The organism is Pseudomonas sp. BNK-44-b (assembly GCF_047456245.1).
GTDB lineage: Bacteria > Pseudomonadota > Gammaproteobacteria > Pseudomonadales > Pseudomonadaceae > Aquipseudomonas > Aquipseudomonas machongensis.
Genome location: NZ_CP179908.1, coordinates 5,231,829 through 5,288,498, shown reverse-complemented (window position 1 = coordinate 5,288,498; position 56,670 = coordinate 5,231,829). Strand labels below are relative to the sequence as shown.

The following is a 56,670-nucleotide window of genomic DNA, read 5'->3' as shown; positions in this document are numbered from 1 at the left end:
AATGCAGGGCATCGCTGGCTACTACTACGCCGTCAACGATGGCGAGCCACAAGACGTCGCCCTGGCACTGAACGAGCAGTACATGCCGCGCGGTGCTGGCGCTGAGTTGCCGGAAACCCTCACCGGCGCCGCCGTGGCCATCGCCGACAAGCTCGACACCCTGGTCGGCATCTTCGGCATCGGCATGCTGCCGACCGGTAGCAAGGACCCGTACGCACTGCGCCGCGCCGCCCTCGGCGTGCTGCGCATCCTGATCGAGAAGCAGCTGGACCTGGACCTGACCTCTGCGGTCGAGTTCGCGGTCAAGCAGTACGGCGCCAAGGTCAAGGCTGCAGGCCTGGCTGACCAGGTGCTGGAGTTCATCTTCGATCGCCTGCGTGCACGCTATGAAGACGAAGGCGTCGATGTGGCCACCTACCTGTCGGTACGTGCCCTGAAGCCGGCTTCGGCCCTGGACTTCGATCAGCGCGTGCAGGCCGTGCAGGCCTTCCGCAAGCTGCCGGAAGCCGAGGCCCTGGCGGCGGTGAACAAGCGTGTTTCGAACCTGCTGAGCAAGGCCGAAGGCGCCATCGCCGACCAGGTCGAGCCGAAGTACTTCGACAATGCCAACGAGTTCTCCCTGTACTCGGCGATCCAGCAGGCCGACCAGGCCGTGCAGCCAATGGCTGCCGCACGCCAATACAGCGAATCGCTGGCACGCCTGGCAGCCCTGCGCGATCCGGTCGACGCCTTCTTCGAGGCAGTCATGGTGAACGCCGAAGACGCCAAGGTACGCGCCAACCGTTATGCCCTGCTCAGCCGCCTGCGCGGTCTGTTCCTGGGCGTGGCCGACATCTCGCTGCTGGGGTAAGCCTTGAAACTGCTGATTCTCGATCGAGACGGAGTGATCAATCACGACTCCGACGCCTACATCAAGTCGCTGGAAGAGTGGATCCCCATTCCCGGCTCGATCGAGGCCATTGCGCAGTTGAGCAAGGCGGGCTGGACGGTGGCCGTGGCCACCAACCAGTCCGGCATTGCCCGCGGCTACTACCCCCTGTCCACGCTCGAAGCCATGCACGCGCGTCTGCGCGAGCTGGTCGCCGAGCAGGGTGGCGAGGTCGGGCATATCGTCTATTGCCCGCATGGCCCGGACGAAGGCTGCGAGTGCCGCAAGCCCAAGCCCGGTATGCTGCGGGCAATCGCCGAGTATTACCAAGTCGACCTGCGCGGTGTATGGTTCGTCGGCGACAGCACAGGTGACCTGGAGGCCGCCCTGGCCGTCGGAGCACAACCCGTGCTGGTGAAAACCGGTAAGGGGGAGAAGACCCTTAAAACGGGCATCCCTGAAAAAACCTTGATTTTCGACGATCTGGCAGCCATCGCCAGAGAACTTATTTAAAGAGTGCGCCTGTTTGGCGCACTTCCTCAGGCGGGCGCGCCCCGCAACGGTACATGCCACTATGTCGATCCTGCAGGCGATCAGAATCTTTCTTTTTTACCTGCTGTTGGGCACCAGTTCGCTGCTGTGGTGCTCACTGAGCTTCTTTGTCGCGCCTTTCCTGCCATTTCCCAAGCGCTACAAATTCATCAACGTGTACTGGTGCCGCTGCGCGGTGTTCCTGAGCCGCACCATCCTGGGCATTGACTACAAGATCACCGGCGCCGAGAACGTGCCCAAAGAGCCCTGCGTGATCCTGTCCAACCACCAGAGCACCTGGGAGACTTTCTTCCTCTCGGCGTACTTCTCGCCACTGAGCCAGGTGCTCAAGCGTGAGCTGTTGTACGTGCCGTTCTTCGGCTGGGCAATGGCGATGCTGCGGCCGATTGCCATCGACCGCAACAACCCCAAGGAAGCCCTGCGCCACGTGGCGAGCAAGGGCGACGAACTGCTCAAGCAGGGCGTCTGGGTGCTGATTTTCCCCGAGGGTACCCGCGTGCCCTATGGTCAGGTCGGCAAGTTCTCCCGCGGCGGTACCGCCCTGGCGGTGAACGCCGGCCTGCCGGTGCTGCCGATCGCCCACAACGCAGGCAAGTTCTGGCCAAAAGCGGGCTGGGGCAAGCGTTCGGGCACCATCGAGGTGGTGATTGGCGAGCCGATGTATGCCAACGGCACCGGGCCACGTGCCATCGCCGAACTCAACGATCGCGCTCAGGCGTGGAACGAAGCGACGCAGCGGGCCATGGGATCTTTGCCACCAGCAGAAGAAAACGTCACCGAGCCAATCGCCTGACGATCTGTGGATAAGGTGTTAGCAATTTTTGGATTAATGCTTTCGGATCGTAGATAAGCTATTGAATTAGCTATTTATTTCTCTGTATGACGTTTTTTCGAAAATCGTGCATAAGTTTTTTCGAGGCATAAAAAAACCGGCTTTTACGCCGGTTTTTTCATGCCTGGGCAACGGAGGTGTCTGCGTCGCGGGTCAACCCGCTGCTACACCTTGTCGATGTCCACATCCTTGGTCTCTTTAAGGCAGAAGATCCCCACCACCAGGCTGATGCCGGTGATAAATACCGGGTACCACAGCCCATAGAAGATATCCCCGGTGTACACCACCAGCGCGAACGACACCGTCGGCAGGAAGCCACCGAACCAGCCGTTGCCGATGTGATAGGGCAGCGACATCGAGGTGTAGCGGATGCGTGTGGGGAACAGCTCGACCATTACCGCTGCCAGTGGTCCGTAGGTCATGGTCGCGATCAGGATCATCGCCACGATCAGCACCACCACCATCACCTGGTTCACATGGGCAGGGTCTGCCTTGGCTGGATAGCCCGCCTGCTCGATAGCCGTGCGCATCGCGACTTCATCGAAGCCGTTGATGGTCTTGTCGCCAATGCTCACCGAAACATCGCTGCCCGTTGCAGCAACCGAGCTGTAGGGCAGGCCCTGCTTGACCAGGAACGTCTTGACCTTGTCGCAGGGGCTGTCGAAGCGTGCCTTGCCCACCGGGTCGAACTGGAAGGTGCAGCCTTGCGGGTCGGCACTGACCACGATCGGCGACTGCCGGCTGGCGGCGTCGATCTGCGGATTGGCGTAGTGGCTGAGCGCCTTGAACATCGGGAAGTAGCACACGGTCGCCAGCAGCAGGCCGATCATCAGGATCGGCTTGCGTCCCACACGATCCGACAGCCAACCAAAGAACACGAAGAACGGCGCACCGATCACCACGCTGATGATCAGCAGGGTATTGGCCTGGGCCGGGTCCATCTTGAGCATCTGGGTCATGAAGAACAGCACGTAGAACTGTGCGGTGTAGAAGGTCACGGCCTGGCCGGCGTTGATGCTGAACAGGGCGGTGAGCACCACCTTGAGGTTGGGCCAGGAGGTGAACGACTCGCGGATCGGCGACTTGCTGATCTTGCCCTGGGCCTTCATTTTCACGAAGGCTGGCGACTCGTGCATGCTCATGCGAATCCAGGTGGAGATACCCAGCAGCACGATCGACAGCAGGAACGGCAGGCGCCAGCCCCAGGTCTCGAACTGGTCGCCACTAATGTAACGGCTGCCCAGCACAACAATCAGTGACAGCAGCAAGCCGAGGGTGGCAGTGGACTGGATGAAGCCGGTGTGGAACCCGCGCTTGCCAGGCGGGGCATGCTCGGCCACGTAAGTGGCCGCACCACCGTATTCGCCGCCCAGGGCCAGGCCCTGGAGCATGCGCAGGATCACCAGGATGATCGGTGCGGCGATGCCGATGCTGGCGTAGGTAGGCAACAGGCCGACCGCGAAGGTCGACAGGCCCATCAGCACGATGGTCACCAGGAAGGTGTACTTGCGCCCGATCATGTCGCCCAGGCGCCCGAATACCAAGGCACCGAAAGGCCGCACGAGGAAGCCTGCGGCAAAGGCCATCAAGGCAAAGATGAAAGCGGTGGTGTCGTTGACCCCGGCAAAGAACTGCTTGCTGATCACCGCCGCCAGCGCGCCATAGAGAAAGAAGTCATACCACTCGAACACCGTCCCGAGGGATGACGCGAAAATGATCTTGCGTTCCTCACGCCGGCTGCCGCTGGTGGCTGCCGCGCCCTGCTCTTGGATGTAATCCGACATCGTTGCTGTCCTCGGCCCGCAGGCCACAGTGATTATTTTTCTTGTTCCACTGTCGGCAGCCATCGACCGCAAGCTGCCGGTGTTGCACGCACCCGGTCAGGGCGTCGGTATCGCGCTGGTGTCGCTGAGGTTGCTGTGGCTTGGGGCCCCCTTGAGAATCAGTAGTGCCGCCTTCTCGGCGATCATCAATGTGGGTGAACAGGTATTGCCGGAGACGATCTGCGGCATGATCGAGGCATCGGCGATGCGCAGGCCAGGTATGCCATGGACGCGCAGCTGGTTATCCACAACGTCCAGCGGCCCATTGCCCATGCGGCAAGTGCCGACCGGGTGGAAGATGGTGGTGCCGATCTTGCCGGCGGCCTCGTGCAGTTGTTGCTCGGTCTGCAGCGAAGGACCCGGCAGGTATTCCTTGGGTTCGAACGCGGCCAGGGCAGGGGCCTGGACGATGCGTCGGGTGATGCGAATCGCATCGGCGGCGACCTGCAGGTCCTGTGGGTCGCTGAGGTAGTTGGGGTCGATCAGCGGCGCTGCATTCATGTCTGCCGAGCGGATGTCGATACGCCCGCGGCTGGCTGGGCGCAGGTTGCACACCGAAGCCGTGAAGGCAGGGAAGCGGTGCAACGGCTCGCCGAAACGCTCGAGCGACAACGGCTGCACGTGATACTGCAGGTTGGCGGTGGCCTGCTCCGGGCTTGAGCGCACGAATGCGCCCAACTGGCTCGGCGCCATGGCCAGCGGCCCGCTGCGGTCGTAGAGATAGCGCAGGCCCATGCCCAGCTTGCCCCACAGACTGTTGGCCATCTGGTTGAGCGTGCGGGTGTTCTGGATCTGGTAAATCAGGCGCAATTGCAGGTGGTCCTGCAAGTTTCCGCCCACGCCTGGCAATTCGTGACGCACCGTTATCCCCAGGTCTTCGAGCAGCTTGCGCGGGCCGATGCCCGAACGCTGCAGGATGCCAGGCGAACCGACGGAGCCTGCGCACAGGACGATCTCGCGCCGGGCACGAAACTCATGCCAGGCCCCTTGCCAGCGTGCCTTCACAGCAGTGGCGCGGGCGTGGTCGAGCACGACCTGGTCAACCTGAACATCGGTGAGCACAGTGAGGTTCGGGCGAGACTGGACGGGCCGCAAGAAAGCCTTCGAGGCATTCCAGCGCACACCACTGCGCTGGTTGACCTGAAAGTATCCACAGCCTTGGTTGTCGCCGGTATTGAAGTCACCGACCTTGCCGATACCGCTCTGTTCGGCGGCATCGCGGAAGGCGTCGAGGATCGGCCAGCTGTAGCGCTGCTGCTCGACCCGCCATTCGCCGTCGGCACCATGGCTCTCGCTGGCGCCAGCGAAGTGGCTTTCACTGGCCTTGAACAACGGCAGTACATCGTTCCAGCTCCAGCCGTCGTTGCCTTGCTCGGCCCAGCGGTCATAGTCCGCAGCCTGGCCACGCATGTAGATCATGCCGTTGATGGAGGAACAACCGCCCAGCACCTTCCCTCGCGGATAGCCGAGGCTGCGACCGTCCAGCCCAGGCTGGGCTTCGGTCTTGAAGCACCAGTCGGTGCGGGGATTGCCAATGCAGTAGAGGTAACCGACGGGGACGTGAATCCACGGGTAGTTGTCGCGTCCGCCTGCCTCGAGCAGCAGGACGCGGCAGGCAGGGTCTGCAGACAATCGATTGGCCAGCAGGCATCCGGCGGGACCGGCCCCTACGATCACGTAGTCGAAGACAGAATCGGCAGATGGCATGTGCAACCTCGCGCCTGATTATTATTCTTGTCCCTACCCATCTTATTGATTAATTTCGCGGTGGAAACACGAGATTTTGCGCAGCCGTTGTGCGTTTTTTCACAACGATAAGTCTTTATCCGCCGCCTGTGGGAACGGGCTTGCCCGCGAACAGGCCGCCAGAACAACCGAAAGGATCAGCATGTTCGACTGGAACGATCTGCGGTTTTTCCTCGAGTTGCAGCGCAGCGGCCGCCTGCTCACAGCGGCCAAGCGCCTCAATACCACCCACAGCACCGTTGCCCGCCATATCGAGAATATCGAAAAAAGCCTGGGCACCGCGCTGTTCGTCCAGCATGCCCAAGGGTACGAGCTCACCCCCTCGGGCCAGGCACTGCTCAAGCACGCCGAGGCCATGGAAAACGTCGCCCTGCTGGCGCAGGAGGAAATCACCCAGGCCATCACGCCGCTGGGCAAGATACGCCTGGGCGTTACCGAAGGCATCGGCATCATGTTCTTCACCCCGCGCCTGCGGGCTCTGTTCGAGCGCTATCCGGGGCTTGAAGTCGAACTGGTGGCGGTGCCGCGCTTCGTCAGCATTCTCAACCGCGAAGCCGAAATCAGCATTCACCTGGAACGCCCCAATGCCGACCTGCTGATCACCCGCAAGCTCACCGACTACCGCCTGGCCCTCTACGCCAGCCAGGACTATCTCGACCGAGCACCGCCGCTGCGCAACCGTGACGACCTGGCCCGGCACAATTGGATCGGTTACGTGGACGACCTGATCTTCAGCCAGGAGCTGTTGTTCCTCAACAGCTTCTGCCGCGCGCCAAACGTGATATTCCGCAGCACCAGCGTGATCGCCCAGCAGCAGGCCGCGCGCGCCGGCCTGGGCATCGCCGTGCTGCCCAACTACATGGGTCGCCACGACCCAGGCCTGGTGCGCGTGCTGCCTAGCGAGACCATCCAGCGCAGCTACTGGATCTGCACACGTCGCGAGCTGCACAAGTCGGTACGCCTGCGGGTGGTCTGGGACTACCTGCTCAAGCTCTGTGCCGAACAGCAGCACGAGTTGCTAGCCGAGTAGCGCCTTGACCGCCAGCGAGAGCGCAGCCCCGATCCCCACCACCACGAACAGTTGCTGCAGACGCGGCCCTGCCAACTTGCCGGCCAGCGGGCGAGTTGCCAGCAACCCGAGCACCGCGCCGAAGGCGAACGGCGCACCAACCTGCCAGTGCATCACCCCGCCCAGGCTCGCACTCACCACACTGCCGGTGGACACCAACGCGATCACCGCCAGCGAAGTGGCAACGATGCTTTTCATGTCCAGATTGGTATAGCGGTTCAAGGCCGGGATGATGACGAATCCGCCACCGACGCCCAGTAGGCCGGACAGCAGCCCGGACAACATGCCGGTGAACGCCAGGGCGCGGGCACAGGGGAGGGTCCAGCGCAGGCGACCCTGCAAGGGGTTGAGCACGCAAGGCATGATCTGTCGCTCACCGCATGGCGATTCGCCGCGCAGCTCACGCGCCGCCTTGCGCCAGATGCGCAGGCAGGCATACATCAGCACGCAGGCGAAGACCAACGCCAGCGGTGTATTCGGTAAACGGTGCGCCAGCATCAGGCCGAAAGGCGCACAGACGATACCGATTGCCGCAATGAACAACGCTGCGCGATAACGCACCAGCCCTTGCCGCAGGCCCAACCCGGCGCCCACGGCAGCCGCCAGGCCGACCGCCAGCAAACCGATCGGCGCCGCCTCGACCATCGACAGCCCCAGGCCGAAGACCAGAAGCGGCACCGCGAGAATCCCGCCTCCTGCACCGGTCAGTGCCAGCACAGCACCAATGATCGCGCCCAACCCGGCGCCGAGAAACTGATGCTCGATCACTTCGACGTCTCAGCGGCTAACGGCTGAGGCCGGGCCAACCATTCCCGGCCCTTGAGCATCGCCTGCCAGTAAAGCGGCGGGAGCACCCGTGCCTTGAGCAGCCAGGCCAAGCGTGTAGGCTTGCGTCCATCGAGCAACCAACGTGGAAAACTCGGTGCCAGCTTGCCGCCATAGGTGAACTCGGCCAGCACGATCTTGCCGCGTTCCACGGTCAACGGGCAGGAGCCATAGCCGTCGTAGGCGACCGGTGTCGGCAAGCGCCCAAGCGCCACCAGCACATTATTGGCCACCACCGGTGCCTGCTTGCGTGCGGCCGCTGCGGTCTTTGCATTGCTGGTGTTGATCACGTCACCCAGGGCATGAATGTTGGCGAACTGGCGGTGACGCAAGCTGTGCGGATCGACATCCACCCATCCGGAAGCATCAGCCAATGGGCTTTGCCGGATGAAATCCGGGGCGACCTGAGGCGGCACCACGTGCAGCATGTCGAACGCTTCGGTACACGTTTCGCTGCTGCCGTCGGCGAGGGTTCGCACGAAGGTCGCCAGTTGATTCGGGCCATCGACCGCCACCAGGCGCTGGCCGTAGTTGAGGTCGACACCGTACTTGTCGATGTAGCTCATCAGTGCCGGCACGTAGTCGGCAACACCGAACAGCACGGCTCCGGCGTTGAAGAACGCGGGCTTGATGGCGCCCAGCCGGCCCGCGCGCAGCCAGTGATCACAGGACAGGTACAAGGCCTTCTGTGGGGCACCGGCACACTTGATCGGCATCGGCGGTTGGCTGAACAGTGCGCGGCCCTGCTTGAGCGTCTGCACCAGCTCCCAGGTGTAGGGGGCCAGGTCATAGCGGTAGTTGGAAGTCACACCGTTGCGCCCAAGGGTCTCCTCCAGGCCGTCGATGGCCGCCCAGTCGAGTTTGAGGCCAGGGCAGACCACCAATTGTTCGTAACTGACGGCTCGCCCATCCTCCAGCATGACCGTTTGCGCCTGTGGATCGAAGCCCACCACGCGTGCCTTTATCCACTGCACACCCCGTGGCAGGGTTGCCGCCGTGGTTCGAGCGGTGGACGACGCAGCGAACACACCGGCCCCCACCATGGTCCAGCCAGGCTGGTAGTAATGAACCTCTGAAGGATCGATCAGGGCGATGTCCAGCGACGGATCGCGTTTGATCAGGCTCGACGCCGTTGCGATACCGGCGGCTCCGGCGCCCACGATCAACACCTTGTGGTGTTCGGTACCGGGCGCAACGGCAGGGGACAGCAAGGCAGACATGGTATTTCCTTTGAATATTGGTCACAGAGAGCCGAATGGCTCAGAACAGGTTCAGCGGGATCTTCAGGTAGCGCACGCCGTTGTCTTCCGGCTCTGGCAACTGACCGCTGCGCATGTTGACCTGCACCGACGGCAGGATCAGCACGGGCATGTCGAGGGTCTTGTCTCGGGCTTCGCGCATCTCGACAAAGCTGTCTTCACTGATGCCCTGGTGAATGTGGATGTTGCTGGCGCGCTGCTCTGCAACCGTGGTCACGTAACGCAGTTCGCGGCCACCGGGGAGGTAGTCATGGCACATGAACAAATGGGTCTGGTCAGGGAAGGCCAGCAAGCGACGGATCGAGCGATACAGTGTGCGAGCGCTGGCGCCGGGGAAATCGCAACGGGCAGTGCCGTAGTCAGGCATGAACAGTGTGTCGCCGACAAAAACGGCAGTCTCGCCCGCATCCTCGATCATGTAGCTCATGCACGCGGGCGTGTGCCCCGGCGTGTGCAGGGCTCGGGCATGCAGGTTGCCGATGCGAAACCCTTCCTCATCCTCGAACAACACGTCGAACTGGCTACCGTCACGGGCAAAACCAGGCTCGGCGTTGAACAGCGAACCGAAGGTTTTCTGTACCTGGGTGATGTGGGCGCCAATGGCAATCTGGCCGCCCAGCCGTTGCTTGAGGTAGGCCGCTGCCGAAAGGTGGTCCGCATGCACGTGGGTTTCAAGAATCCACTGCACCTTGGCGCCCAACGCCTCGACCTGTGAGATCAACCTGTCGGCAGATGCGTGGCTGGTACGGCCTGACTTCGGATCGTAATCCAGCACGCTGTCGATCAATGCGCAGTGCCGTGTTTCACGGTCCATGAGCAGGTAGCTGATGGTCGAAGTCGCCGGGTCGAACAGGGCTTCCACATGAAGGTTGTTGCCAATGATCATCACAGTCTCCATAACGCTGCCGCAGCTTGAACAGAGGCATCGGCAGGAACATACGCTTTATCAAGATGCATGCCAGGCCATTTCTGGCGGATAAGTCCCGCATTTGCGGGCGTTGTACCAACACAATAGTTAAAGACTGCCAGGAAGATTGGCAGTCATCTGACAGCTGCTGGCAGTGATTGGCAGTCCTTGTTAACCTCGCCGGGTAGTTTTTGCCGGTGCCCCCATGTCCGAGCTTTCCGCTGCAAACCATCCTGCCATCCTCGCGCTGGTGTCCTACCTCGAACACGATGCGCTGCCCGCCATCGTGCTCGATACCGACTACAACATTCTTGCAGCCAACGCGGCGTATCGACGCCAGTTCGCCACACAGGATCGCGCCCCCCTGGGGGAGAAGTGCCACAGGGTTTCGCACCATTACGCCGTGCCCTGCGATCAGGCGGGGGAGCATTGTCCATTGCGCAAGGCATGGGACAGCAAGGTTCCGGAGCGCGTGCTGCACATTCATCACACCCCGCGCGGGCCGGAGCATGTGGACGTCGAACTGCGCCCGATCCTCGACGAACAGGGCAGGGTGGTGGCATTCGTCGAACGGCTGACCAGCATCACCCTGGCCTCCGCACAACCTCAGCAGCAGGGCCTGGTCGGGCAGTCTCCGGCGTTCAAGTCAGCACTCGCCAGCCTTCGACGGGCTGCTCCGGCTCAAATTCCGGTGCTGCTCCAAGGTGAGTCAGGAACGGGCAAGGAGCTGTTCGCCCGCGCTCTGCACCTGGGTAGCCCACGCGCCAACGGCCCGCTGGTGGTCGTCGATTGCACCGGTCTCACCGAGTCACTGTTCGAGAGTGAGCTGTTTGGTTACGAGAAAGGCGCGTTCACCGGCGCGACCCAGCGCAAGGTCGGTCTGGCCGAGGCGGCGCATGGCGGCACCCTGTTCCTGGACGAGATCGGTGAAGTGCCGCTGGCCATGCAGGTCAAACTGCTGCGCTTGATCGAGACCGGTAGTTTTCGCCCGGTGGGCAGCCTGCGCACCGTACACTCGGATTTCCGCCTGGTGTCGGCGACACACAAGCCGCTCAAGGCAATGGTCGCGCAGGGCGCCTTCCGTGAAGACCTGTATTACCGCATCAGCGGATTTCCGATTCGTCTGCCGGCACTGCGTGAGCGTGTCGAAGACTTGCCGCTGCTGATTGAGAGTCTGTTGCAGCGCATCGCGGGCAACGGCGCACCTCGAATCAGCCATGAAGCACTCGAGCGCCTCAACCTGCATCCGTTTCCGGGAAATATTCGTGAGCTGCGTAACATGCTGGAGCGGGCCTGGTTGTTCACCGATGATGGTTTGATTCGCAGTGAGCATCTGCTCGAAGACACTGGGGCTGATTCACCGGCAAGACATCAGTCACGCGAGTTGCATGAATTGAGGACGCTGGCACAAGCGCTGGACAGCTTTCAGGGGTCGCGCCGCGAGCTGGCCAAACAGCTGGGGATGAGTGAACGCACCTTGTACCGAAGGCTCAAGGACCTTGAAGCCTGACGCCGTTTTAACAGTGTTTCACGTGGAACATTTGTGTTTCGCGCCTCTGAAAACGAAAAAGCCAAGGCGACAGGCCTTGGCTTTTTCGTAGCTGAAGCGCGTAATCAGAAGTCCAGGTTGGACACCGACAACGCGTTGCTTTCGATGAAGTCACGACGAGGTTCCACCGCGTCACCCATCAAGGTGTTGAACAGCTGGTCGGCTGCGATCGCATCCTCGATGGTGACCTTGAGCATGCGGCGCACGGTCGGGTCCATGGTGGTTTCCCACAGCTGATCCGGGTTCATCTCACCCAGCCCTTTGTATCGCTGGATGGAGTGGCGCTTGGTGGTTTCGTTCATCAGCCAATCGAGGGCCTCTTTGAACTCGGTGACTGCCTTGCGACGCTCACCACGCTGAACATAGGCACCCTCGCCAAGCAAAGTCGCCAACCTGGCGCCCAGCACGACTACCGAACGATAGTCGTTGCTGCCGAAGAACTCGCGGTTGAAGGTCACGTAGCTGGCCAGGCCGTGGGAAGTAACTTCGACTTCCGGCAGCCAGATGTTGCGTTCCTTGTCTTCGCGCAGGCTGGCCTGGTAGGTCAGACCGGACTTCTGGCTGTTGTTCAGGCGCTCCTGGAATTTGCCCAACCAGGCTTGCATGGTCGCGTGATCGGCCAACTGCGCCTGAGTGACTTCCGGCAGGTAGATGAAGTGCTCGGTCAGCTCTTCCGGGTACAGGCGCGACAGACGCTTGAGCGTCTTCATCACTCCGCGGAACTCATTGACCAGTGCCTCGAGTTGAACACCCGAAACGGCTGGCGCCGATTCGTCCAGGTGCAGGCTGGCATCTTCCAGGGCCGACTGGGTCATGTATTCTTCCATGGCCTCGTCGTCCTTGATGTACTGCTCCTGCTTGCCTTTCTTCACCTTGTACAGCGGTGGCTGGGCAATGTAGATGTAACCGCGCTCGACCAGCTCCGGCAACTGACGGAAGAAGAAGGTCAACAGCAGGGTACGGATGTGCGAACCGTCAACGTCAGCATCGGTCATGATGATGATGTTGTGATAGCGCAGCTTGTCGATGTTGTACTCTTCACGGCCAATGCCGCAGCCCAAGGCGGTAATCAGCGTGCCAACTTCCTGAGACGAGATCATCTTGTCGAAGCGGGCCTTCTCGACGTTGAGGATCTTGCCCTTCAACGGCAGGATTGCCTGGGTGCGGCGGTTACGACCTTGCTTGGCCGAACCACCTGCGGAGTCACCCTCCACCAGGTACAGTTCGGACAGGGCAGGGTCCTTTTCCTGGCAGTCGGCAAGCTTGCCCGGCAGACCAGCGATATCCAGCGCACCTTTGCGGCGGGTCATTTCCCGCGCCTTGCGCGCTGCTTCACGGGCACGCGCCGCGTCAATCATCTTGCCAACGACCGCCTTGGCTTCGTTGGGGTTTTCCAACAGGAAGTCGGCGAAGTACTTGTTCATCTCCTGCTCCACGGCGGTCTTCACCTCCGAGGAAACCAGCTTGTCCTTGGTCTGCGAGCTGAACTTCGGATCCGGCACCTTCACCGAGATGATCGCGGTCAGGCCTTCACGGGCATCGTCACCTGTGGTCGCGACCTTGTTCTTCTTGGCCAGGCCTTCCTGCTCGATGTAGCTGTTCAGGCTGCGGGTCAGCGAGGAACGGAAGCCCACCAAGTGAGTACCGCCGTCGCGCTGCGGAATGTTGTTGGTGAAGCACAGCAGGTTTTCGTTGAAGCTGTCGTTCCATTGCAGGGCAACTTCGACACCCACGCCATCGTCACGTTGGACGTTGAAGTGGAAGACCTGGGAGTTCACCGGGGTCTTGTTGGTGTTCAGGTACTCGACGAATGCGCGCAAACCACCTTCGTACTTGAAGAACTCTTCCTTGCCGGAGCGCTCGTCCTTCAGCAGGATACCAACGCCCGAGTTGAGGAAAGACAGCTCACGAATTCGCTTGGCCAGGATGTCCCAGCTGAAGTGAATATTCTTGAAGGTCTCCGCCGAAGGCTTGAAGTGGATGTGGGTACCGGTGGTTTCGCTTTCGCCGACCACTGCCATCGGAGCTTGCGGCACACCGTGGACGTAGGTCTGTTCCCAGATCTTTCCGCTACGGCGAACGGTCAGGACCAGCTTCTCGGAGAGGGCGTTCACCACCGAAACACCTACACCGTGCAGACCGCCGGAAACCTTGTAGGAGTTGTCATCGAACTTACCGCCGGCGTGCAGTACGGTCATGATGACCTCGGCGGCGGAAACGCCTTCCTCTTTATGCACGTCGACGGGAATGCCACGACCGTTGTCGCGAACACTGATGGATTCGTCCGGATGGATGATGACCGTAATGTCATCGCAATGACCGGCGAGCGCTTCGTCGATCGAGTTGTCGACCACTTCGAAGACCATGTGGTGCAGGCCGCTACCATCATCGGTGTCGCCAATGTACATGCCGGGACGCTTGCGCACGGCATCCAGCCCTTTCAGCACCTTGATGCTGGAGGAGTCGTACGTTTGATTTTCGCTCATGCCTTCACTCCCGATGGTCGTGGGTCTGGGTGATACGGCCTTGTTCCACGTGGAACAAAGCAACTGGCGTATCCGTCTGCCAGCCTTCCCTCAGTAATTCGTGATCTACACAGGTGATAAAAACCTGGCAGTGTAATTCTTCAAGCAAGCGACACAGCGCGCGGCGATGCTGATCGTCCAATTCGGACGGCAAGTCATCCACCAGATAAATACACTGACCGCGACGAACTTGGCTGACGAGATGCCCTTGGGCAATCCGCAGGGCACAAACGACCAGCTTTTGCTGACCACGAGACAGGATATCGGCCGCGTTGTTAGCGCCCAATCTCAGGCGTAGGTCAGCACGCTGCGGACCGGCCTGGGTATGGCCCATCTGCTGATCGCGAAGGAGAGAGGTTGCGAGGACTTCACTGAGGTCCCGATCCTTGTCCCAGCCCCGATAGTAGCTAAGGGTCAATCCGTCCAGCTCGACCAGTTCGCTCAGGGTCCGCTCGAAGACAGGCTTCAAGGCCTTGATATAGTTGCGACGGTATTCATCTATTTCCGCGCTGGCGAGACACAGTTCTCGGTCCCAGGCGGCTTGCGAAGCAGCGTCAAGTGTACCATGTCGCAGCCATGAGTTCCGCTGCCGCAGGGCCTTCTGCAAGCGCTGCCAGGTCGCCATGAATCGAGGTTCCACGTGGAACACTCCCCAATCCAGGAACTGACGGCGCACCTTGGGAGCACCTTCGAGCAGGCGGAAGCTGTCCGGGTTGATCAACTGCAGCGGCAGCATTTCAGCCAGTTGTGCTGCACTGCGCGCATTCTGGCCGTCGATGCGAATAGTGAAGTCCCCTTGTCGCTCGCGCGAAACGCCAAGATTGCTCGTCGCACCATCGGTGATTTCAACCTGGCCGAACACAGTACAGGTCGGCTGTTCGTACTGGATGACAGGGTTCAATCGGGTACTACGAAATGAGCGTGCCAGCCCCAAAAGGTGCACGGCCTCGAGCACACTGGTCTTTCCGCTGCCATTGGCGCCGTAGAGGATGTTGATGCGAGGAGAGGGGGAGAGGGTCACCGGGTGCAGATTGCGCACCGCGGTGACCGAAAGACGTCGAAGGGACATTTGGCCTGCTACAGGTTACAGACGCATCGGCATGACAACGTAGGACGAGTCGTCATTACCGGCTTCCTGCAGCAGGGCGCTGCTGTTGGAGTCGGCGAGAATCAGACGAACCTGCTCAGTGGTCATGACTCCCAGGACGTCCAGCAGATAGCTGACGTTGAAGCCGATCTCCAGCGAACCGCCTTCGTAGTCGACGCTGATCTCTTCTTCAGCTTCTTCCTGCTCGGGGTTGTTGGCCTGAATCTTCAGCTGGCCGGAGGCCAGTTGCAGGCGGATGCCGCGGTACTTCTCGTTGGACAGGATCGCAGTACGGCTGAAGGCTTCACGCAGCGCCTGGCGATCACCGATCACTAGCTTGTCACCGCCCTTGGGCAGTACACGCTCGTAATCCGGGAACTTGCCGTCCACCAGTTTCGAGGTAAAGGTGAACTCACCGGTGGTCGCACGAATGTGGTGCTGGCCCAGGACAATACTGACCATGCCCTCCGGATCGGTCAGCAGACGCGCCAGCTCCAGAATACCTTTGCGCGGCACGATGACCTGGTGACGCTCGGCCTGGCCGATGGGTGCCTGCATGGCGCACAGTGCCAGACGGTGACCGTCAGTGGCGACAGCGCGCAGGGTGTCGGTGGAAACTTCCAGCAGCATGCCGTTGAGGTAGTAGCGAACGTCCTGCTGGGCCATGGCGAAGCTGGTGCGCTCGATCAGGCGACGCAGTTTGCTCTGCTCCAGGTTGCAGGTGAGCGAACCCGGGCCTTCTTCCACGGTGGGGAAGTCGTTGGCCGGCAGGGTCGACAGGGTGAAACGGCTACGGCCAGCCTTGACCAGCAGCTTCTGCTCATCGACCTTGATATCGATCAGCGCATCGCTGGGCAGGCTCTTGCAGATATCCATCAGCTTACGCGCCGGGACGGTGATCTCGCCGGGCTCAGCCGGCTCTTCCAGCTGCACGCGGCCAACCAGTTCGACTTCCAGGTCGGTACCGGTCAACGACAACTGCTGGCCTTGCACGACCAGCAGCACGTTGGACAGGACCGGCAAGGTCTGGCGGCGCTCGACGACGCCTGCGACCAGTTGCAGGGGTTTCAACAGGGCTTCGCGTTGAATGGTGAAATGCATGGTCTAGTCCCTTGCCTTCAAAGAGCTGCGCCGACACCCATCAGGTGGTCAGCGTGCGCAGCAGGTTCTTGTAGTCCTCGCGGATGTCCGCGTCGGATTCCTTCAATTCGTTGATCTTGCGGCATGCGTGCAGCACGGTGGTGTGATCCCGACCGCCGAACATGTCGCCGATCTCCGGCAGACTGTGGTTGGTCAGCTCCTTGGATAACGCCATGGCCACCTGCCGTGGGCGCGCGACAGAGCGCGAGCGGCGCTTGGACAACAGATCGGAGATCTTGATCTTGTAGTACTCGGCGACCGTGCGCTGGATGTTATCCACACTGACCAGCTTGTCTTGCAGTGCCAGCAGATCCTTGAGCGATTCGCGAATCAACTCGATGGTGATGTCTCGCCCCATGAAGTGCGAGTGAGCGATCACCCGCTTCAATGCGCCTTCCAGTTCGCGCACGTTGGAGCGGATGCGCTGGGCGATGAAGAACGCAGCATCGTGCGGCAGTTCGACCTTGGCCTGGTCGGCCTTCTTCATCAGGATCGCTACACGGGTTTCCAGTTCCGGTGGCTCGACAGCCACGGTCAGGCCCCAACCAAAGCGCGACTTCAGGCGCTCTTCCAGGCCTTCGATCTCTTTAGGGTAGCGGTCACTGGTGAGAATGACCTGCTGTCCACCCTCGAGCAGGGCATTGAAGGTGTGGAAGAACTCTTCCTGGGAACGCTCCTTGCGGGCGAAGAACTGGATATCGTCGATCAACAGCGCGTCCACCGAACGGTAGAAGCGCTTGAATTCGTTGATGGCGTTCAGCTGCAACGCCTTGACCATGTCGGCGACGAAACGCTCCGAGTGCAAGTAGACGACCTTGGCATTCGGGTTCTTCTTCAGCAGGTGGTTACCCACAGCATGCATCAAGTGCGTCTTACCCAAGCCCACGCCTCCATAAAGGAAGAGTGGGTTGTAGCCGTGCTTGGGGTTGTCGGCAACCTGCCAGGCCGCAGCGCGTGCCAGCTGGTTGGACTTACCCTCCACGAAGGTCTCGAAGGTGAAGGTTCGGTTCAGGTAGCTGGTGTGCTTGAGCGCCCCTTCGACCTGGACGGTCCGTTGCTCGGTGCGCGCGGTCGCCGCAGGCGCAGGCGTCGAATCGCCCATCCCGTCGAAACCATCCTGGGAGGCTGCAGATTCCTCCACCTCACTGACCAACGCAGGTTCGGGCGCCGTGACCGGTGCGCTGGCAACCGCCGGTGACTGGACGGGGGGCTTGGCCTGACTCTGAGCCAGCGATGCAGCGACCGCGGCACTGACCGGCGCGTTAGGTGCCGCCCTCGGTGCGGAGCTACGGCGACTGCCTATTAATAAGGAGAGGGCAGGTGCAAGGCCGTTGCCTTGTTCACCCAGCAGTTCGAGCAGGCGGCCGAGGTACTTTTCATTGACCCAATCGAGAACGAAACGGTTAGGCGCATAGACGCGCAACTCGTCGCCTTCGGCTTCGACCTGTAGCGGACGGATCCAGGTGTTGAATTGCTGGGCAGGCAGTTCGTCGCGCAGAAGCTCCACGCACTGCTGCCAAAGTTCCACTGACACGGATATCCCCTGAGTTGAAAGCCGGATGAGGCAAAAACAAACCGCCATTGTACCGGGCGAGCATTCACTTATCCACATGTCGTGGCGTGTTGAGCTGTGCCAAATCAGTCATTTAGCGGCAAAAACGACCCTGCAAGTCGAAAATAAGCCCTGTGGATAACGGCGCGTGAGGCCTATGCACAACCCAGGGCTCAACCCTGTGGATAATTCATCTGTGGATAAACACCACTTCCATCCACAGCTTTTCCGCGGTTCCGGCACAGCCAAAGCACCTGTTACCGACATACTTATGATTCTCTGTACAGTCGATAGCTTGTGGCCTGCAGAAGGTTATCCACAGATACTTATCCACTTAAGATCTATAAGTTCTTCAGAAAAGCTTTCTATATGTCTCTCTTTTTTTTCATGTTGAGCATCTGTTCGGTGTGAATCAACTGCTCTCTCGACCAGCCAGAAGGAAAGGCCGCCTATAAGGAATGCTGGTTGGAAATTGACCTATCGTCTTGCTTTCTCTAGAATCGCCGGTCTCTTAAAAAGGGGGCCATCCCGGCCCGTTGTCGACAACCCAGGTAACACGCCATGAAACGTACTTTCCAACCAAGCACCATCAAGCGCGCGCGCACCCACGGTTTCCGTGCCCGTATGGCCACCAAGAACGGCCGCGCTGTTCTGTCGCGTCGTCGTGCCAAAGGCCGTAAGCGTCTGGCAATTTGATTTTTCGGCACAGGTGGTGAGTCAGGACTTCAGTCGGGATAAGCGACTGCTTACACCCCGGCATTTCAAAGCAGTCTTCGACTCCCCAACCGGCAAGGTTCCAGGGAAAAGCCTGCTCATCCTTGCCCGCGAGAACGGCCTCGATCATCCACGCCTCGGCCTGGTGATCGGCAAGAAGAGCGTCAAGCTCGCCGTTCAACGCAACCGCCTCAAACGCCTGATGCGCGACTCTTTCCGTCTGAACCAGCAAAGCCTGGCTGGACTGGATATCGTGATCGTCGCGCGCAAGGGGTTGGGTGAGATAGAAAACCCAGAATTGCACCAACACTTTGGCAAACTCTGGAAGCGCCTGGCACGCAGTCGGACCTCTCCAGCGGTACCTGCCGATTCCGCACGGGTAGACAGTCACGATGCGTAAACTGGCCCTCGTTCCGATCCAGTTCTACCGTTACGCCATCAGTCCTCTGATGGCCAGTCACTGTCGTTTCTACCCCAGTTGCTCCTGTTACGCGTACGAAGCCATAGAAAACCATGGCCTCTTGCGTGGCGGGTGGCTTGCCGTTCGTCGCCTGGGTCGTTGTCATCCGTGGAATGATGGCGGTTTCGATCCCGTCCCGCCTGCTCCTTCCTCCCGAACTTCTTCGATAGCCGAGTAATCATGGATATTAAACGCACGATCCTGATCGTCGCCCTGGCAATCGTGTCCTACGTTCTGGTCCTCAAGTGGAACCAGGACTATGGTCAGGCAGCCCTGCCGACTCAGCATACTGCTGCCAGCAACGCTGCACCGGCACTGCCGGACACCGTGCCGGCAAGCAATAACGGCGCCAGCGCCGATGTGCCGAGCGCCAATGCCGAAGCCAGCCCCGCTGAAATCGCGCCAGTCGCGCTCAGCAAGGACCTGATCCGGGTCAAGACCGATGTCCTGGACCTGGCTATCGACCCGGTCGGCGGTGACATCGTCCAGCTGACCCTGCCCAAGTACCCACGCCGTCAGGATCATCCGGACATCGCCTTCCAGTTGTTCGACAACGGTGGCGAGCGTGTCTATCTGGCACAGAGCGGCCTGACCGGCGCGAATGGCCCGGATGCCCGTTCGAGCGGTCGTCCGCTGTACGCTGCCGAGCAGAAGAGCTTCCAACTGACCGACGGTCAGGACCAACTGGTGGTCGACCTCAAGTTCAGCGAGAACGGCGTCAACTACATCAAGCGCTTCAGCTTCAAGCGCGGTGAGTACGACCTGACCGTCAGCTACCTGATCGACAACCAGAGCGGCGCGGCCTGGACCGGCAACATGTTTGCCCAGCTCAAGCGTGACGCAAGCTCCGATCCTTCCTCGAGCACCGCGACCGGTACCGCGACTTACCTGGGCGCCGCCCTGTGGACAAGTGCGGAGCCGTACAAGAAGGTGTCGATGAAGGACATCGACAAAGGAAGTTTGAAAGAAAATGTGTCTGGCGGCTGGGTAGCATGGCTGCAGCACTACTTCGTGACCGCGTGGATTCCGGCCAAGTCGGACAACAACGTGGTACAGACCCGCAAGGACAGCCAGGGCAACTACATCATCGGCTACACCGGCCCCGCGCTGAACGTGCCTGCCGGCGGCAAGGTCGAGACCAGCGCCATGTTGTATGCCGGTCCGAAGATCCAGTCCAAGCTCAAGGAATTGTCCCCAGGCCTGGAATTGACCGTCGACTACGGCTTCCTGTGGTTCATTGCCCAGCCGATCTTCTGGCTGCTGCAACATATCCACAGCCTGCTGGGTAACTGGGGCTGGTCGATCATCGTCCTGACCATGCTCATCAAGGGCCTGTTCTTCCCGCTGTCGGCTGCCAGCTACCGTTCGATGGCGCGCATGCGTGCCGTGGCGCCGAAACTGGCCCAGCTCAAGGAACGCTTCGGCGATGATCGCCAGAAGATGTCCCAGGCGATGATGGAGCTGTACAAGAAAGAGAAGATCAACCCGCTGGGTGGCTGCCTGCCGATCCTGGTACAGATGCCAGTGTTCCTGGCCTTGTACTGGGTACTGCTGGAAAGCGTCGAGATGCGCCAGGCCCCTTGGATGCTGTGGATTACCGACCTGTCGATCAAGGATCCGTTCTTCATCCTGCCGATCATCATGGGCGCCACCATGTTCATCCAGCAGCGTCTGAACCCGACGCCACCGGATCCGATGCAGGCGAAGGTCATGAAAATGATGCCAATCATCTTCACCTTCTTCTTCCTGTGGTTCCCGGCTGGTCTGGTGCTGTACTGGGTTGTGAACAACTGCCTGTCGATCACTCAGCAGTGGTACATCACCCGTCGCATCGAAGCAGCAACCAAAAAAGCTGCTGCTTGACAGGCCGATCCATTAGCCTGTGAATAAAAACGCCCCCTCGTGGGGCGTTTTTGCTATCCGTCGTTTTGTCGTAGAGGCTTTCGAGCATGAATACCGTGCGTGAAACCATTGCCGCCATCGCCACCGCCCAAGGCCGTGGTGGCGTCGGTATCGTCCGTTTGTCCGGGCCATTGGCGAGCCAGGCCGGTCAGGCCATCACCGGACGTACACTGACCCCGCGCCATGCTCACTACGGGCCCTTCCGTGGCGACGATGGCCTGGTCCTGGATGAAGGCATCGCGCTGTTCTTCCCTGGCCCCAACTCGTTCACCGGTGAAGACGTTCTGGAACTGCAGGGGCATGGAGGGCCGGTTGTGCTCGACATGCTGCTGCAGCGCTGTGTCGAATTGGGCTGCCGCCTTGCCCGTCCTGGCGAGTTCAGCGAGCGAGCGTTCCTCAACGACAAGCTCGACCTGGCCCAGGCTGAAGCGATCGCCGATCTGATCGAAGCCAGTTCCACCCAAGCCGCACGCAATGCCCTGCGTTCGCTGCAAGGTGCCTTCTCCAAGCGTGTCCATGCATTGACCGAGGCATTGATCGCACTGCGGATCTATGTCGAGGCGGCTATCGATTTTCCCGAAGAAGAAATCGACTTCCTGGCCGACGGTCACGTGCTGAAGATGCTTGAAGCAGTCAGGAGCGAGTTATCCACAGTGCAGCGCGAGGCTGGTCAAGGCGCGCTGCTGCGCGATGGCATGACCGTCGTGATCGCCGGCCGTCCGAATGCCGGCAAGTCCAGCCTGCTCAACCAGTTGGCTGGTCGCGAAGCGGCAATCGTCACAGACATCGCCGGCACCACCCGGGACATTCTGCGCGAACATATCCACATCGATGGCATGCCGCTGCACGTGGTGGATACCGCAGGACTGCGCGCTACCGACGATCACGTGGAAAAGATCGGTGTGGAGCGTGCTCTCAAGGCCATTGGCGAAGCTGACCGGGTGCTGCTGGTGGTGGATTCCACAGCGCCTGAGGCCAACGATCCGTTCGCACTGTGGCCCGAGTTCCTCGATCAACGGCCGGATCCGGCCAAGGTCACGCTGATTCGCAACAAGGCCGACCTGAGTGGCGAGCGTGCAGGCATCGAGCAGAGTGACGATGGCCACGTGACGATCACCCTCAGCGCAAAGGGCGATGCCACGGGGCTGGATCTGCTGCGTGACCACCTCAAGGCCTGCATGGGTTATGAACAGACTGCGGAAAGCAGCTTCAGCGCACGAAGGCGGCATCTGGATGCGCTGCGCCAGGCCAGTGCACACCTTGATCACGGTCATGCCCAACTGACACTCGCTGGCGCCGGTGAGTTGCTGGCAGAGGACTTGCGCCAGGCTCAGCACGCCCTGGGAGAGATCACCGGTGCCTTCAGCTCGGATGACCTGCTCGGAAGGATCTTCTCGAGCTTCTGCATCGGTAAGTAACGCGCAGCCCGGCAACACCAAGGCCGCTCCAGTGAGGAGCGGCTTTTTTTTGCCTGCCGGAAACCCGGAAGCGGGCTTCTCTTGATTCGATCACCCGCATGTAAATCTCATCCACAGGCTAAAACGATCATCAGGATCCCTGTGGAAAACTGCCCTTCAGGTCCGTTGATAACCAGGCTTTTTTTCTGAGGACAAACCCACCTGTGGGTAACACGAACTTTAATCCACAGGTTAAACGCTGTTATCCAGAGCCCTCAGCCTACCTTCGACACAGGGTTATGATTCTCTACAGGCATCATGAATACTGGCCTCAAATCACTTATCCACATGTGGATAGCCGCCTAAGAATAAACATAAAAACAAAGCTTTTATAAATTTTTCCTTTTTGATTTCTATTGCCGCCATTCATCCACAGATTGGTCAAAATTTGCTCAGACGGTTTCACTAGAGCGGGTGATGTCCCTATACTTGTCGGCTTACCTTCTCTATTCGCAAAAACAGGCACGAGGTGCGTGGTGGATTTCCCTTCCCGTTTTGAAGTGATCGTCATCGGCGGCGGCCATGCCGGTACCGAGGCTGCGCTTGCGTCCGCACGCATGGGTGTGAAAACCCTGCTGCTGACCCATAACGTGGAAACCCTCGGTCACATGAGTTGCAACCCGGCCATCGGTGGCATCGGCAAGAGCCACCTGGTCAAGGAAATCGATGCGCTCGGCGGCGCCATGGCGCTGGCTACCGACAAGAGCGGCATCCAGTTCCGCATCCTGAACAACCGCAAGGGGCCGGCGGTACGCGCCACCCGTGCACAGGCCGACCGCGCCATCTACAAGGCCGTAGTCCGCGAGATCCTGGAAAACCAGCCGAACCTGTGGATATTCCAGCAGTCCTGCGATGACCTGATCGTCGAGCAGGACCAGGTCAAGGGTGTGGTGACACAGATGGGCCTGCGCTTCTTCGCCGACTCTGTGGTGCTGACTACCGGCACCTTCCTCGGTGGACTTATCCACATCGGCCTGCAGAATTACTCCGGTGGCCGCGCAGGTGATCCTCCCGCCATTGCCCTGGCTCATCGTCTGCGTGAGCTGCCGCTGCGTGTCGGCCGTTTGAAAACTGGCACACCGCCGCGTATCGATGGCCGCTCGGTAGATTTCTCGGTGATGGGCGAACAGCCAGGCGATACCCCGATCCCGGTGATGTCGTTCATGGGCAGTGCCCAGATGCATCCGCGGCAGGTCAGTTGCTGGATCACCCACACCAACGCCCGTACCCACGAGATCATCGCCTCGAACCTCGACCGTTCACCGATGTATTCCGGTGTGATCGAAGGCATTGGCCCGCGCTACTGCCCGTCGATCGAGGACAAGATCCATCGCTTCGCCGACAAGGAAAGCCATCAGGTATTCATCGAGCCGGAAGGCTTGAACACCCATGAGCTGTATCCCAACGGCATCTCGACCTCGCTGCCGTTCGATGTGCAACTGCAGATCGTTCGTTCGATCCGTGGCATGGAGAACGCGCACATCGTGCGTCCGGGTTATGCCATCGAGTACGACTACTTCGATCCGCGTGATCTCAAGTACAGCCTCGAGACCAAGGTCATCGGCGGCTTGTTCTTCGCAGGTCAGATCAACGGCACCACCGGCTACGAAGAAGCCGGCGCGCAGGGCCTGCTGGCCGGCACCAACGCCGCGCTGCGTGCGCAGGGGCGCGAAAGCTGGTGCCCACGCCGTGACGAGGCGTACATCGGCGTGCTGGTCGATGACCTGATCACCCTGGGTACCCAGGAGCCGTACCGCATGTTCACTTCGCGTGCCGAATACCGGCTGATCCTGCGCGAAGACAACGCTGACCTGCGTCTGACCGAGAAAGGCCGCGAACTGGGGTTGGTCGACGATGAGCGCTGGGCCGCCTTCACCGCCAAGCGCGAAGGCATCGAGCGTGAAGAACAGCGCATGAAGAGCACCTGGATCCGCCCGGGTACGCCGCAAGGCCAGGCCGTTGTGGATAAGTTCGGTACTCCGTTGGCCCACGAGTACAACCTGCTCAACTTGCTGGCGCGCCCCGAGATCGACTACGCCGGGCTGATCGAAGCCACAGGCGGCGATGTAATCGATCCACAGGTGGCCGAACAGGTCGAGATCAAGACCAAGTACGCTGGCTACATCGATCGCCAGCAGGACGAGATCGCCAGGCTGCGCGCCAGCGAAGACACTCGCCTGCCTGTGGATATCGACTACGCTGGCATTTCCGGGTTGTCCAAGGAAATCCAGAGCAAGCTCGGCCAGACCCGTCCGGAAACTCTCGGTCAGGCTTCGCGTATTCCCGGCGTTACCCCGGCGGCAATTTCCCTGTTGCTGATTCACCTGAAAAAACGCGGCGCTGGCCGCGAATTGGAGCAAAGCGCTTGAGTTCCCTGGTCACCCCGCAACATGCCGAAGAGTTGTCCACAGGTGCGCGCCAGCTTGGAGTCGAGCTGAGTGCGCAGCAGCACGAACTGCTGCTGGGGTACCTGGCCCTGTTGATCAAATGGAACAAGGCCTACAACCTGACCGCAGTGCGCGATCCGGACGAGATGGTGTCGCGCCATCTGCTCGACAGCCTCAGCGTCATGCCGTTTATCCACAATGACACCCAGCGCTGGCTGGATGTCGGCAGCGGCGGCGGCATGCCTGGTATCCCGCTGGCTATCCTGCATCCGCACAAGCAAGTGACGGTGCTGGACAGCAACGGCAAGAAGACCCGCTTCCTGACGCAGGTGAAGATGGAGCTGAAACTCGACAACCTGACGGTTATCCACAGCCGCGTGGAAGAGGTCCAGCCCGAGCAGCCGTTCTGCGGCATCATCTCTCGCGCCTTCAGCAGCATGGAGAATTTCACCAACTGGACCCGCCACCTGGGTGACGCCCGAACGCAATGGCTTGCAATGAAGGGGCTGCATCCTGCCGATGAACTGGTAGCATTGCCCGCAGACTTCACAGTGGAAAGCGAGCAGGCCCTGACCGTTCCAGGTTGCCAGGGCCAGCGCCATCTGCTGATACTGCGCCGCAAGGCTTGACTGGGAACACACGCAACAATGGCTAAGGTATTCGCAATCGCGAACCAGAAAGGTGGTGTCGGCAAGACCACTACCTGCATCAATCTCGCCGCATCGCTGGCCGCGACCAAGCGTCGCGTGCTGCTGATCGACCTCGATCCACAGGGCAACGCCACCATGGGCAGCGGTGTGGATAAACACGAGCTCGAACACTCGGTGTACGACCTGTTGATCGGGGAATGCGACCTGGCCCAGGCCATGCAGTACTCCGAGCACGGCGGCTTCCAGCTGTTGCCCGCCAACCGTGACCTCACCGCGGCAGAGGTGGTGCTGCTGGAAATGCAGATGAAGGAGAGCCGTCTGCGCAACGCGCTGGCGCCTATCCGCGACAACTACGACTACATCCTCATCGACTGCCCGCCGTCGTTGTCGATGCTGACGCTGAACGCCCTGGTCGCTTCCGATGGCGTGATCATCCCCATGCAGTGCGAGTACTACGCGCTGGAAGGCCTGAGCGACCTTGTGGATAACATCAAGCGCATCGCTGCCCGGTTGAACCCGGAGCTGAAGATCGAAGGCCTGCTGAGGACCATGTACGACCCGCGCCTGAGTCTGAACAACGATGTTTCGGCCCAGCTCAAGGAGCATTTCGGCGATCAGCTCTACGACACAGTGATTCCGCGCAACATTCGCCTGGCCGAGGCTCCGAGCTTCGGTATGCCGGCGCTGGCCTACGACAAGCAATCACGTGGTGCGCTCGCCTACCTGGCCCTGGCTGGTGAACTGGTGCGCCGTCAGCGCCGTCAATCCCGCACTGCACAAACAACTTAAGGAATCCGCATGGCCATCAAGAAACGCGGTCTCGGACGTGGGTTGGATGCACTGCTCAGTGGTCCTTCCGTCAGCGCGCTCGAAGAGCAGGCTGTCACGGTCGACCAGAAGGAACTGCAGCGCCTGCCGGTCGAACTGATCCAGCGTGGCAAGTACCAACCTCGCCGTGACATGGACCCGGAGGCGCTGGAAGAGCTGGCGCATTCGATCCGCAATCATGGTGTGATGCAGCCGATCGTGGTTCGCCCGATTGGCGAAGGCCGCTACGAGATCATCGCCGGTGAGCGTCGCTGGCGCGCCACCCAGCAGGCTGGTCTGGACACTATTCCGGCCATGGTCCGTGAAGTGCCTGACGAAGCAGCCATCGCGATGGCGCTGATCGAGAACATCCAGCGCGAGGATCTCAACCCGCTGGAAGAAGCCCTTGCCCTGCAGCGGTTGCAGCAGGAGTTCGAGCTGACCCAGCAACAGGTGGCCGATGCCGTGGGCAAGTCGCGCGTCACCGTAGCCAACCTGCTGCGCCTGATCAGCCTCCCTGAGGCGATCAAGACCATGCTCGCCCACGGCGACCTGGAAATGGGCCATGCGCGCGCATTGCTGGGGCTTGAGGAAAGCAGGCAGGAAGAAGGGGCGCGACATGTTGTCGCACGAGGCCTCACCGTGCGCCAAACCGAGGCACTGGTGCGTCAGTGGCTCAACGGCAAGCCTGAGCCGGTGGAATCGAGCAAACCTGATCCGGATATTGCCCGGCTGGAACAGCGGCTGGCAGAGCGCCTGGGCTCTTCGGTGCAGATTCGCCATGGCGACAAGGGCAAGGGCCAGTTGGTCATTCGCTACAACTCCCTCGACGAGCTTCAGGGTGTACTTGCTCACATCCGCTGAAACAATTCCCGTTGTAGCGCGCAGTCGGAAATCACTACCCAAGAGTTGAATAGGGGTTAATCCACCCCTATACTCTGCGCGCATTTTGTCGGCACAAATTATGCCAAGTCATAGCTGACTGGGCAGTCGACTTTCGAGGAGCAGTTTTGATGGAAATCCGCACGCCAAACTGCCTGCCTTTCCATCGCTGGGCGGTTTTCCCGGTACTGCTGGCTCAATTTGGGGTGTTATTGCTGGCAACGTTGGTGTTGTGGCAGTGGCAGGGCAAGGTCAGCGGTTATTCGGGCCTCTGTGGAGGTTTGATCGGCTGGCTGCCCAACGTGTATTTCGCCTGGAAGGCTTTTCGCTTCAGCGGAGCCCGGGCGGCGCAGGCCATCGTCAAGTCGTTCTACGCAGGCGAGGCAGGCAAATTGATTTTGACGGCAGTGCTGTTCGCACTGACCTTTGCAGGAGTGAAGCCACTGGCGCCGTTAGCAGTATTCGGCGTCTTCCTGCTGACTCTCACGGTCAGCTGGTTCGCGCCACTGCTGATGAATAAAAGACTTTCGAGACCTTAGGGCGTTTGAGGCAACCATGGCAGCAGAAACCGCTTCGGGCTATATCCAGCACCACTTGCAGAACCTGACCTACGGTCAACTACCAGACGGCAGTTGGGGCCTGGCCCATTCGGCTGCCGAAGCCAAGGCAATGGGCTTCTGGGCATTCCACCTGGACACCCTGGGCTGGTCCGTTGCACTGGGTCTGATCTTCCTGTTCATCTTCCGCATGGCGGCCAAGAAGGCGACCTCCGGTCAGCCTGGCGCCCTGCAGAACTTCGTCGAAGTACTGGTCGACTTCGTTCACGGCAGCGTGAAGGACTCGTTCCACGGTCGTAGCCCGGTCATCGCACCGCTGGCCCTGACCATCTTCGTCTGGGTGTTCCTGATGAACGCCATCGACCTGGTACCGGTCGACTGGATTCCGCAGCTGGCGATCTGGATCTCGGGCGATCCGCACATTCCGTTCCGTGCCGTATCGACCACCGACCCGAACGCCACCCTGGGCATGGCCCTGAGTGTGTTCGCGCTGATCATCTTCTACAGCATCAAGGTCAAGGGCATCGGCGGCTTCATCGGTGAGCTCACGCTCCACCCGTTCGGTAGCAAGAACATCTTCGTGCAGATCCTGCTGATCCCGGTGAACTTCCTGCTGGAATTCGTCACCCTGATCGCCAAACCGATCTCCCTGGCACTGCGTCTGTTCGGCAACATGTATGCCGGCGAGCTGGTGTTCATCCTGATCGCCGTGATGTTCGGCACCGGCATCCTCTGGCTCAGCGGCCTGGGTGTGGTACTGCAGTGGGCGTGGGCAGTGTTCCACATCCTGATCATCACGCTGCAAGCATTCATCTTCATGATGCTCACCATCGTCTACCTGTCGATGGCGCACGAAGATAACCATTAAGACCGCCTGGCGTGTCTGATAGTCTTCCCAGCCTGTTCGGGGGGAAGACTGAAAAAGTCCGCAAGGGCAGTTGTTTCAAACGATTTGTTTTACCGCTTCAATTAAAAAACCTAACCAATACGACGTAAAAGTCGGGAGGAAAGATGGAAACTGTAGTTGGTCTGACCGCTATCGCTGTTGCTCTGCTGATCGGCCTGGGTGCTCTGGGTACCGCCATTGGTTTCGGCCTGCTGGGCGGCAAGTTCCTGGAAGGCGCTGCTCGTCAGCCTGAGATGGTTCCGATGCTGCAGGTCAAAATGTTCATCGTTGCCGGTCTGCTCGACGCCGTAACCATGATCGGTGTTGGTATCGCTCTGTTCTTCACCTTCGCGAATCCCTTCGTTGGTCAGATCGCCGGCTAATCACTCGTTCCTACGAGTTGATTGGTGTGATGGACAAAGACCGAGCGAGGTGTTGGCGTGAACATTAATGCAACCCTGATTGGCCAATCCGTTGCTTTTCTGATTTTTGTGCTGTTCTGCATGAAGTATGTATGGCCTCCGGTCATCACTGCTCTGCACGAGCGCCAAAAGAAGATTGCCGACGGCTTGGACGCTGCCAACCGCGCAGCTCGCGACCTGGAGCTGGCCCAAGAGAAAGCGGGTCAGCAACTGCGTGAAGCAAAAGCACAGGCAGCCGAAATCATTGAGCAAAGCAAGAAACGCGCTGCTCAGCTTGTCGAGGAAGCCCGTGATCAGGCTCGCGTCGAAGCTGACCGTGTGAAGGCTCAGGCTCAAGCCGAGATCGAACAGGAACTGAACAGCATCAAAGACGCCCTGCGTGCCCAAGTGGGTGCCCTGGCCGTTGGCGGCGCTGAAAAGATCCTTGGCGCCACAATCGATCAAAACGCGCATGCGGAGCTGGTTAACAAACTGGCCGCTGAAATTTAAGCGAGGGCGATCATGGCAGAACTGACCACGTTGGCCCGACCTTACGCTAAGGCAGCTTTCGAGCACGCCCAGGCCCAGCAGCAACTGGCCAATTGGTCAGCCATGCTCGGCCTGGCTGCTGCGGTGTCGGAAGACGGCACCATGCAGCGCCTGCTCAAGGCCCCGCAACTGACTAGCGCAGAAAAGGCCGCCGCATTCATTGAAGTGTGCGGTGACAAGTTCGATGTACAGGCACAGAATTTCATTCATGTTGCCGCGGAAAACGACCGTCTCCTGCTTCTGCCGGAGATTGCCGCTCTGTTCGACCTGTACAAGGCCGAGCAAGAGAAATCCGTGGACGTGGAAGTCACCAGTGCTTTTGCGTTGAACCAAGAACAGCAAGACAAACTCGCCAAGGTTCTCAGTGCACGGCTCAGCCGGGAAGTGCGCCTGCACGCGTCGGAGGATGCCAGCCTGATCGGCGGCGTCGTCATCCGCGCCGGCGACCTGGTAATCGATGGCTCGGTTCGCGGCAAGATCGCGAAACTGGCCGAAGCATTGAAATCTTGAGTTTGAAGGGGCAGCAGAGCAATGCAGCAACTCAATCCTTCCGAAATTAGTGAAATCATCAAGGGTCGCATCGAGAAACTCGATGTCGGCTCCCAAGCCCGTAACGAAGGTACCGTTGTTTCGGTATCCGACGGTATCGTGCGGATCCACGGTCTGGCCGACGTCATGTACGGCGAAATGATCGAGTTCCCTGGCAGCGTGTTCGGCATGGCACTGAACCTGGAGCAAGACTCCGTAGGTGCAGTGATCCTGGGTGCCTATGACACCCTCGCCGAAGGCATGAGCGCCAAGTGCACCGGCCGCATCCTGGAAGTTCCGGTTGGTAAGGAACTGCTGGGTCGCGTCGTTGACGCACTGGGCAACCCGATCGACGGCAAAGGTCCTCTGGGCAACACCCAGACCGACGCGGTCGAGAAAGTGGCCCCAGGCGTGATCTGGCGTAAGTCGGTAGACCAGCCTGTACAGACTGGCTACAAGTCCGTCGACGCCATGATCCCAGTCGGCCGTGGCCAGCGCGAGCTGATCATCGGTGACCGCCAGATCGGCAAGACCGCCATGGCCATCGACGCCATCATCAACCAGAAAGACTCCGGTATTTTCTGTGTTTATGTGGCTGTCGGCCAAAAGCGTTCGACCGTTGCCAACATCGTTCGCAAGCTCGAAGAAGCCGGCGCCCTGGCCAACACCATCGTGGTCGTTGCCAGTGCTTCGGAATCCGCCGCACTGCAGTTCCTGGCGCCATACGCCGGCTGCACCATGGGCGAGTTCTTCCGTGACCGCGGTGAAGACGCCCTGATCGTCTACGATGACCTGTCCAAGCAGGCTGTTGCCTACCGTCAGATCTCCCTGCTGCTGCGCCGTCCACCAGGACGTGAAGCGTACCCAGGCGACGTGTTCTATCTCCACTCCCGTCTGCTGGAGCGTGCATCGCGCGTTTCGGAAGAGTACGTCGAGAAGTTCACCAACGGCGCAGTGACTGGCAAGACCGGTTCCCTGACCGCCCTGCCGATCATCGAAACCCAGGCTGGCGACGTTTCCGCGTTCGTTCCGACCAACGTGATCTCGATCACCGACGGTCAGATCTTCCTGGAATCGGCCATGTTCAACTCGGGCATCCGCCCAGCAGTGAACGCCGGTGTTTCGGTATCCCGTGTAGGTGGTGCCGCTCAGACCAAGATCATCAAGAAACTGTCCGGCGGTATCCGTACCGCACTGGCTCAGTACCGTGAACTGGCTGCATTCGCCCAGTTCGCTTCGGATCTGGACGAGGCTACCCGCAAGCAGCTGGAGCATGGTCAGCGCGTTACCGAGCTGATGAAGCAGAAGCAGTACGCGCCAATGTCGATCGCCGACATGGCCCTGTCGCTGTACGCCGCTGAGCGTGGTTTCCTGACTGACGTAGAAGTCTCCAAGGTCGGCAGCTTCGAGCAAGCGCTGATCGCCTACTTCCACCGCGATCACGCCGAGCTGTTGGCCGAGATCAACGTGAAAGGTGACTTCAACGACGAAATCGACGCTGGCATGAAAGCCGGTATCGAGAAGTTCAAGGCCACCCAGACCTGGTAAGCCGCAGCGGGGGCTCCGGCCCCCGCTTGCTAACCTGATAGGTGATACATGGCAGGCGCAAAAGAGATTCGCAGTAAGATTGCGAGCATCAAAAGCACGCAAAAAATTACCAGCGCCATGGAGAAAGTGGCGGTCAGCAAAATGCGCAAAGCACAAATGCGCATGGCTGCTAGCCGTCCTTACGCGGAGCGTATCCGCCAGGTGATCGGTCATCTGGCCAACGCCAACCCGGAATACCGCCACCCGTTCATGATCGAGCGCCCTGTAAAGCGCGCCGGTTATATCGTGGTGAGCAGTGACCGTGGTCTGTGCGGTGGCTTGAATACCAACCTGTTCAAGGCCCTGGTCAAGGACATGAGCGCAAACCGCGAACAGGGCGTGGAAATCGACCTGTGCGTGATCGGCAGCAAGGGTGCGACTTTCTTCCGCATCTTTGGCGGCAACGTCGTAGCCGCGATCAGCCACCTGGGCGAAGAGCCATCGATCAACGATCTGATCGGCTCCGTCAAAGTGATGCTGGACGCCTACCTCGATGGCCGTATCGATCGCCTCTCGGTGGTTTCGAACAAGTTCATCAACACCATGACCCAAAAACCGACGGTCGAGCAATTGGTACCGTTGGTGGCAACCCCGGATCAGGATCTCAAGCATCACTGGGATTACCTGTACGAACCCGACGCAAAAGAGCTGCTGGACGGCTTGATGGTGCGTTACGTGGAGTCGCAGGTATACCAGGCGGTGGTCGAGAACAACGCTGCTGAACAAGCGGCCCGGATGATCGCCATGAAGAACGCCACAGACAACGCCGGTGATTTGATCAAAGAGCTGCAATTGATCTACAACAAGGCGCGTCAGGCTGCGATCACCCAGGAGATCTCGGAAATCGTCGGCGGCGCTGCCGCGGTTTAACGGTTCAAAAATTCAGAGGATCCAGCTATGAGTAGCGGACGTATCGTTCAAATCATCGGCGCCGTCATCGACGTGGAATTCCCACGTGACGTCGTGCCGAGTGTTTACAACGCGCTGAAAGTACAAGGCGCGGAAACCACCCTGGAAGTTCAGCAGCAGCTGGGCGACGGCGTGGTTCGTACCATTGCGATGGGCTCGACCGAAGGCCTGAAGCGCGGTCTGGACGTCGTCGATACCGGCGCGGCCATCTCCGTTCCAGTGGGTAAGGCCACTCTGGGCCGTATCATGGACGTCCTCGGCAACCCGATCGACGAAGCCGGCCCGATCGGCGAAGAAGAGCGTCGCGGTATCCACCAGCCAGCGCCTTCGTTCGCTGACCAGGCAGGCGGCAACGACCTGCTGGAAACCGGCATCAAGGTTATCGACCTGGTTTGCCCGTTCGCCAAGGGTGGTAAGGTTGGTCTGTTCGGTGGTGCCGGTGTCGGCAAGACCGTAAACATGATGGAACTGATCCGTAACATCGCCATGGAACACAGCGGTTACTCCGTGTTCGCTGGTGTGGGTGAGCGTACTCGTGAGGGTAACGACTTCTACCACGAGATGAAGGACTCCAACGTTCTCGACAAGGTAGCGCTGGTCTACGGTCAGATGAACGAGCCACCAGGAAACCGTCTGCGCGTTGCGCTGACCGGCCTGACCATGGCTGAGAAGTTCCGTGACGAAGGTAACGACGTTCTGCTGTTCGTCGACAACATCTATCGTTACACCCTGGCCGGTACCGAAGTATCCGCACTGCTGGGCCGTATGCCTTCGGCAGTAGGTTACCAGCCGACCCTGGCCGAAGAGATGGGCGTTCTGCAAGAGCGCATCACTTCGACCAAAGAAGGTTCGATCACCTCCGTTCAGGCCGTATACGTACCTGCGGACGACCTGACCGACCCGTCGCCAGCGACCACCTTCGCCCACTTGGACGCCACCGTCGTTCTGTCCCGTGACATCGCCTCCCTGGGTATCTACCCAGCGGTCGACCCACTGGACTCGACTTCGCGCCAGCTGGACCCGAACGTGATCGGCACCGAGCACTACGAGACCGCTCGTGGCGTTCAGTATGTTCTGCAGCGCTACAAAGAGCTGAAGGACATCATCGCGATCCTGGGTATGGACGAACTGTCCGAAGCCGACAAGCAACTGGTTGCCCGCGCTCGTAAGATCCAGCGCTTCCTGTCGCAGCCGTTCTTCGTGGCCGAAGTCTTCACCGGCTCGCCAGGCAAGTACGTTTCGCTCAAGGACACCATCGCTGGCTTCAGCGGCATCCTCAAAGGTGACTACGACCACCTGCCAGAACAAGCGTTCTACATGGTCGGCAGCATCGACGAAGCGATCGAGAAAGCCAAGAAACTGTAATCCCGGCGCCCCGAAAGGGGCGCTAATCAGGTTGAGGCAAGCAGATGGCTATGACAGTCCATTGCGACATCGTCAGCGCAGAGGGAGAGATCTTCTCCGGCCTGGTCGAGATGGTAGTAGCGCACGGCAACCTGGGCGATCTGGGTATCGCTCCAGGCCACGCGCCGCTGATCACCAATCTCAAGCCGGGTCCGATCACGCTGACCAAGCAGGGTGGCACTCAAGAGGTGTTCTACATCTCCGGTGGCTTCCTCGAAGTGCAGCCGAACATGGTCAAGGTTCTTGCCGACACCGTGCAACGTGCTGCCGACCTGGACGAAGCTCAGGCTCAGGAAGCCCTCAAGGCTGCCGAGAACGCGCTGAACACTAAGGGCTCGGACTTCGACTACGGCGCTGCTGCCGCACGTCTGGCCGAGGCTGCAGCTCAGCTGCGTACTGTCCAGCAATTGCGCAAGGGCAAGTGATCCGGTCCTACCGGTAACCTGCGTTGCGATTGAGTTAAAGGGTAGCCTCGGCTACCCTTTTTCTTTTTCCGATTTTTCCCCTTCGGTCACATCCCTGACCGCCCAGGATTGGTAGCCAGTCAATGTCACTCGATATCGTTATTCTCGCCGCAGGCCAAGGCACCCGCATGCGCTCTTCGCTGCCCAAGGTGCTGCACCCGGTTGCCGGTAACTCCATGCTTGGCCACGTTATCCACAGCGCGCGTCAGTTGCAGCCGAAGGGTATCCATGTGGTCATCGGTCATGGTGCAGAGCTGGTGCGTGAACGCCTGGCGGCTGACGATCTGAATTTCGTCATGCAGGACAAGCAGCTTGGCACCGGCCATGCCGTCGCCCAGGCACTGCCGGCGATCACTGCCGATACTGTGCTGGTGCTCTATGGCGACGTGCCGTTGATCGAGGTGGGCACGCTCAAGCGGCTTCTGGCCAAGGTCAATGAACAGCAACTCGGCCTGCTGACCGTCACCCTGCAGGATCCAACCGGTTACGGCCGCATCGTGCGTGATGCCCAAGGCCAGGTAGCGGCCATCGTCGAGCACAAGGACGCCAGTGAAGCACAGCGGGCGATCAAGGAAGGCAACACGGGCATCCTCGCGATGCCGGCCGCGCGGCTGGCTGACTGGATGGGGCGTCTGTCCAACAACAACGCCCAGGGCGAGTACTACCTCACCGACGTGATTGCCATGGCCGTGGCCGATGGCCTGGTGGTTGCCACCGAGCAGCCGCATGACACCATGGAAGTGCAGGGCGCCAACGACCGCCTGCAATTGTCCGAGCTCGAGCGTCACTACCAGTTGCGCGAGGGACGCCGACTGATGGCCCAGGGCGTGACTCTGCGTGATCCCGCGCGTTTCGATGTGCGTGGCGAGGTGATCGTAGGGCGCGATGTGCTGATCGACATCAACGTCATCCTCGAAGGCAAGGTGGTCATCGAAGATGGCGTACAGATCGGCCCGAACTGCGTGATCAAGAACAGCACCCTGCGTAAGGGCGCTGTGGTCAAGGCCAACAGCCATCTCGAAGGTGCGGTGATGGGCGAGGGCAGCGATGCCGGCCCGTTCGCTCGCCTGCGTCCAGGCAGCGTATTGGAGGCCAAGGCCCATGTGGGTAACTTCGTCGAGCTGAAGAACGCTCATCTGGGCGAGGGCGCCAAGGCCGGTCACCTGACGTATCTGGGCGACGCCGAGATCGGTGCGCGTACCAACATCGGCGCGGGTACCATCACCTGCAACTACGATGGCGCGAACAAGTTCAAGACCGTGCTGGGCGAAGATGTGTTCATCGGTTCGAACAACTCGCTGGTCGCACCTGTGGAAATCAAGGATGGCGCTACCACGGCTGCCGGCTCGACCATCAATCAGTCTGTCGAAGCTGGCCAGTTGGCCGTTGCTCGCGCACGCCAACGCAATATCGATGGCTGGAAACGGCCGGAGAAGATCAAGAAGAGCTGAGTTATCCACAGATGTTTCGATCGAAAGCCGACTTATGTGAATAAGTCGGCTTTTTTATTGCCGAACCAGCCCGCTACACAGGGAACAGCGTTGTCAGTGAATCTATCCGCTGCTTGACGAATCCTTCATCTTAGGTTTTGATTGCTACCATTATCTTTCGAATCGAAACTTAACCTCACATGTCGAAACGAAACACCCCCCAACGTCGCCACAATATCCTGGCCTTGCTCGCCGAGCAGGGTGAGGTAAGCGTGGACGCCCTGGCCAAGCGTTTCGAAACCTCGGAAGTGACCATTCGCAAGGATCTCGCCGCGCTTGAAGCCAATGGCTTGTTATTGCGTCGTTACGGCGGTGCGGTACCGGTGCCGCAGGAGATGCTGGGCGAGGCAGCTCAGCCCGTTTCCAGCTACAAGAAAGCCATCGCCCGCGCAGCTGTCGGGCGCATTCGCGAACATGCACGTATCATCATCGACAGTGGCAGTACCACTGCAGCAATGATCCCTGAACTCGGGCGCCAGCCCGGCTTGGTCGTGATGACAAACTCCTTGAACGTGGCCCGAGCCATCAGCGAACTCGAGCACGAGCCGGTGCTGCTGATGACCGGTGGTACCTGGGACCCGCACTCCGAGTCGTTCCAGGGTCAGGTCGCCGAGCAGGTACTACGCTCATACGATTTCGACCAGTTGTTCATCGGTGCCGACGGCATCGACCTGAACCGCGGCACCACCACCTTCAACGAACTGCTCGGCCTGAGCCGGGTGATGGCGGAAGTGGCCCGGGAAGTGATCGTGATGGTCGAGTCGGACAAGGTCGGGCGCAAGATCCCCAACCTCGAGCTGCCCTGGAGCAGCGTTAACACCCTTATTACAGATGATCGCCTGCCCGCAGCGGCACGCGAACAGATTCAAGCCCGCGGCATCAACCTGATCTGCGCCGCGATCAGCCAGGAGCAATGACCATGTGTGGAATCGTCGGTGCAGTCGCCGAGCGCAACATCACCTCCATCCTTATCGAAGGCCTCAAGCGCCTGGAATACCGTGGCTACGACAGCGCGGGCCTGGCGGTAGTCACCCAGCAGGGCGAGCTCGATCGTCGTCGCCGCATCGGCAAGGTGAGTGAGCTGGAAGCCGCGGTGGCTGCCGAGCCGCTCAACGGCCACCTGGGCATCGCTCACACCCGTTGGGCCACCCACGGTGCGCCGACCGAGCACAATGCCCACCCGCACTTCTCTGGTCAGGAAGTGGCCGTGGTGCACAACGGCATCATCGAGAACCACGAAGAACTGCGTGAAGAACTCAAGGGCCTTGGCTACGTGTTCACCTCGCAGACCGACACCGAGGTGATCGTCCACCTGATCCACCACACCCTCAAGAGCATTCCCGACCTGACCGACGCCTTCAAGACCGTGGTCAAGCGTCTGCATGGTGCCTACGGTCTGTCGGTGATCAGCGTCAAGCAGCCGGACCGTCTGGTTGCTGCGCGCAGCGGCAGCCCGCTGGTGATCGGCCTGGGTCATGGCGAGAACTTCCTGGCCTCCGACCAGCTCGCGTTGCGTCAGGTCACCGACCGCTTCATATACCTCGAGGAAGGCGATATCGCCGAAATCCGCCGCGACCAGGTGAACATCTGGGATCAGGCCGGCAGCAAGGTCCAGCGTGAAACCGTGCAGTACCACGAAGGCGCCGAGGCTGCCGACAAGGGCACCTATCGCCACTTCATGCTCAAGGAAATTCACGAGCAGCCTTCCGTGGTACAGCGCACCCTCGAAGGCCGCCTGGGCAGCGACCACGTCATGGTCCAAGCCTTCGGCCCGCAAGCTGCCGAGCTGTTCGCCAAGGTGCGAAATGTACAGATCGTCGCCTGCGGCACCAGCTATCACGCCGGCATGGTCGCGCGTTACTGGCTGGAAAGCCTGGCCGGCATCCCCTGCCAGGTCGAAGTCGCCAGCGAATTCCGCTACCGCAAGGTGGTGGTGCAGCCAGACACCCTGTTCGTGTCCATCTCCCAGTCCGGCGAAACCGCCGACACCCTGGCTGCCCTGCGCAACGCCAAGGAGCTGGGCTTCCTCGGCAGCCTGGCGATCTGCAACGTCGGTATCAGCTCGCTGGTACGTGAATCCGACCTGACCCTGCTGACCCTGGCCGGCCCGGAAATCGGCGTTGCTTCGACCAAGGCCTTCACCACCCAGCTGGTCTCGCTGATGCTGCTGACCCTGGCCCTGGGCCAGGTACGCGGCAGCCTCGAAGCTGGCGTCGAAGCCGAGCTGGTCGAAGAACTGCGCCGTCTGCCCGCGCGTCTGGGCGAAGCCCTGGCGATGGACAGCGTGGTCGAGAAGACCGCCGAATTGTTCGCCGACAAACACCACACCCTGTTCCTCGGCCGTGGTGCCCAGTACCCGGTGGCGATGGAAGGTGCGCTCAAGCTCAAGGAGATCTCCTACATCCACGCCGAGGCTTACCCGGCAGGTGAGCTCAAGCACGGCCCGCTGGCGCTGGTCGATGCCGACATGCCGGTAGTCACTGTCGCGCCGAACAACGAGCTGCTGGAAAAGCTCAAGTCGAACCTGCAGGAAGTCCGCGCCCGTGGTGGCGAGCTGGTGGTGTTCGCCGACGAAAACGCCGGCATGAGCAATGGTGAAGGCACCCACGTGATCAAGGTGCCGCACATCATCGATGCCCTGGCGCCGATCCTGTACACCATTCCGCTGCAGCTGCTGTCGTACTACGTGGCCGTGCTCAAGGGCACTGACGTTGACCAGCCGCGTAACCTGGCGAAGTCGGTGACGGTAGAGTAAACGACTGCGCCGAGCAGAGGAGCGGTTTCGCGACTTAAAACTGTCGCTGATGAAGGGAGCCTTAACCGGCTCCCTTTTTCGTTGCACTTTTCCTTTCAGCTGTGCGCCCACAGCAACCCTGTGTCGATACTCATCCATGCCTCCCCAAATCCAACCTGATGAGTCGCTCGCCTCGTACCTCAGGCATAACCTGAACCTCCAAAGGCTTGCGAGTAACATGGGGCCTTCGAGAGGCTTCAAATATTGTCACAGACGTCGCGAATTCAGGCTTTGCTGCTGCGTGCGGTAGATCGCGATGCAAGCCCGCTCCCACAACGGTGGATGATCGTACTTTTCGTACAAAACCTAAGGCAACTATGAATCGACTTCCTGATTTAGAAGCGTGGGCAATATTTGCAAAGGTCGCGGAAACTGGCTCGTTTGCCCGTGCGGCGCTTGACCTGTCGTTGTCGCAGGCAACGGTATCGAAAGCTGTTTCTCGGCTGGAAGCGCGCACCAAAACTACTCTGTTCCATCGCACCTCGCGACGCATCTCTCTGACGGAGAGCGGCTCATCCGCCCTGGAAGCTGCCGCTCGCATTCTGGAGGAGGGGAAAGCGCTCGAAGCATTGGTGATGGAGAAGTCCACCACCCTGCAAGGGCGCATCCGAGTGGCGGCGCCGATGTCTTTCGGGATTCCGCGCTTGGCGCCGATGTTGCCTGAGTTTATGGCGGCTCACCCTGACGTCACGCTGGATGTGCAGTTCGATGATCAGAAGGTTGATTTGATTGAAGGGCGCTTTGACCTGGCGATCCGTATCTCGAGCATGGAGAGTTCAAGCCTGCTGGCGCGTCGCATCTGCCAGGTACGGGTCCTGCTCGTGGGGGCCCCGAGCTATTTTGAGCGTTATGGTCGCCCCCAGCATCCCCATGACCTGGCAAATCATCGAGCGTTGCAGTACAGCAATTCGAGAAACGGTGAGAGCTGGCGTTTCCGACACGATCAACAGGGTGAATACACCCAGCAGGTGCGTGCTCAACTCCACGCCAATAACGCAGAGGCATTGTCGCCCGCATTGTTGGCAGGCCAGGGCTTGGCATTGCAGGCGGAGTTTCTGGTGTGGAATGAGTTGCAGTCAGGTCAGCTTGAGGTGGCGATGCCGGAATGGCGGGTCGATCCCATTGAATTGCACATCATGACACCCCCAGGGCGCAGGCGGCCGGCGCGCGTGCAGGCGCTGATCAGCTACTTCGCCGAGCGCATGGCAAGGGAACCCTGGGTGCATGGTGCCGGGGGGGTGGAGCCGTCTCTCGACAGTTGAGGGTTCGAGCAAAGGCGAGCAGTCGATGACCTCCTGGCACACAGGAGGTGTTTGAGATATCAAAATCAGAAAGGATGAGATTCCATAACTTCTATTTTAAATCCAATAGAGCGATTTTAAACTTCCGGCATCAGAGTTCAGTGCCATCTTCTTGCGGTTTCGTGAACTTTTGATAGACCGTCTTTCGACGGCTCAAAATACGCGCGATGCGCTATTGATTTCTTATTGGAGATTAAAATGAAGTTACGGCAATTATTGGCTGCCCTGGTGATGGGGGCGGCTTCGGTTTCTGCGTTGGCGTCTGGACCTGGTTCGAAACTGCTGACGCCGGAAAACTCGGCCATCATTCTGATCGACCATCAACCGCAGATGTATTTCGGCGTTGAGAGTGAAAGCCGAAATGAAGTAATGAATAGTGTCGCTGCTCTGGCTGAAACAGCCAGTGCTTTCAAGGTGCCCACTGTACTGACGTCGATCTCGGCCTCGACGTTTGCGGGGCCTCTTGATCCGAACATCACTGCTGTCTTCCCGAATACCCCTATCATTGACCGCACCATCATGAACGCATGGGAAGACCAGGACCTGGTGAATGCGGTGAAGAAAACGGGCCGTAAAAAGCTGGTAATGGCCGGCCTTTGGACTGAAGTATGCCTGACCCTGCCGGTGCTGAGTGCGCTGGAAGAAGGTTACGAAGTGTACATCGTGGTAGATGCTTCGGGGGGCTCGAGCAAGCAGGCACATGACGCCGCTGTTCAGCGTATGGTGCAGGCAGGGGCTCAGCCTGTGACGTGGATGCAAGTGTTGTATGAATACCAGCGCGATTGGTCGCGTCAGGGCACTTACGAAGCGGTGACCAACATTGCACAAAAACACGGTGGTGCACATGGCCTGGGTATCTTCTATGCCAAGTCCATGTTCAAAGCTCAGGAAGGCAAGAAGAAGTAACATCTTCTGAAATTTGAGCCTGATGTGAACTATAGAATGTCGGAGGCAAGTTTGGTTGCCTCCGATTTCTATTTATTTAAAAGTTAAGTGTTCGATTCAAGTCCGCGCCAGCTCCCGCACTTCGCCACCCCGGCGCTTGCGCACCATGAAGTACGCCGCCACGATCACCAGCAAGGTCACCAGCACCAGCCAGAATTGAAAACGCGTCGCGGGGTCGATCGCCTGTGTTGCCAGCACCGACACCAGCGCCAGCAGCGCAATGACGTTGGTCAGCGGGAAGCCCCAGGCCCTGAATGACGTTGGGTCCACCACCTCATGCCGGGTTTTCAGGCGCATGCCGACGTGGGCGAAAATGATGAAGATCCAGACGAAGATGATGAACGCGCCGGTGCTCCTGGCCAGGGTCAGGAAGAGATCGCCGCCGCTGATGAAGTGCAAGGTCAGAATCGTCACGCAAATGCAGAACGCCAGTGCCAGCGCATTGATCGGAACGCCCTTGGCGTTGGTACGGGCGAACAGCGCCGGGGCATGTCCGCGCTGGCTGAGCGAGAACAGCATGCGCGAGTTGGAGAACATGAACGAGTTCATCACCGACATGAACGACACGAACAACACCAGTTTCATTGCCACCGCCGCGCCCTTGAAACCGGCGAGGGTGAACAGCGCGACGTAGGGCGAGGCGAGGTTGGCCTTGTCGGTCCAAGACAGGCAGAGCACCAGGATCGACACGGAACCGACATAGAACAGCATCACCCGCACGATCACGCTCTTGATCGCGCGGATCACGTTCCGGCGCGGGTTCTCCGATTCACCGGCAGCTACAGCGGCAATTTCGCTGCCGCCCAGCGAGAAGATCGCCACGATCACCCCGGCCATCACTGGCGACAGGCCGTTGGGCATGAAGCCGCCATGGTCGGTGAGGTTGACCAGGCCGGGAGCGGGGATGTTTTCCTGCCAGCCCAGCAGGATGGAGGCGCCGAGCAGCATGAAGATAAGGATGGTGACCACCTTCAGCGCCGCCAGCCAGTACTCCACTTCGGCGAACGAACGCACCGAGTAGGCGTTGCTGGCGATCAGCGTCACCAGCATGATGAAGGCGCCGATCCAGATCGGCAGCCAGGGCATGAAATCGTTGAGGATCGCGCCCAGCAACACGGCTTCGAGGGTGATGGTCATCATCGACTTGAGCCAGTACAGCCAGCCCACGGTGAAGCCCGCCCAGTTGCCGAGGTAGGTGTTGGCGTAGGTCGAGAAGGAGCCGGCGTCAGGATTGCGCGAGGCCATCTCGCCGAGCATGAACATCACCAGGGTGACGATGATGCCGCCGATCACGTAGGACAGAATCGCGGCCGGGCCGGCCGAGGCGATCAGGCTGCCGGAGCCGACGAACAACCCAGCGCCGATCACACCGCCAAGCGCGATCATGGTGATATGCCGCTGCTTGAGGCTTTGCTTCAATCCGTTGTCTTGCATGTCCAGACTTCTCTTATTATTGGAAGAAACCGGCGCGTCCTGCGAGCGGCAAGTGCTCGCGGATCTACCTGCACGGGCGGCGCCATCAATCGAGGTCTTGCTTCAGGCAATGCCTATCCGAGCCGACACCTTGGGCAAAGCGGCGCGTCATCTCAAACGAATTCTGCGCACAACATCCTGCGGATTTTTCCTGAGGTCAGTTCCGACGCCGATGCGCTTGAGACCATCGATGAATAACTTGAGCTACCCGGAAGCGTCGTGGCGAGGGGGGGCATAGCATGTTCCTCAAAGGGATGGGTGGCTAACCTGGGCGATGCGCAGTATGGATTTCCCTACCTCGACGGGTACTGCATCAGAAAAAACCAGGTCATACGCTGACAAAATCCTAGGAAGCTTCCTTCAATTCCTACGGCTTAGGTCAATATCTCCTCACAGTGCTTTGGCGTACCGTCGAGTCCTCTTCAAACAAGGACGAAGCCCATGCAATCACTGGAGCGAGTGCTCGACATACAGCCTGTCGTGCAGGCTGACATCACCTTTCAGATCAATGGCCAGACGGTGCAGGCCGCACAAGGCGAGACGGTACTCAGCGTGCTCAATGCCGTTGGCCTGCGTCAGCTGGCGCGCAACGACCACGGTCAGCCAGCTGGCGCCTTCTGCGGTATGGGCGTTTGCCATTGCTGCCTGGTGGCGATAGACGGGCGGCCCAAGCGCCGAGCCTGCCAGACCGTGGTTCGGCAGGGGATGCGGGTGGAGACCGAGGTCAATCGCCTGGCCCTGGAGGTGCAGTCATGAGTCTGCGGCCGGTGATAGTGGGAGGCGGCTCGGCGGGCATGGCCGCGGCCATCGAGTTGGCCGAGCATGGCGTCGACTGCCTGCTGTTCGACGAAGCCTCGCGGCCGGGTGGCGTGGTCTATCGCGGGCCGCTGCGTGCCGGTGTCGACCTCGGTTACCTCGGCGCACGCTACAGCAAGGCCCTGCACACGCTGCACGAAGACTTCGCCAGCAGCGCCGAACACATCGACTTGCGCCTGAACAACCGTGTGGTTGGCGGCGATCATGAGCGCCTGATGGTGCTGGATGCCGACGAGCAACTGCATGAGATCGACTATTCCCATCTGCTGCTGTCGGCCGGCTGCCACGAGCGCAATGTGCCATTCCCCGGCTGGACACTGCCTGGCGTGATGCTGCTGGGCGGGCTGCAGTTGCAGATCAAGAGCGGTGTGGTCAAGCCGCTGGGCAGCACCTTGATCGCAGGTACTGGCCCGCTGCTGCCACTGGTGGCCTGCCAACTGCATGCGGCTGGCGCCAAGGTTGCCGGCGTTTACGAGGCCTGCGCCTTCAACCGTATCGCCAAGGAAAGCCTGGCGCTGCTGAACAAACCGCAGCTGTTTCTCGACGGCCTCAGCATGCTGGCGTACATGAAGCTCAACGGTATTGCGATGCACTATGGCTGGGGTGTGGTCAGCGCCAGTGGAGAGGGTGAACTGCGCGAAGTCAGCCTTGCGCCCTATGGCCAGGATTGGAAAGCCGACATGAGTCGGGTGCGGCGCGAGCCGGTGGACACCTTGGCGGTCGGTTATGGATTTATCCCGCGCACCCAGCTCAGTCAACAGTTGGGGCTGGCGCATGGGTTCAGCGACGACGGCTACCTGCGCGCGACATGCAATGTCTGGCAGCAGAGCAGCCAGGCCCATATCCACCTGGCCGGCGACATGGGCGGTATCCGTGGTGGCGAGGCAGCGATGCTGACCGGGCGCATCGCTGCGGTGTCGATCCTGCAGCAACGTGGCGTGCTCGACGCCGCCCAGGCCATCGAGCGGCGCGAGCAGTACTTGGGCAAGCTGGCCGCGATCACGCGGTTCAGGGCGGGTGTCGAGCGCTATACCCAACGTGGCGCAGCGCAAATCGAGCTGCCGCAGGCCGACACGGTGATCTGCCGCTGCGAGCACGTCACCCGTAGCGATATCGACCTGGCGCTTGAGCAAGGCGTGCAGGACATGGCCAGCCTGAAGATGCGCACGCGGGTGAGCATGGGCGACTGCCAGGGGCGCATGTGTGTGGGCTACTGCAGCGATCGCCTGCGCGCCAGCACCGGGCGAGCGGATGTCGGCTGGCTGCGACCGCGTTTCCCGATCGATCCCATCCCATTTTCCGCATTCCAGCACCTGGCCACGGAGGCCTGAGCATGAACAAGACCTATGACATCGTCATCGCCGGCGGTGGGGTGATCGGCGCCTCCTGTGCCTATCAGTTGTCCAAGCGCAAGGGGCTGAAAATCGCCCTGATCGACAGCAAGCGCCCGGGCAATGCGACACGTGCCTCGGCTGGCGGCCTGTGGGCCATCGGCGAGTCGGTAGGCCTGGGGTGCGGCGTGATCTTCTTTCGCATGATGTCCTCGCGCAACAAACGCGAGGCCCATGGCGCAGCAGTGGCGGTGGATTCGAGCACGCCGCATATCCTGCCGCAGTGCTTCTTCGATCTGGCACTGCAATCCAACGCGCTTTATCCACAGCTGCACCAGGAATTGATCGAGCGCCATGGCATGGACTTCAAGTTCGAGCGCACCGGATTGAAGTACATCATCCAGGACGATGAGGACCAGCTGTACGCCGAGCACATCGTCGCGCAGATCCCGCACCTGGCGGACCAGGTGCGCTGGCTGGATCGCCAGGCACTGCGTGAGCGCGAGCCCGCGGTGACCCTGCAGGCCAAGGGGGCGCTGGAGTTCCTCTGCGATCACCAGGTCAGCCCGTTCCGTCTGGGCGACGCCTACCTGGAAGCTGCGCGCCAGAACGGCGTCGATCTGTATCTGAACACCAACATCACCGATGTGCTGCAGGTGAACTCGCAGATCAAGGGTGTGCGCACTGCCGAGGCGGGGGTTTTCCATTGTCACACCTTGCTCAATGCCGCTGGGGCTTGGGCGGGCGAGCTCAGTGAGTGGGCCACCGGTACTTCGATTCCGGTCAAGCCGGTGAAAGGTCAGATCGTTCTCACCGAACGTTTGCCCAAGCTGCTCGAGGGCTGCCTGACCACCAGTGATTGCTACATGGCGCAAAAGGATAATGGCGAGGTACTGATTGGCAGCACTACGGAAGACAAGGGCTTCGATGTCAGCAATACCTTCCCCGAAATTGCCGGGTTGGTTCAGGGGGCGGTGCGGTGTGTACCGGAGCTGGCGCAGGTGAGCCTGAAGCGTACCTGGGCGGGGTTGCGTCCCGGGTCGCCGGACGAACTGCCTATTCTTGGCCCTGTGGACGAGGTGACGGGTTACTTCAACGCCTGTGGACATTTCCGTACCGGGATTCTCACCTCGGCAATCACCGGCGTGATGCTGGACAAGGTTATCCACAACGAGCCACTGCCGCTGGATATCACACCTTTCCTGGCGAGACGTTTCGGGCGGGCTGTGGATAAGAACTGGGCGGTGGGGTAGGGCATGGGGGGCCGCTCCTGCAGGCTTGGTAGCCGCTGCAGGAGCAACTGTCTTGTCCAAAATCTAAAGGTCAGCCCAATCCCTGCGAGAGCGGCGTTTCGGCGCCCCGACTTGTCCCGCGAACACGGGCGTAGCCCGTGCCAGGCAGCGCGGTGTCCTTTTCGCGGGTAAACCCGCTCCCACAGGGGCCTGCGCTGCTTTTGTTGGACTTAGATCTGCATCGCCATCCCTTCCACGTTCATCGCTGCCTGGCGTAAGGCTTCGGAGCGAGTCGGGTGTGGGTGGCAGGTCAGGGCGATATCCTCGGCCGACGCGCTGAACTCCATGGCCACGCAAAACTCGCCGATCATCTCGCTGACGCTCGGCCCGACCAGATGCACACCTAGCACCTCATCGGTCTCGGCATCGGCCAGCACCTTGGCGAAGCCTTCGGTCTCATGGTTGATCTTGGCGCGGCTGTTGGCGGTGAAGGGGAACTTGCCGACCTTGTAGGCACGGCCCTCTGCCTTGAGCTGCTCTTCGGTCTTGCCAACGCTGGCCAGTTCCGGTCGTGTATAGATGACGCCGGGGATCAGGTTGTAGTTGACCTCATGGGCCTTACCGGCAATACGCTCGATGCACGACACCGCTTCGTCTTCGGCCTTGTGCGCGAGCATCGGGCCGGAGGTGACGTCGCCGATCACCCAGATGCCGGGCACTTGGGAGCGGTGGTGGTCATTGGCGAGCATGCCGCGTTTGTCGGTCTGCAGGCCGACGCTCTCCAGGTTCAGGCCCTGGGTGTACGGGCGGCGGCCGATGGCGACCAGCACATAGTCGGCCTCCAGGGTTTGCGCATCGCCGCCGGCGGCAGGCTCAAGCGTCAGGCTGACGCTGCTCGCCGAAGGCGTGGCCTGGGTCACCTTGCTGCCGAGCTTGAAGCTCATGCCCTGCTTGGCCAGGGCTTTTTGCAGGGTCCTGGCGGTTTCCTCGTCGGTGCCGGGGCAGATGCGGTCGAGGTATTCGATCACGGTCACCTCGGCCCCCAGGCGACGCCAGACCGAGCCCAGTTCAAGGCCGATCACGCCTGCGCCGATGACCACCAGATGCTTGGGGACCTGCGGCAGCGCCAAGGCGCCAGTGGAGTCGATGATACGTTGGTTATCGATATTCACCCCTGGCAGCGGGGTTGGCTCGGAGCCGGTGGCGATCACGATATCTTTGGCCTGAAGAGTGGTTTCGCTGCCATCCTCGGCCTTGACGATGACCTTGCCGACGCCGTCGAGGCGGCCCCAGCCCTTGACCCAGTCGACCTTGTTCTTGCGGAACAGGTACTCGATACCCTTGGTCAAGCCGCTCACGCTTTCGTCTTTCTGCTTCATCATCTGCGCTAGGTTCAGCGTCGGCTTGACCTCGATGCCCAGGTGCGCGAACTCGCTGCCGCTGGCCGCTTCGTACAGCTCGGAGGCGTGCAGCAGCGCCTTGGAGGGCATGCAGCCGACGTTCAGGCAGGTGCCGCCGAGAGTCGAACGTCCTTCGACGCAGGCCACGCTCAGGCCCAACTGACCGGCACGGATGGCCGCGTTATAGCCGCCAGGGCCGCCACCGATGATCACCACATCATAGGATTTCATGGGATTCACTCCAGGGAAGAAGAATGCGCGAGAGGGGCACAAGGTTAGTCGCTGAATGGAGGATTGTATACAATCTGTCGATCGCGGCATGGCCGATAGCGTTGGACTATGGTCGCTATTAAAGGAAACTTCCAATGAATGAACTACCCTGATCCGGTGACGCTCGAATTCTTGTACGGCGTCCGTAATTGAAAGGGGGTCTTTCATGCTTGCGCAACTTCCACCTGCGTTGCAGAGCCTGCACTTGCCTTTACGTCTTAAGCTGTGGGACGGCAACCAGTTCGATCTAGGGCCTAGCCCGCAGGTCACCATCCTGGTCAAGGAGCCTCAGTTGATCAGTCAGCTGACGCACCCGAGCATGGATGAACTGGGCACAGCCTTTGTCGAGGGCAAGCTTGAACTCGAGGGGAACATTGGCGAAGTCATCCGCGTTTGCGACGAGCTCAGCGAGGCTTTGCTCAAAGACGATGAAGATGTAGTCCCGGTGCGCACCTCGCACGACAAGAAAACCGACGCCGAAGCCATTTCCTACCATTACGACCTGTCCAACGAGTTCTACCAACTGTGGCTCGATCCGGACATGGCTTATTCCTGCGCCTACTTCAAGGAGCCGGACAACACCCTCGCCCAGGCCCAGCAAGACAAGTTCGACCATCTGTGTCGCAAGCTGCGGCTGCAGGCCGGCGATTACTTGCTGGACGTCGGCTGCGGTTGGGGCGGCCTGGCGCGTTTTGCCGCACGCGAATATGGCGCCAAGGTGTTCGGCATCACCCTGAGCAAGGAGCAATTGACGCTGGGGCGCCAGCGGGTCAAGGATGAGGGGCTGGCCGACAAGGTCGACCTGCAGATTCTCGACTACCGCGACCTGCCCCAGGATGGCCGTTTCGACAAGGCGGTCAGCGTCGGCATGTTCGAGCACGTCGGCCATGCCAACCTCGAACTGTACTGCCAGCGACTGTTCGGCGCCGTACGTGAAGGCGGCCTGGTGATGAACCATGGCATCACCGCCAAGCATGTGGATGGTCGGCCGGTTGGGCGAGGTGCTGGGGATTTCATCGATCGTTATGTATTCCCGCACGGCGAGCTGCCGCACATTTCGATGATTACCGCGCGTATCTGCGAGGCAGGGCTGGAGGTGGTAGACGTGGAAAGCCTGCGTCTGCACTACGCCAAGACCCTCAATCACTGGAGCGAAAACCTCGAGAACCAGCTGCATCGCGCTGCGGCGCTGGTGCCGGAGAAGACGCTGCGGATCTGGCGGCTGTACCTGGCCGGATGCGCCTATGCCTTCACCAAGGGCTGGATCAATCTGCATCAGATTCTTGCAGTGAAGCCGTATGCGGATGGCCACCACGACCTGCCGTGGACGCGAGAGGATCTCTATCGTTGATCAAGACGGGGCCGCCTTTGCGGCCCCGCTTCTTTTCTGGCTACAGAATCGGTGAAATCAAGCGCGCGATGCGCATCCCCAGCTGCTGCAGCCGATGAGTGTCGCGGCTGTCTTCGGCGGTTATCTCCCGCGATTGCTCGAAGTCGCACAGCAGCATGGCCTCGACCTGGTCGGCAAAGGCGCGGTCGATGGTCAGCAAGGTGATCTCGAAATTCAGCCGGAACGAGCGATTGTCCATGTTGGCGCTGCCGATAGCGCTGACATCATCGTCCACCAGGATCACCTTCTGATGCACGAAGCCCGGCTGATAACGGAATATGCGCACCCCGGCCCGCACAGCTTCGAAGGCGAACAGGCTGGAGGCGGCATAGACGATCTTGTGGTCGGGCCGTGACGGAATCAGTATCCGCACATCGACGCCGCGCAGCACTGCTAGGCGCAGTGCCGCGAAGACGGCTTCGTCTGGAATGAAGTAGGGGCTGGTGATCCAGATACGCCGTGTTGCCGACTGAATCGCTTCGACGAAGAACAGTTGGCAGGTCTCCTGTGGATCCGCCGGGCCGCTGGCAAGCACCTGACACAGTACGCCATCTTCTGGATAGGCATCGGGCAGGATCAGCGGTGGCAGCTCACGGGTGGCCCAATACCAGTCTTCGGCGAACGACTCCTGCAGACAGGCCAGCACCGGTCCGCTGACCTGCACGTGGGTATCGCGCCAGGGTGACAGGCGTGGATTGCCGCCCAGGTACTCATCACCGACGTTGTGCCCACCGACGAAACCCTGGAGTCCGTCAACCACGACAATCTTGCGGTGGTTGCGGAAGTTGACCTGGAAGCGGTTGAACCACCCACGGCGCGAGGAGAAGGCCTGGATCTGTACACCGCCCTCGCGCAGCACCTGGCTGTAGCGCGTCGGCAGGGCATGGCTGCCGACCTGATCGAACAATACGTAAACCCTTACACCTTCGGCGGCCTTGCGCAGGAGCAGTTGTTGCAGCTCCTGGCCGATGGCGTCGTCGTGGATGATGAAGAACTGCACCAGCACCGTGTCCCGCGCCTCGCCGATGGCCGCGAAGATCGCGTCAAAGGTCGCAGTGCCATCGATCAGCAATTTCACCTGGTTGTTGGCCAGGCAGGGCATGCGGCCAAGCTTGGGCATGGCACGCAGTGCCGCGTAGCTTTCCGACTCCCGGGCGGTCAGGGCTTCCTCCACCCAGGGGCGCCAGTTGAGGTCGGCCATCGCCACGTGCATCTCCTGGTTGGCCTGGCGCCGTGCCTGGATGTAGGCGTAAAAGGAGCGGGCGCCAAAGACCAGATAGGGCACCAGGGTCAGGTAGGGAATGAAGAACAGTGACATTGCCCAGGCGATTGCGCCTTGAGCGGTACGCACAGTGAACACCGCATGCAGCGCAGCGATGATGCCCAGGAAGTGAATCAGTCCGAGCAGGTAACCGAAGAAGTAGGGGCTGTGGTAATCCATACGCATCCTGCATTCCAAGAGCACTGCCGCCTAACAGAGCATGTTCCCGGGGCCACTTGCAACCCGCGGGCGAAAAAGACGTCTAAGGCTCTGTCCGGCCTGTAGCCGGTATTTCGAGGAGCACTGATCCATGAAGATTCGTCTGCCACTGATTGCCCTGGCACTGGGCCTGGGCAGCCCGCTGCTGGCGCAAGCGCAGATGCTGCAACCCGGTCTGTGGGAGTTGACCACCAGCAACATGCAGGTCGACGGCAAGCCATTGCCCGACATGGCATTCATGCTCGGCCAACTGAAGAACCTGCCGCCGGAGCAGCGCGCCATGATGGAGGGTGCCTTGGCCAAGCAAGGCATTACCGTGGGGGGCAATGGAGTGCGCTCGTGCCTGACGCCAGAGCAGGTGGCTACCAATGATATTCCGCTGCAGGATCCGCAGTCGGGTTGCACGCAGAAGATCACCGACCGTCAAGGCAACGTCTGGAAGTTCCAGTTCAGTTGCCCCAAAGCCCAAGGCACCGGTCAGGCAACCTTCCTCAGTGATCGCGAATTCACCACCCAGGTCAGCGGCACCTTCAATGCCTCGGGCGTTCAGCAGCAGGGCAGCATGAACACCCGAGCGGTGTGGCTGGGTAATGATTGCGGGAACGTACGTCCACGCAGCTAGCGCCTCACCATTGCCACTGGCTGGCAGCCACTGCGTCGTGGGCATGCAGGCTTTCCGCATGTTCCACGCGCAGATCGAAGCCGGTGGCCCATTCCAATTCGCGCAGCGCCAGGTGCACGCGACGCGCAGCATCTTCACAGAACATCAGGTTCTGACCATTGGCCAGGGCGAACGCCTGTTCGTCGGCTCTTTTCACGGCCGTCTGCACGGCGGTACCCAATGCGTTTTCCACGGTATCGATCAGCGCGTTGAGCGGAAGCGTTTGCAGGTTGTCCCGCAGACGCACCTTGATGAAGGCCTGGCTGCGCTGGCTGTGGGGCGTCGCAACGATACCTGCACTGCTGCCCAGCCATTGCAGGATGGCCTGTGGATCGAGCGTCTGGTTGGCGAAGTCCGTGAGAAACTGCTGCTGGATGAGCTGGCGCGCCAGCGCAGCGGAGCATGGGCAGGTGGATGAATAGGGGATTTCCACGTGTTGTTCCACGTGGAACATTTCGTTTTCGATGCGTGCATCAAGGGTGATCGGGTAGCGCTTCCAGCCCTCCAACGGGCTGACAAGCGCTGGACGCTTAATCAGATAGTCGAATTTCAGGCGCAGGTAGGCGCTGGACGAAAGCCCTTCATGGCTGTCGAGAAAGCGGGCCAGGAGCTGGCGCAATGCCAAGGGCGTCAGTTCGGTGTGCTCCAGTGCCTCCAGCGCAAGGTAAAGGCGCGACATATGGATGCCGCGCGATTCACCATCATCCAGGCTCACGCCGGCATCAGCCCAGGCGCTCAGGCGGTACCCGTTCAGTTGCACAGGCAGGGCGATACCGCGCATACCGACCCAATCCAGGGGTTGGAGCTTGTGGCTGGTTTGTGCGGCGATGTCGGGAAGCATCAGGCTGGTCATCGATAGAGTCCATGAAGAAGGGGCTTCAGCGGCAACCTCCGATCAAGCTGCAATGCAGGTTGAAACGTTGGCCGCTTGAGCTGGATACGCGGTTCAGGGTGGTCCAGCCGACGCGCCGGCTGTAGCCCACCCAGGCTTCGCCGTCGCTGGCCAGGCCGGTGAAAAAGGTCATCTGTCCATAGCGGCTGTTGGTCTGCGCCCAGAGTCGTCGACTGTTGCTGTCATACCCGCGCAGATGAAAGTCTCGGCCTTCGGTTCGCACACTGTAGTAACTGCCTTTGCCGTCTTCGCACGCCAACAGCGTGGCGCTGCGGGTGCACAACGCCAGGCCGGGCTGTGGGATCGCAGCGTAGAGCGGGATGGGCACGGCAAGTGCCAGCAGCAATAGGGCGAGGGTCGAGTGCTTCATGTCCATCCTCTCGAGCAGCCGTTCGACAGACGCGGCTTGGCGAAATTGTATTGTTATATTATAACGTTGTGCAATGCATCGTTTCGAATGCGCTTTGCCCGATGAGGTTCACCATGACCAACCGTCTTCCCGTTACCGTGCTGTCCGGCTTCCTCGGGGCCGGCAAGAGCACGCTGCTCAACCATGTCCTGCGCAACCGTGAAAACCTGCGGGTTGCGGTGATCGTCAACGACATGAGCGAAATCAATATCGATGCCAGCGAGGTACAGCGTAATGTGAGCCTCAATCGCGCCGAAGAAAAGCTGGTCGAGATGAGCAATGGCTGCATCTGCTGCACCCTGCGCGAAGACCTGCTCGAGGAAGTGGCCCGGCTCGCCGACGAAGGCCGCTTCGATTACCTGCTGATCGAATCCACCGGTATTTCCGAACCACTGCCGGTGGCCGAAACCTTCACCTTCCGCGACGAACAGGGCCGCAGTCTCTCCGACATGGCGCGCCTGGATACCATGGTCACGGTGGTCGACGGCCTTAACTTCCTGCGGGATTACCAGGCGGCGGACAGCCTGGCCAGTCGTGGCGAAACCCTGGGTGAGCAGGACGAACGCTCCATCAGCGACTTGCTGATCGAGCAGATCGAATTCGCCGACGTGTTGCTGCTGAGCAAGATCGACCTCATCAGTCAGCACGAACGCGAGGAACTGACCGCGATCCTGCGCAGCCTCAACGCCCTTGCCCAGATCGTGCCAATGGTGATGGGCCAAGTGCCGCTGGAGCGTATTCTCGATACCGGGCTGTTCGACTTCGAGCAAGCGTCCCAGGCGCCGGGATGGTTGCAGGAACTGCGCGGCGAGCATGTGCCGGAAACCGAGGAGTACGGCATCGCCTCGACCACCTGGCAGGCACGCAGGCCGTTTCATCCACAGCGCTTTTTCGACTTTATCCACAACAGCTGGAGCAATGGTCGGCTGCTGCGTTCGAAAGGATTTTTCTGGTTGGCCAGCAAGTACCAGGAAGCGGGCAGTTGGTCGCAGGCAGGCGGCATGATGCGTCATGGGCTGGCGGGTCGCTGGTGGCGTTTCGTGCCGCGTGAGCAGTGGCCGCAAGATGAAGAGAACCTCGAAGCGATCCTCAAGCAGTGGACGGTCGATTCGGGCGACTGTCGCCAGGAGCTGGTGTTCATCGGTCAGAACATCGACTTCGCACGGTTAACCACAGAGCTTGAAGCGTGTCTGCTGACGGACGAGGAGATGGAACTGGGGCCGATGGCCTGGTTGCGCCTGAATGATCCGTTCGGCCCCTGGTATGAAGAGGCGGCAGCATGAAGGCGGCACCTCGGCTTGTGGATATCCGCCAGGCGTTCGGCGAGTCGCCGCAGGTGATGACAGAAATCCTGCAGGATGGCGTCAACCTGGCCGTGTGGCAGCGACGCTTACCGGCGCAGGTCGAGGACTTCGCGGCCCTGCTGCTCAATCTTGGCCAGCCGATGTCGGATGAGCGTGTGATGGAGGTGGATGAGCGTCAGCCACCGGTGTTGCATCGCTTGCTGCCCGAGGCGGCCGATCTGCACGGTTACGAAGGTTTTGTGGCTGACGTGTCGTGGTTGGTGGCGGCCTATACCTGCCTGCTGGGCGCGCGCCGCGTGGGCTTGCGGCTGAGGCTGCTCGACGGGGCGATGTGCCCGCGCTTTCATGTGGATCATGTCCCACTGCGTCTGCTGACCACCTATGCGGGCGCCGGCAGTGAGTGGTTGGAAGAAGGCGACATCGACCGCAGCCGCTTGCAGCTGGCCGAAGCACCTGTGGATAACATTCGGCGCTTGCAGGCAGGGGACGTGGCCTTGCTCAAGGGCGAGAAGTGGTTGGGTAACGAGGGGGCGGGGCTGGTGCACCGCTCGCCGCCGACGCCGCCGGGAGAGAAGCGGCTGTTGTTGAGTCTTGATTGGTTGGGGTGAGGGTTCTGCCCGCGAAGAGGTCCGTAAAGGCAACGAACCTGCATCCACGATAGACTGGCATCACGTCCACCTAGATTCTGAGCCATGTTGCAGCACATTCCCACCTACGTCATCGCCGGCCCACTGGGCGCAGGCAAGACCAGCCTGATTCGTCACCTGCTCGGTCAGCGTCCGGAAAACGAGCGCTGGGCGGTGCTGGTCAATGAGTTCGGCCAGATCGGCCTCGACGCTGCGCTGCTCAGCACCGACGTGGCCGGCGTTGCCATTGGCGAGGTGGCAGGCGGTTGCTTGTGTTGTGTCAACGGGGCGCCATTCCAGGTCGGCCTGGGGCGTCTGCTGCGCAAGGCCAAGCCCGACAGGCTGTTCATCGAGCCTTCCGGCCTCGGTCATCCCGTGCAATTGTTGGAACAGTTGAGGCACGCGCCCTGGATTGGTGTGCTGGATGTCCAGCCCCTGCTGATGGTGCTGGATGCTGCTGCCCTGGCGCGGGGTGAACCGCTGCCCGATGCGCAACAGCGCGCAGTGGCGCAGGCGGGGTTGTTGATTTTCAACAAGTCAGAAGATGTGGATGATGCACAGCGTCTGTTGATAACTGCGCCGTTTGGCGAAATCAGGGCGGTGTGGACGGATCATGCTGCGCTTGCCCTGGATAACCTGCCCATTCTGTCCACAGAGCCTTTACCCCCAGGGGATCTTTCCACCCTGCCTGTGGACAGTGCACCCGTCAACTTGGCTGCCCTGTGGACAGATCTGCGCCAACCCATCGGCCAGGCGCAGCAAGGTGAGGGCGGGTGGAGTGTTGGCTGGCGCTGGCATCCGAGCCAGCGCTTCGATGAGGCTGCATTGCGTGGCGTGCTCGCGCAATGGGCGTGGCGGCGAGCCAAAGGGGTTATCCACAGCACCCAGGGTTGGCAATCATTCAATGGCCTGGAGCGCGGTGTGCCTGAGTGGCGTTCAAGCGAATGGCGCAGGGACTCGCGTATCGAGCTGATCTTCGATCAGCCCCAGCCGTTGCAGCCCCTTCAAGCAGCCTTCGAGCACTGCCGCGTAAACGGCTGATCAGTTGCGCCAGCGGTTGTGCTCCTGGCGCCATTGCTGCATTTCGATGACGTTATCGGTGCGCGGCGGGGTCTTGATCTCGAACGGGTAGGGTGCCAGTTCGATCTGTACGGTATGGGCGCCGAACTGGGTCACGGTGCCGGGGTGACGCTGTTCGCCGGTAACGGTGAACTCGAAGGCATAGACCCGTGCCAGACGCTTGCGGCCATTGGCATCGCGTACGAAGGCGATGCGCTTGAGGGCCACGGCGTCGTCTAGCAGCTCCAGGTCGAGCTTCGCACAATGCTGCTTGACCCGTTCCAGCGCCTTCTCTCGCAAGCCATGGTTGTGCCACAGCCAGGCGCCAGCCGTCGCCAACAGCATCAGGACGAACAGGTTCTCCAGGGTCAACATTTGCATATGCTCCAGACAGGTGGCTTCAGCTTAACTGCGTGCCTGGCCTGTCGTACAGGTGGCTTTCGGGTTCATACTGATCGACTTTCACTTATCCACACAGCTTCGGAAGTCTCCTGCATGAAACGTACACCGCACTTGCTCGCGATCCAGTCCCATGTGGTCTTTGGCCATGCCGGAAACAGCGCCGCGGTGTTTCCCATGCAGCGCATCGGCGTCAATGTCTGGCCGCTCAACACTGTGCAGTTCTCCAACCACACTCAGTATGGCCAGTGGGCTGGCGAAGTGCTTGCTCCGGAGCAAATTCCTGCGTTGGTGGAAGGCATTTCCAATATCGGCGAGCTGGGCCATTGCGATGCAGTGCTGTCGGGTTACCTGGGCAGTGCCGAGCAGGGGCGGGCGATCCTGGCCGGCGTCGAACGGATCAAGGCGGTCAACCCGCGTGCGCTGTACCTGTGCGACCCGGTGATGGGACACGCCGAGAAGGGCTGCATCGTGCCCCAGGAGGTCAGCGACTTCCTGCTTGAGCAGGCGGCGTCCGTGGCCGACATCCTCTGCCCGAACCAGCTCGAGCTCGACAGTTTCTGTGGTCGGCATGCGCAGTCGCTGGAAGATTGCGTGGCCATGGCGCGCAGCCTGCTGGCACGTGGGCCGCAGGCGGTACTGGTCAAGCACCTGGCCTACCCGGGGCGCGGCGAGGATGCTTTCGAGATGCTGCTGGTGACCCGCGAGCAGAGCTGGCACCTGCGCCGCCCGCTGCTGGCGTTTCCGCGTCAGCCGGTTGGAGTTGGTGACCTGACCTCGGGGCTGTTCCTGGCGCGGGTATTGCTGGGCGATTCGTGGCTGCAGGCCTTCGAGTTCACCGCGGCGGCGGTGCACGAAGTGCTGCTGGAAACCCAGGCCTGCGCCAGCTACGAGTTGCAGCTGGTGCGGGCGCAGGACCGTATCGCCCATCCGCGGGTGCGCTTCGAAGCACAGGTGCTGGCGTTCTAGATCACTCGGTCTTCAGGTCCTGGTAGCGCTTCTCCAGCTCCTGGCGGATCTGGCGGCGCTGCTGGCCCTGCAGGAAGCGGCGCTTCTCTTCGCTGTTCTGTGGCTGACGTGGCGGCACCGCGACCGGGCGGCGATTGTCGTCGACCGCGAC

The 56,670-nt window shown here is 60.5% G+C and carries 53 protein-coding genes (2 of these 53 running past the window's edge); 37 read left to right on the top strand and 16 right to left on the bottom strand.

The genetic code is table 11. From position 1 onward, the window contains the following. The 3 genes from glyS to ACMGGG_RS23885 form a co-directional block, all read left to right on the top strand. Positions 1-850: the end of a glycine--tRNA ligase subunit beta gene (gene glyS / locus ACMGGG_RS23895; protein WP_063541934.1), read on the top strand. Its footprint begins 1,205 nt before the window's first position; 850 of the gene's 2,055 nt are visible here — the last part of the coding sequence; its start codon lies beyond the left edge, outside the window; the stop codon is at positions 848-850. Positions 851-853: 3 nt separating this feature from the next. Continuing rightward, positions 854-1,381, top strand: a complete 528-nt coding sequence (gmhB, locus tag ACMGGG_RS23890) for a D-glycero-beta-D-manno-heptose 1,7-bisphosphate 7-phosphatase (RefSeq protein ID WP_414154539.1) — start codon at positions 854-856, stop codon at positions 1,379-1,381. Positions 1,382-1,442: 61 nt separating this feature from the next. Beyond that, positions 1,443-2,213, top strand: a complete 771-nt coding sequence (locus ACMGGG_RS23885; protein ID WP_063541930.1) for a lysophospholipid acyltransferase family protein — start codon at positions 1,443-1,445, stop codon at positions 2,211-2,213. Between the two features lie 203 nt (positions 2,214-2,416). Here ACMGGG_RS23885 and ACMGGG_RS23880 read toward each other — a convergent pair whose 3' ends face one another. Both ACMGGG_RS23880 and ACMGGG_RS23875 read right to left on the bottom strand, forming a co-directional pair. Beyond that, complete coding sequence (locus ACMGGG_RS23880; RefSeq protein WP_414154538.1) at positions 2,417-4,036, bottom strand: MFS transporter; 1,620 nt, start codon at positions 4,034-4,036, stop codon at positions 2,417-2,419. A 96-nt stretch (positions 4,037-4,132) separates the two neighbouring features. Next, positions 4,133-5,782, bottom strand: a complete 1,650-nt coding sequence (locus tag ACMGGG_RS23875) for a GMC family oxidoreductase (RefSeq protein WP_414154537.1) — start codon at positions 5,780-5,782, stop codon at positions 4,133-4,135. A 181-nt stretch (positions 5,783-5,963) separates the two neighbouring features. Between ACMGGG_RS23875 and ACMGGG_RS23870 the strand changes: the two genes are divergently transcribed. Next, positions 5,964-6,851: a LysR family transcriptional regulator gene (locus ACMGGG_RS23870; RefSeq protein WP_414154536.1), complete on the top strand. Its 888-nt coding sequence runs from the start codon at positions 5,964-5,966 to the stop codon at positions 6,849-6,851. Here the strand turns inward: ACMGGG_RS23870 and ACMGGG_RS23865 are convergent. The 3 genes from ACMGGG_RS23865 to ACMGGG_RS23855 are packed head-to-tail and all read right to left on the bottom strand — an operon-like array spanning position 6,840 to position 9,860. Continuing rightward, positions 6,840-7,658, bottom strand: a complete 819-nt coding sequence (locus tag ACMGGG_RS23865; protein WP_063541922.1) for a sulfite exporter TauE/SafE family protein — start codon at positions 7,656-7,658, stop codon at positions 6,840-6,842. The genes ACMGGG_RS23870 and ACMGGG_RS23865 overlap by 12 nt on opposite strands. Beyond that, positions 7,655-8,935, bottom strand: a complete 1,281-nt coding sequence (locus ACMGGG_RS23860) for an FAD/NAD(P)-binding oxidoreductase (protein ID WP_414154535.1) — start codon at positions 8,933-8,935, stop codon at positions 7,655-7,657. The genes ACMGGG_RS23865 and ACMGGG_RS23860 overlap by 4 nt, the downstream gene beginning before the upstream one ends. 40 nt (positions 8,936-8,975) lie before the next feature. Beyond that, entirely contained in the window at positions 8,976-9,860 is an 885-nt protein-coding gene (locus ACMGGG_RS23855) for an MBL fold metallo-hydrolase (protein WP_054893022.1), read from the bottom strand. Between the two features lie 226 nt (positions 9,861-10,086). Here ACMGGG_RS23855 and ACMGGG_RS23850 point away from each other — a divergent pair, with 226 nt between their 5' ends. Then, positions 10,087-11,391: a sigma-54 interaction domain-containing protein gene (locus ACMGGG_RS23850; protein ID WP_112897028.1), complete on the top strand. Its 1,305-nt coding sequence runs from the start codon at positions 10,087-10,089 to the stop codon at positions 11,389-11,391. A 104-nt stretch (positions 11,392-11,495) separates the two neighbouring features. Here ACMGGG_RS23850 and gyrB read toward each other — a convergent pair whose 3' ends face one another. From gyrB to dnaA, 4 genes are read right to left on the bottom strand one after another with little or no spacing between them, the layout of a single operon-like run. After that, positions 11,496-13,916 (bottom strand): DNA topoisomerase (ATP-hydrolyzing) subunit B, encoded by a 2,421-nt coding sequence (gyrB, locus tag ACMGGG_RS23845; RefSeq protein ID WP_414154534.1) that lies wholly within the window; start codon positions 13,914-13,916, stop codon positions 11,496-11,498. Positions 13,917-13,920: 4 nt separating this feature from the next. Further along, on the bottom strand, positions 13,921-15,024 hold the full coding sequence (gene recF / locus ACMGGG_RS23840; protein WP_054893019.1) for a DNA replication/repair protein RecF: 1,104 nt from the start codon (positions 15,022-15,024) through the stop codon (positions 13,921-13,923). A gap of 15 nt (positions 15,025-15,039) precedes the next feature. Then, the gene (gene dnaN / locus ACMGGG_RS23835) at positions 15,040-16,143 is read right to left on the bottom strand and encodes a DNA polymerase III subunit beta (RefSeq protein WP_054893018.1); all 1,104 of its coding nucleotides are present in this window, start codon (positions 16,141-16,143) and stop codon (positions 15,040-15,042) included. Positions 16,144-16,183: 40 nt separating this feature from the next. Continuing rightward, a complete protein-coding gene (gene dnaA, locus ACMGGG_RS23830; RefSeq protein ID WP_063541914.1) occupies positions 16,184-17,716 on the bottom strand; it encodes a chromosomal replication initiator protein DnaA in 1,533 nt (510 codons plus the stop codon). A 579-nt stretch (positions 17,717-18,295) separates the two neighbouring features. On the opposite strand from dnaA, the gene rpmH reads away from it, so the two are divergent. The 23 genes from rpmH to ACMGGG_RS23715 all read left to right on the top strand — a co-directional run bounded on the left by rpmH (position 18,296) and on the right by ACMGGG_RS23715 (position 40,769). After that, a complete protein-coding gene (gene rpmH, locus ACMGGG_RS23825; protein ID WP_003253163.1) occupies positions 18,296-18,430 on the top strand; it encodes a 50S ribosomal protein L34 in 135 nt (44 codons plus the stop codon). A 13-nt stretch (positions 18,431-18,443) separates the two neighbouring features. Next, the gene (gene rnpA, locus ACMGGG_RS23820; RefSeq protein WP_414155840.1) at positions 18,444-18,848 is read left to right on the top strand and encodes a ribonuclease P protein component; all 405 of its coding nucleotides are present in this window, start codon (positions 18,444-18,446) and stop codon (positions 18,846-18,848) included. Then, positions 18,841-19,086 (top strand): membrane protein insertion efficiency factor YidD, encoded by a 246-nt coding sequence (gene yidD / locus ACMGGG_RS23815; protein WP_011536514.1) that lies wholly within the window; start codon positions 18,841-18,843, stop codon positions 19,084-19,086. The genes rnpA and yidD overlap by 8 nt, the downstream gene beginning before the upstream one ends. A 2-nt stretch (positions 19,087-19,088) precedes the next feature. Beyond that, complete coding sequence (yidC, locus tag ACMGGG_RS23810) at positions 19,089-20,771, top strand: membrane protein insertase YidC (RefSeq protein WP_063541912.1); 1,683 nt, start codon at positions 19,089-19,091, stop codon at positions 20,769-20,771. A gap of 86 nt (positions 20,772-20,857) precedes the next feature. Continuing rightward, positions 20,858-22,228, top strand: coding sequence for a tRNA uridine-5-carboxymethylaminomethyl(34) synthesis GTPase MnmE (mnmE, locus tag ACMGGG_RS23805; RefSeq protein WP_063541910.1), 1,371 nt, complete (start codon positions 20,858-20,860; stop codon positions 22,226-22,228). Between the two features lie 515 nt (positions 22,229-22,743). Further along, a complete protein-coding gene (gene mnmG, locus ACMGGG_RS23800; RefSeq protein ID WP_063541908.1) occupies positions 22,744-24,636 on the top strand; it encodes a tRNA uridine-5-carboxymethylaminomethyl(34) synthesis enzyme MnmG in 1,893 nt (630 codons plus the stop codon). After that, complete coding sequence (gene rsmG, locus ACMGGG_RS23795) at positions 24,633-25,283, top strand: 16S rRNA (guanine(527)-N(7))-methyltransferase RsmG (RefSeq protein ID WP_065864647.1); 651 nt, start codon at positions 24,633-24,635, stop codon at positions 25,281-25,283. Before mnmG ends, rsmG begins: the two co-directional genes overlap by 4 nt. An 18-nt stretch (positions 25,284-25,301) precedes the next feature. Then, positions 25,302-26,093, top strand: a complete 792-nt coding sequence (locus ACMGGG_RS23790; protein ID WP_063541904.1) for a ParA family protein — start codon at positions 25,302-25,304, stop codon at positions 26,091-26,093. A gap of 9 nt (positions 26,094-26,102) precedes the next feature. Further along, positions 26,103-26,975 (top strand): ParB/RepB/Spo0J family partition protein, encoded by an 873-nt coding sequence (locus ACMGGG_RS23785; RefSeq protein ID WP_054893011.1) that lies wholly within the window; start codon positions 26,103-26,105, stop codon positions 26,973-26,975. Positions 26,976-27,124: 149 nt separating this feature from the next. Beyond that, complete coding sequence (locus ACMGGG_RS23780) at positions 27,125-27,532, top strand: F0F1 ATP synthase subunit I (RefSeq protein WP_414154533.1); 408 nt, start codon at positions 27,125-27,127, stop codon at positions 27,530-27,532. A gap of 16 nt (positions 27,533-27,548) precedes the next feature. Further along, the gene (gene atpB, locus ACMGGG_RS23775) at positions 27,549-28,418 is read left to right on the top strand and encodes a F0F1 ATP synthase subunit A (RefSeq protein ID WP_323454685.1); all 870 of its coding nucleotides are present in this window, start codon (positions 27,549-27,551) and stop codon (positions 28,416-28,418) included. Between the two features lie 143 nt (positions 28,419-28,561). After that, positions 28,562-28,819, top strand: a complete 258-nt coding sequence (atpE, locus tag ACMGGG_RS23770) for a F0F1 ATP synthase subunit C (protein WP_003097235.1) — start codon at positions 28,562-28,564, stop codon at positions 28,817-28,819. A 57-nt stretch (positions 28,820-28,876) separates the two neighbouring features. Next, positions 28,877-29,347 (top strand): F0F1 ATP synthase subunit B, encoded by a 471-nt coding sequence (locus ACMGGG_RS23765; protein WP_054893008.1) that lies wholly within the window; start codon positions 28,877-28,879, stop codon positions 29,345-29,347. Between the two features lie 12 nt (positions 29,348-29,359). Next, positions 29,360-29,896, top strand: coding sequence for a F0F1 ATP synthase subunit delta (locus tag ACMGGG_RS23760; protein ID WP_054893007.1), 537 nt, complete (start codon positions 29,360-29,362; stop codon positions 29,894-29,896). 21 nt (positions 29,897-29,917) lie between these two features. After that, positions 29,918-31,462, top strand: a complete 1,545-nt coding sequence (gene atpA / locus ACMGGG_RS23755; protein WP_414154532.1) for a F0F1 ATP synthase subunit alpha — start codon at positions 29,918-29,920, stop codon at positions 31,460-31,462. A 48-nt stretch (positions 31,463-31,510) separates the two neighbouring features. Next, on the top strand, positions 31,511-32,371 hold the full coding sequence (gene atpG / locus ACMGGG_RS23750) for a F0F1 ATP synthase subunit gamma (protein WP_003253195.1): 861 nt from the start codon (positions 31,511-31,513) through the stop codon (positions 32,369-32,371). A 27-nt stretch (positions 32,372-32,398) separates the two neighbouring features. Next, the gene (gene atpD / locus ACMGGG_RS23745) at positions 32,399-33,775 is read left to right on the top strand and encodes a F0F1 ATP synthase subunit beta (RefSeq protein WP_054893004.1); all 1,377 of its coding nucleotides are present in this window, start codon (positions 32,399-32,401) and stop codon (positions 33,773-33,775) included. Positions 33,776-33,819: 44 nt separating this feature from the next. Next, positions 33,820-34,239: a F0F1 ATP synthase subunit epsilon gene (locus ACMGGG_RS23740; protein ID WP_054893003.1), complete on the top strand. Its 420-nt coding sequence runs from the start codon at positions 33,820-33,822 to the stop codon at positions 34,237-34,239. Positions 34,240-34,361: 122 nt separating this feature from the next. After that, complete coding sequence (gene glmU, locus ACMGGG_RS23735; protein ID WP_414154531.1) at positions 34,362-35,729, top strand: bifunctional UDP-N-acetylglucosamine diphosphorylase/glucosamine-1-phosphate N-acetyltransferase GlmU; 1,368 nt, start codon at positions 34,362-34,364, stop codon at positions 35,727-35,729. 179 nt (positions 35,730-35,908) lie between these two features. Continuing rightward, positions 35,909-36,685 (top strand): DeoR/GlpR family DNA-binding transcription regulator, encoded by a 777-nt coding sequence (locus ACMGGG_RS23730; protein ID WP_112899512.1) that lies wholly within the window; start codon positions 35,909-35,911, stop codon positions 36,683-36,685. A 2-nt stretch (positions 36,686-36,687) separates the two neighbouring features. Then, positions 36,688-38,523, top strand: coding sequence for a glutamine--fructose-6-phosphate transaminase (isomerizing) (gene glmS, locus ACMGGG_RS23725; protein WP_112899511.1), 1,836 nt, complete (start codon positions 36,688-36,690; stop codon positions 38,521-38,523). 356 nt (positions 38,524-38,879) lie between these two features. After that, positions 38,880-39,824: a LysR family transcriptional regulator gene (locus ACMGGG_RS23720; protein WP_112899510.1), complete on the top strand. Its 945-nt coding sequence runs from the start codon at positions 38,880-38,882 to the stop codon at positions 39,822-39,824. A 270-nt stretch (positions 39,825-40,094) separates the two neighbouring features. Further along, complete coding sequence (locus ACMGGG_RS23715) at positions 40,095-40,769, top strand: hydrolase (RefSeq protein WP_112899633.1); 675 nt, start codon at positions 40,095-40,097, stop codon at positions 40,767-40,769. 96 nt (positions 40,770-40,865) lie between these two features. Here ACMGGG_RS23715 and ACMGGG_RS23710 read toward each other — a convergent pair whose 3' ends face one another. Continuing rightward, complete coding sequence (locus ACMGGG_RS23710) at positions 40,866-42,242, bottom strand: amino acid permease (protein WP_112899509.1); 1,377 nt, start codon at positions 42,240-42,242, stop codon at positions 40,866-40,868. A 480-nt stretch (positions 42,243-42,722) separates the two neighbouring features. Between ACMGGG_RS23710 and hcnA the strand changes: the two genes are divergently transcribed. The 3 genes from hcnA to hcnC are packed head-to-tail and all read left to right on the top strand — an operon-like array spanning position 42,723 to position 45,681. Beyond that, on the top strand, positions 42,723-43,037 hold the full coding sequence (gene hcnA / locus ACMGGG_RS23705; protein ID WP_054892997.1) for a cyanide-forming glycine dehydrogenase subunit HcnA: 315 nt from the start codon (positions 42,723-42,725) through the stop codon (positions 43,035-43,037). Then, the gene (gene hcnB / locus ACMGGG_RS23700; protein WP_112899508.1) at positions 43,034-44,428 is read left to right on the top strand and encodes a cyanide-forming glycine dehydrogenase subunit HcnB; all 1,395 of its coding nucleotides are present in this window, start codon (positions 43,034-43,036) and stop codon (positions 44,426-44,428) included. The genes hcnA and hcnB overlap by 4 nt, the downstream gene beginning before the upstream one ends. Positions 44,429-44,430: 2 nt before the next feature. Next, a complete protein-coding gene (gene hcnC, locus ACMGGG_RS23695; protein WP_112899507.1) occupies positions 44,431-45,681 on the top strand; it encodes a cyanide-forming glycine dehydrogenase subunit HcnC in 1,251 nt (416 codons plus the stop codon). A 209-nt stretch (positions 45,682-45,890) separates the two neighbouring features. Here the strand turns inward: hcnC and lpdA are convergent, their stop codons facing one another. Then, positions 45,891-47,291: a dihydrolipoyl dehydrogenase gene (lpdA, locus tag ACMGGG_RS23690; RefSeq protein WP_054892994.1), complete on the bottom strand. Its 1,401-nt coding sequence runs from the start codon at positions 47,289-47,291 to the stop codon at positions 45,891-45,893. A 205-nt stretch (positions 47,292-47,496) separates the two neighbouring features. On the opposite strand from lpdA, the gene cfaB reads away from it, so the two are divergent. Continuing rightward, positions 47,497-48,681 (top strand): C17 cyclopropane fatty acid synthase CfaB, encoded by a 1,185-nt coding sequence (cfaB, locus tag ACMGGG_RS23685; RefSeq protein WP_063541884.1) that lies wholly within the window; start codon positions 47,497-47,499, stop codon positions 48,679-48,681. A gap of 40 nt (positions 48,682-48,721) precedes the next feature. Here cfaB and cls read toward each other — a convergent pair whose 3' ends face one another. Continuing rightward, entirely contained in the window at positions 48,722-50,161 is a 1,440-nt protein-coding gene (gene cls, locus ACMGGG_RS23680; protein WP_414154530.1) for a cardiolipin synthase, read from the bottom strand. A 130-nt stretch (positions 50,162-50,291) separates the two neighbouring features. Between cls and ACMGGG_RS23675 the strand changes: the two genes are divergently transcribed. Beyond that, a complete protein-coding gene (locus tag ACMGGG_RS23675) occupies positions 50,292-50,822 on the top strand; it encodes a DUF3617 domain-containing protein (protein WP_054892991.1) in 531 nt (176 codons plus the stop codon). 4 nt (positions 50,823-50,826) lie between these two features. Here the strand turns inward: ACMGGG_RS23675 and folE2 are convergent, their stop codons facing one another. Further along, complete coding sequence (folE2, locus tag ACMGGG_RS23670) at positions 50,827-51,714, bottom strand: GTP cyclohydrolase FolE2 (RefSeq protein WP_112899506.1); 888 nt, start codon at positions 51,712-51,714, stop codon at positions 50,827-50,829. A gap of 25 nt (positions 51,715-51,739) precedes the next feature. After that, the gene (locus ACMGGG_RS23665) at positions 51,740-52,123 is read right to left on the bottom strand and encodes a glutamine synthetase (protein WP_112899505.1); all 384 of its coding nucleotides are present in this window, start codon (positions 52,121-52,123) and stop codon (positions 51,740-51,742) included. A 113-nt stretch (positions 52,124-52,236) separates the two neighbouring features. Between ACMGGG_RS23665 and zigA the strand changes: the two genes are divergently transcribed. From zigA to ACMGGG_RS23650, 3 genes are all read left to right on the top strand, one after another. After that, positions 52,237-53,445, top strand: a complete 1,209-nt coding sequence (zigA, locus tag ACMGGG_RS23660) for a zinc metallochaperone GTPase ZigA (protein WP_414154529.1) — start codon at positions 52,237-52,239, stop codon at positions 53,443-53,445. Continuing rightward, positions 53,442-54,074 carry a DUF1826 domain-containing protein gene (locus tag ACMGGG_RS23655; RefSeq protein WP_112899503.1) on the top strand — a complete coding sequence of 211 codons (633 nt, stop codon included), beginning with the start codon at positions 53,442-53,444 and terminating at the stop codon, positions 54,072-54,074. The genes zigA and ACMGGG_RS23655 overlap by 4 nt, the downstream gene beginning before the upstream one ends. Positions 54,075-54,158: 84 nt before the next feature. After that, positions 54,159-55,133, top strand: a complete 975-nt coding sequence (locus tag ACMGGG_RS23650) for a CobW-like GTP-binding protein (RefSeq protein ID WP_112899502.1) — start codon at positions 54,159-54,161, stop codon at positions 55,131-55,133. On the opposite strand, the gene ACMGGG_RS23645 is transcribed toward ACMGGG_RS23650, so the two are convergent. Beyond that, on the bottom strand, positions 55,134-55,526 hold the full coding sequence (locus tag ACMGGG_RS23645) for a DUF3301 domain-containing protein (protein ID WP_054892985.1): 393 nt from the start codon (positions 55,524-55,526) through the stop codon (positions 55,134-55,136). 120 nt (positions 55,527-55,646) lie between these two features. Between ACMGGG_RS23645 and pdxY the strand changes: the two genes are divergently transcribed. Beyond that, positions 55,647-56,519 (top strand): pyridoxal kinase PdxY, encoded by an 873-nt coding sequence (pdxY, locus tag ACMGGG_RS23640; RefSeq protein WP_112899501.1) that lies wholly within the window; start codon positions 55,647-55,649, stop codon positions 56,517-56,519. Position 56,520: 1 nt separating this feature from the next. Here pdxY and ACMGGG_RS23635 read toward each other — a convergent pair whose 3' ends face one another. Further along, a protein-coding gene (locus tag ACMGGG_RS23635; RefSeq protein WP_054892983.1) for an acyl-CoA thioesterase crosses the window boundary here: on the bottom strand, positions 56,521-56,670 show its end. The gene runs 330 nt beyond the window's last position; only the last 150 of its 480 coding nucleotides appear in the window; its start codon lies off the right edge, out of view; its stop codon occupies positions 56,521-56,523.

Bases quoted from the DNA above. Each gene is read 5' to 3' on its own strand.
- ACMGGG_RS23885 (WP_063541930.1), top strand. From the start codon at position 1,443: ATGTCGATCCTGCAGGCGATCAGAATCTTTCTTTTTTACCTGCTGTTG.
- ACMGGG_RS23880 (WP_414154538.1), bottom strand. From the start codon at position 4,036: ATGTCGGATTACATCCAAGAGCAGGGCGCGGCAGCCACCAGCGGCAGC.
- ACMGGG_RS23875 (WP_414154537.1), bottom strand. From the start codon at position 5,782: ATGCCATCTGCCGATTCTGTCTTCGACTACGTGATCGTAGGGGCCGGT.
- ACMGGG_RS23870 (WP_414154536.1), top strand. From the start codon at position 5,964: ATGTTCGACTGGAACGATCTGCGGTTTTTCCTCGAGTTGCAGCGCAGC.
- ACMGGG_RS23860 (WP_414154535.1), bottom strand. From the start codon at position 8,935: ATGTCTGCCTTGCTGTCCCCTGCCGTTGCGCCCGGTACCGAACACCAC.
- ACMGGG_RS23855 (WP_054893022.1), bottom strand. From the start codon at position 9,860: ATGATCATTGGCAACAACCTTCATGTGGAAGCCCTGTTCGACCCGGCG.
- ACMGGG_RS23850 (WP_112897028.1), top strand. From the start codon at position 10,087: ATGTCCGAGCTTTCCGCTGCAAACCATCCTGCCATCCTCGCGCTGGTG.
- gyrB (WP_414154534.1), bottom strand. From the start codon at position 13,916: ATGAGCGAAAATCAAACGTACGACTCCTCCAGCATCAAGGTGCTGAAA.
- recF (WP_054893019.1), bottom strand. From the start codon at position 15,024: ATGTCCCTTCGACGTCTTTCGGTCACCGCGGTGCGCAATCTGCACCCG.
- dnaN (WP_054893018.1), bottom strand. From the start codon at position 16,143: ATGCATTTCACCATTCAACGCGAAGCCCTGTTGAAACCCCTGCAACTG.
- rpmH (WP_003253163.1), top strand. From the start codon at position 18,296: ATGAAACGTACTTTCCAACCAAGCACCATCAAGCGCGCGCGCACCCAC.
- yidD (WP_011536514.1), top strand. From the start codon at position 18,841: ATGCGTAAACTGGCCCTCGTTCCGATCCAGTTCTACCGTTACGCCATC.
- yidC (WP_063541912.1), top strand. From the start codon at position 19,089: ATGGATATTAAACGCACGATCCTGATCGTCGCCCTGGCAATCGTGTCC.
- mnmE (WP_063541910.1), top strand. From the start codon at position 20,858: ATGAATACCGTGCGTGAAACCATTGCCGCCATCGCCACCGCCCAAGGC.
- ACMGGG_RS23790 (WP_063541904.1), top strand. From the start codon at position 25,302: ATGGCTAAGGTATTCGCAATCGCGAACCAGAAAGGTGGTGTCGGCAAG.
- ACMGGG_RS23785 (WP_054893011.1), top strand. From the start codon at position 26,103: ATGGCCATCAAGAAACGCGGTCTCGGACGTGGGTTGGATGCACTGCTC.
- ACMGGG_RS23780 (WP_414154533.1), top strand. From the start codon at position 27,125: ATGGAAATCCGCACGCCAAACTGCCTGCCTTTCCATCGCTGGGCGGTT.
- atpB (WP_323454685.1), top strand. From the start codon at position 27,549: ATGGCAGCAGAAACCGCTTCGGGCTATATCCAGCACCACTTGCAGAAC.
- atpE (WP_003097235.1), top strand. From the start codon at position 28,562: ATGGAAACTGTAGTTGGTCTGACCGCTATCGCTGTTGCTCTGCTGATC.
- ACMGGG_RS23760 (WP_054893007.1), top strand. From the start codon at position 29,360: ATGGCAGAACTGACCACGTTGGCCCGACCTTACGCTAAGGCAGCTTTC.
- atpA (WP_414154532.1), top strand. From the start codon at position 29,918: ATGCAGCAACTCAATCCTTCCGAAATTAGTGAAATCATCAAGGGTCGC.
- atpG (WP_003253195.1), top strand. From the start codon at position 31,511: ATGGCAGGCGCAAAAGAGATTCGCAGTAAGATTGCGAGCATCAAAAGC.
- atpD (WP_054893004.1), top strand. From the start codon at position 32,399: ATGAGTAGCGGACGTATCGTTCAAATCATCGGCGCCGTCATCGACGTG.
- ACMGGG_RS23740 (WP_054893003.1), top strand. From the start codon at position 33,820: ATGGCTATGACAGTCCATTGCGACATCGTCAGCGCAGAGGGAGAGATC.
- glmU (WP_414154531.1), top strand. From the start codon at position 34,362: ATGTCACTCGATATCGTTATTCTCGCCGCAGGCCAAGGCACCCGCATG.
- ACMGGG_RS23730 (WP_112899512.1), top strand. From the start codon at position 35,909: ATGTCGAAACGAAACACCCCCCAACGTCGCCACAATATCCTGGCCTTG.
- glmS (WP_112899511.1), top strand. From the start codon at position 36,688: ATGTGTGGAATCGTCGGTGCAGTCGCCGAGCGCAACATCACCTCCATC.
- ACMGGG_RS23720 (WP_112899510.1), top strand. From the start codon at position 38,880: ATGAATCGACTTCCTGATTTAGAAGCGTGGGCAATATTTGCAAAGGTC.
- ACMGGG_RS23715 (WP_112899633.1), top strand. From the start codon at position 40,095: ATGGGGGCGGCTTCGGTTTCTGCGTTGGCGTCTGGACCTGGTTCGAAA.
- ACMGGG_RS23710 (WP_112899509.1), bottom strand. From the start codon at position 42,242: ATGCAAGACAACGGATTGAAGCAAAGCCTCAAGCAGCGGCATATCACC.
- hcnA (WP_054892997.1), top strand. From the start codon at position 42,723: ATGCAATCACTGGAGCGAGTGCTCGACATACAGCCTGTCGTGCAGGCT.
- hcnB (WP_112899508.1), top strand. From the start codon at position 43,034: ATGAGTCTGCGGCCGGTGATAGTGGGAGGCGGCTCGGCGGGCATGGCC.
- hcnC (WP_112899507.1), top strand. From the start codon at position 44,431: ATGAACAAGACCTATGACATCGTCATCGCCGGCGGTGGGGTGATCGGC.
- lpdA (WP_054892994.1), bottom strand. From the start codon at position 47,291: ATGAAATCCTATGATGTGGTGATCATCGGTGGCGGCCCTGGCGGCTAT.
- cfaB (WP_063541884.1), top strand. From the start codon at position 47,497: ATGCTTGCGCAACTTCCACCTGCGTTGCAGAGCCTGCACTTGCCTTTA.
- cls (WP_414154530.1), bottom strand. From the start codon at position 50,161: ATGGATTACCACAGCCCCTACTTCTTCGGTTACCTGCTCGGACTGATT.
- ACMGGG_RS23675 (WP_054892991.1), top strand. From the start codon at position 50,292: ATGAAGATTCGTCTGCCACTGATTGCCCTGGCACTGGGCCTGGGCAGC.
- folE2 (WP_112899506.1), bottom strand. From the start codon at position 51,714: ATGACCAGCCTGATGCTTCCCGACATCGCCGCACAAACCAGCCACAAG.
- ACMGGG_RS23665 (WP_112899505.1), bottom strand. From the start codon at position 52,123: ATGAAGCACTCGACCCTCGCCCTATTGCTGCTGGCACTTGCCGTGCCC.
- zigA (WP_414154529.1), top strand. From the start codon at position 52,237: ATGACCAACCGTCTTCCCGTTACCGTGCTGTCCGGCTTCCTCGGGGCC.
- ACMGGG_RS23655 (WP_112899503.1), top strand. From the start codon at position 53,442: ATGAAGGCGGCACCTCGGCTTGTGGATATCCGCCAGGCGTTCGGCGAG.
- ACMGGG_RS23650 (WP_112899502.1), top strand. From the start codon at position 54,159: ATGTTGCAGCACATTCCCACCTACGTCATCGCCGGCCCACTGGGCGCA.
- ACMGGG_RS23645 (WP_054892985.1), bottom strand. From the start codon at position 55,526: ATGTTGACCCTGGAGAACCTGTTCGTCCTGATGCTGTTGGCGACGGCT.
- pdxY (WP_112899501.1), top strand. From the start codon at position 55,647: ATGAAACGTACACCGCACTTGCTCGCGATCCAGTCCCATGTGGTCTTT.